Annotated in this window: 58 protein-coding genes, 1 tRNA gene, 1 pseudogene and 1 other annotated feature (2 of these 61 cut by a window edge); of the genes and pseudogenes, 41 read left to right on the forward strand and 19 right to left on the reverse strand. The window is 54.8% G+C overall.

From position 1 onward, the window contains the following. From RGB73_RS10840 to RGB73_RS10855, 4 genes are all read left to right on the forward strand, one after another. Positions 1-378, forward strand: partial view of a COG1470 family protein gene (locus RGB73_RS10840; RefSeq protein ID WP_310771774.1) — the end only. Its footprint begins 753 nt before the window's first position; the window shows 378 of its 1131 coding nt (coding positions 754-1131); its start codon lies off the left edge, out of view; it ends in the stop codon at positions 376-378. Positions 379-606: 228 nt separating this feature from the next. Further along, on the forward strand, positions 607-1032 hold the full coding sequence (locus tag RGB73_RS10845; protein ID WP_310771776.1) for a DMT family transporter: 426 nt from the start codon (positions 607-609) through the stop codon (positions 1030-1032). 52 nt (positions 1033-1084) lie between these two features. Beyond that, positions 1085-1783 (forward strand): Crp/Fnr family transcriptional regulator, encoded by a 699-nt coding sequence (locus RGB73_RS10850; protein WP_310771778.1) that lies wholly within the window; start codon positions 1085-1087, stop codon positions 1781-1783. A gap of 41 nt (positions 1784-1824) precedes the next feature. Beyond that, positions 1825-2289, forward strand: a complete 465-nt coding sequence (locus RGB73_RS10855; protein WP_310771780.1) for a DMT family transporter — start codon at positions 1825-1827, stop codon at positions 2287-2289. A 55-nt stretch (positions 2290-2344) separates the two neighbouring features. Here the strand turns inward: RGB73_RS10855 and RGB73_RS10860 are convergent, their stop codons facing one another. Beyond that, a complete protein-coding gene (locus RGB73_RS10860) occupies positions 2345-3022 on the reverse strand; it encodes an MBL fold metallo-hydrolase (protein WP_310771782.1) in 678 nt (225 codons plus the stop codon). A gap of 252 nt (positions 3023-3274) precedes the next feature. Here RGB73_RS10860 and RGB73_RS10865 point away from each other — a divergent pair, with 252 nt between their 5' ends. Further along, complete coding sequence (locus tag RGB73_RS10865) at positions 3275-3775, forward strand: CarD family transcriptional regulator (protein WP_310771784.1); 501 nt, start codon at positions 3275-3277, stop codon at positions 3773-3775. 216 nt (positions 3776-3991) lie between these two features. Beyond that, positions 3992-4471 (forward strand): Cys-tRNA(Pro) deacylase, encoded by a 480-nt coding sequence (gene ybaK / locus RGB73_RS10870; RefSeq protein WP_310771786.1) that lies wholly within the window; start codon positions 3992-3994, stop codon positions 4469-4471. Between the two features lie 141 nt (positions 4472-4612). Here ybaK and RGB73_RS10875 read toward each other — a convergent pair whose 3' ends face one another. Further along, positions 4613-5668 (reverse strand): CapA family protein, encoded by a 1056-nt coding sequence (locus RGB73_RS10875; RefSeq protein WP_310771788.1) that lies wholly within the window; start codon positions 5666-5668, stop codon positions 4613-4615. Between the two features lie 158 nt (positions 5669-5826). Here RGB73_RS10875 and RGB73_RS10880 point away from each other — a divergent pair, with 158 nt between their 5' ends. Continuing rightward, positions 5827-7038, forward strand: coding sequence for a UDP-N-acetylmuramoyl-tripeptide--D-alanyl-D-alanine ligase (locus RGB73_RS10880; RefSeq protein ID WP_310771790.1), 1212 nt, complete (start codon positions 5827-5829; stop codon positions 7036-7038). A 250-nt stretch (positions 7039-7288) separates the two neighbouring features. Next, entirely contained in the window at positions 7289-8266 is a 978-nt protein-coding gene (locus tag RGB73_RS10885) for a C40 family peptidase (protein WP_310771792.1), read from the forward strand. 600 nt (positions 8267-8866) lie between these two features. Here RGB73_RS10885 and RGB73_RS10890 read toward each other — a convergent pair. The 6 genes from RGB73_RS10890 to RGB73_RS10915 all read right to left on the reverse strand — a co-directional run bounded on the left by RGB73_RS10890 (position 8867) and on the right by RGB73_RS10915 (position 13188). Continuing rightward, positions 8867-9658: a FixH family protein gene (locus tag RGB73_RS10890; RefSeq protein WP_310771794.1), complete on the reverse strand. Its 792-nt coding sequence runs from the start codon at positions 9656-9658 to the stop codon at positions 8867-8869. Between the two features lie 2 nt (positions 9659-9660). After that, positions 9661-10272, reverse strand: coding sequence for an SCO family protein (locus tag RGB73_RS10895; protein ID WP_310771796.1), 612 nt, complete (start codon positions 10270-10272; stop codon positions 9661-9663). 25 nt (positions 10273-10297) lie between these two features. Next, positions 10298-11155 carry a cytochrome c oxidase assembly factor CtaG gene (gene ctaG / locus RGB73_RS10900; RefSeq protein ID WP_310771798.1) on the reverse strand — a complete coding sequence of 286 codons (858 nt, stop codon included), beginning with the start codon at positions 11153-11155 and terminating at the stop codon, positions 10298-10300. Positions 11156-11332: 177 nt separating this feature from the next. Continuing rightward, positions 11333-11803: a thioredoxin family protein gene (locus RGB73_RS10905; protein WP_310771800.1), complete on the reverse strand. Its 471-nt coding sequence runs from the start codon at positions 11801-11803 to the stop codon at positions 11333-11335. A gap of 3 nt (positions 11804-11806) precedes the next feature. After that, a complete protein-coding gene (locus RGB73_RS10910; RefSeq protein WP_310771802.1) occupies positions 11807-12235 on the reverse strand; it encodes a disulfide oxidoreductase in 429 nt (142 codons plus the stop codon). 161 nt (positions 12236-12396) lie between these two features. Then, positions 12397-13188 carry a metallophosphoesterase family protein gene (locus RGB73_RS10915; RefSeq protein ID WP_310771804.1) on the reverse strand — a complete coding sequence of 264 codons (792 nt, stop codon included), beginning with the start codon at positions 13186-13188 and terminating at the stop codon, positions 12397-12399. A 97-nt stretch (positions 13189-13285) separates the two neighbouring features. On the opposite strand from RGB73_RS10915, the gene RGB73_RS10920 reads away from it, so the two are divergent. Together RGB73_RS10920 and RGB73_RS10925 are read left to right on the forward strand one after the other, a co-directional pair. Continuing rightward, positions 13286-13951, forward strand: a complete 666-nt coding sequence (locus RGB73_RS10920) for an NAD-dependent deacylase (RefSeq protein WP_396136185.1) — start codon at positions 13286-13288, stop codon at positions 13949-13951. A 117-nt stretch (positions 13952-14068) separates the two neighbouring features. Then, positions 14069-14143: transfer RNA gene (locus RGB73_RS10925), tRNA-Thr, on the forward strand. Between the two features lie 60 nt (positions 14144-14203). Here RGB73_RS10925 and RGB73_RS10930 read toward each other — a convergent pair. Next, positions 14204-15718: a hypothetical protein gene (locus tag RGB73_RS10930; protein WP_310771805.1), complete on the reverse strand. Its 1515-nt coding sequence runs from the start codon at positions 15716-15718 to the stop codon at positions 14204-14206. Positions 15719-15941: 223 nt separating this feature from the next. Between RGB73_RS10930 and RGB73_RS10935 the strand changes: the two genes are divergently transcribed. Together RGB73_RS10935 and RGB73_RS10940 are read left to right on the forward strand one after the other, a co-directional pair. Next, positions 15942-17852 (forward strand): ABC-F family ATP-binding cassette domain-containing protein, encoded by a 1911-nt coding sequence (locus RGB73_RS10935; RefSeq protein ID WP_310771806.1) that lies wholly within the window; start codon positions 15942-15944, stop codon positions 17850-17852. 113 nt (positions 17853-17965) lie between these two features. After that, positions 17966-18190 carry a hypothetical protein gene (locus tag RGB73_RS10940; RefSeq protein WP_310771808.1) on the forward strand — a complete coding sequence of 75 codons (225 nt, stop codon included), beginning with the start codon at positions 17966-17968 and terminating at the stop codon, positions 18188-18190. 115 nt (positions 18191-18305) lie between these two features. On the opposite strand, the gene RGB73_RS10945 is transcribed toward RGB73_RS10940, so the two are convergent. The 3 genes and pseudogenes from RGB73_RS10945 to RGB73_RS10955 form a co-directional block, all read right to left on the reverse strand. Further along, entirely contained in the window at positions 18306-18668 is a 363-nt protein-coding gene (locus tag RGB73_RS10945; RefSeq protein ID WP_396136209.1) for a L,D-transpeptidase, read from the reverse strand. Between the two features lie 95 nt (positions 18669-18763). After that, on the reverse strand, positions 18764-19009 hold the full coding sequence (locus RGB73_RS10950; RefSeq protein WP_310771812.1) for a hypothetical protein: 246 nt from the start codon (positions 19007-19009) through the stop codon (positions 18764-18766). 122 nt (positions 19010-19131) lie between these two features. Further along, positions 19132-19832: pseudogene (locus RGB73_RS10955) on the reverse strand (pirin family protein). Positions 19833-19987: 155 nt separating this feature from the next. On the opposite strand from RGB73_RS10955, the gene RGB73_RS10960 reads away from it, so the two are divergent. The 4 genes from RGB73_RS10960 to RGB73_RS10975 all read left to right on the forward strand — a co-directional run bounded on the left by RGB73_RS10960 (position 19988) and on the right by RGB73_RS10975 (position 24550). Further along, the gene (locus tag RGB73_RS10960) at positions 19988-20746 is read left to right on the forward strand and encodes a DUF4931 domain-containing protein (RefSeq protein ID WP_310771814.1); all 759 of its coding nucleotides are present in this window, start codon (positions 19988-19990) and stop codon (positions 20744-20746) included. Positions 20747-20794: 48 nt separating this feature from the next. After that, the gene (locus RGB73_RS10965) at positions 20795-21658 is read left to right on the forward strand and encodes a GNAT family N-acetyltransferase (protein WP_310771815.1); all 864 of its coding nucleotides are present in this window, start codon (positions 20795-20797) and stop codon (positions 21656-21658) included. 104 nt (positions 21659-21762) lie between these two features. Further along, on the forward strand, positions 21763-22899 hold the full coding sequence (locus tag RGB73_RS10970; RefSeq protein ID WP_310771817.1) for a virulence factor: 1137 nt from the start codon (positions 21763-21765) through the stop codon (positions 22897-22899). A 358-nt stretch (positions 22900-23257) separates the two neighbouring features. Continuing rightward, on the forward strand, positions 23258-24550 hold the full coding sequence (locus RGB73_RS10975; protein ID WP_310771819.1) for a phytoene desaturase family protein: 1293 nt from the start codon (positions 23258-23260) through the stop codon (positions 24548-24550). Positions 24551-24649: 99 nt separating this feature from the next. Here RGB73_RS10975 and RGB73_RS10980 read toward each other — a convergent pair whose 3' ends face one another. Then, positions 24650-25453 carry a serine hydrolase gene (locus tag RGB73_RS10980; protein WP_310771821.1) on the reverse strand — a complete coding sequence of 268 codons (804 nt, stop codon included), beginning with the start codon at positions 25451-25453 and terminating at the stop codon, positions 24650-24652. A 105-nt stretch (positions 25454-25558) separates the two neighbouring features. On the opposite strand from RGB73_RS10980, the gene RGB73_RS10985 reads away from it, so the two are divergent. From RGB73_RS10985 to RGB73_RS11005, 5 genes are all read left to right on the forward strand, one after another. Continuing rightward, a complete protein-coding gene (locus RGB73_RS10985; protein ID WP_310771823.1) occupies positions 25559-27184 on the forward strand; it encodes a peptide ABC transporter substrate-binding protein in 1626 nt (541 codons plus the stop codon). 19 nt (positions 27185-27203) lie between these two features. Further along, complete coding sequence (locus tag RGB73_RS10990; protein ID WP_310771825.1) at positions 27204-27938, forward strand: gamma-glutamyl-gamma-aminobutyrate hydrolase family protein; 735 nt, start codon at positions 27204-27206, stop codon at positions 27936-27938. Positions 27939-28078: 140 nt separating this feature from the next. After that, complete coding sequence (locus RGB73_RS10995; RefSeq protein WP_310771827.1) at positions 28079-28519, forward strand: peroxiredoxin; 441 nt, start codon at positions 28079-28081, stop codon at positions 28517-28519. Between the two features lie 98 nt (positions 28520-28617). Further along, entirely contained in the window at positions 28618-29670 is a 1053-nt protein-coding gene (locus RGB73_RS11000; protein WP_310771829.1) for a DNA polymerase IV, read from the forward strand. Positions 29671-29682: 12 nt separating this feature from the next. Next, on the forward strand, positions 29683-29895 hold the full coding sequence (locus RGB73_RS11005; RefSeq protein WP_310771831.1) for a hypothetical protein: 213 nt from the start codon (positions 29683-29685) through the stop codon (positions 29893-29895). A 61-nt stretch (positions 29896-29956) separates the two neighbouring features. Here RGB73_RS11005 and RGB73_RS11010 read toward each other — a convergent pair whose 3' ends face one another. Further along, positions 29957-31174 carry an MFS transporter gene (locus RGB73_RS11010; RefSeq protein ID WP_310771832.1) on the reverse strand — a complete coding sequence of 406 codons (1218 nt, stop codon included), beginning with the start codon at positions 31172-31174 and terminating at the stop codon, positions 29957-29959. An 81-nt stretch (positions 31175-31255) separates the two neighbouring features. Continuing rightward, positions 31256-31804, reverse strand: a complete 549-nt coding sequence (locus RGB73_RS11015) for a TetR/AcrR family transcriptional regulator (protein WP_310771834.1) — start codon at positions 31802-31804, stop codon at positions 31256-31258. A gap of 214 nt (positions 31805-32018) precedes the next feature. Between RGB73_RS11015 and RGB73_RS11020 the strand changes: the two genes are divergently transcribed. The 9 genes from RGB73_RS11020 to leuS all read left to right on the forward strand — a co-directional run bounded on the left by RGB73_RS11020 (position 32019) and on the right by leuS (position 39975). After that, positions 32019-32543 carry a YqeG family HAD IIIA-type phosphatase gene (locus RGB73_RS11020; protein ID WP_310771835.1) on the forward strand — a complete coding sequence of 175 codons (525 nt, stop codon included), beginning with the start codon at positions 32019-32021 and terminating at the stop codon, positions 32541-32543. Then, positions 32540-33661 carry a ribosome biogenesis GTPase YqeH gene (gene yqeH / locus RGB73_RS11025; RefSeq protein WP_310771837.1) on the forward strand — a complete coding sequence of 374 codons (1122 nt, stop codon included), beginning with the start codon at positions 32540-32542 and terminating at the stop codon, positions 33659-33661. Before RGB73_RS11020 ends, yqeH begins: the two co-directional genes overlap by 4 nt. A gap of 71 nt (positions 33662-33732) precedes the next feature. Further along, positions 33733-34587: a shikimate dehydrogenase gene (locus RGB73_RS11030; protein WP_310771839.1), complete on the forward strand. Its 855-nt coding sequence runs from the start codon at positions 33733-33735 to the stop codon at positions 34585-34587. 35 nt (positions 34588-34622) lie between these two features. After that, on the forward strand, positions 34623-34913 hold the full coding sequence (gene yhbY, locus RGB73_RS11035) for a ribosome assembly RNA-binding protein YhbY (RefSeq protein WP_310771840.1): 291 nt from the start codon (positions 34623-34625) through the stop codon (positions 34911-34913). Between the two features lie 10 nt (positions 34914-34923). Continuing rightward, complete coding sequence (locus RGB73_RS11040; protein WP_310771842.1) at positions 34924-35508, forward strand: nicotinate-nucleotide adenylyltransferase; 585 nt, start codon at positions 34924-34926, stop codon at positions 35506-35508. Continuing rightward, complete coding sequence (yqeK, locus tag RGB73_RS11045; RefSeq protein WP_310771843.1) at positions 35501-36091, forward strand: bis(5'-nucleosyl)-tetraphosphatase (symmetrical) YqeK; 591 nt, start codon at positions 35501-35503, stop codon at positions 36089-36091. Before RGB73_RS11040 ends, yqeK begins: the two co-directional genes overlap by 8 nt. Next, positions 36091-36447, forward strand: coding sequence for a ribosome silencing factor (gene rsfS / locus RGB73_RS11050; RefSeq protein WP_310771845.1), 357 nt, complete (start codon positions 36091-36093; stop codon positions 36445-36447). Before yqeK ends, rsfS begins: the two co-directional genes overlap by 1 nt. Positions 36448-36452: 5 nt before the next feature. Further along, positions 36453-37196, forward strand: coding sequence for a class I SAM-dependent DNA methyltransferase (locus tag RGB73_RS11055; RefSeq protein ID WP_310771847.1), 744 nt, complete (start codon positions 36453-36455; stop codon positions 37194-37196). A 44-nt stretch (positions 37197-37240) separates the two neighbouring features. Next, positions 37241-37483, forward strand: a binding site (T-box leader). A gap of 74 nt (positions 37484-37557) precedes the next feature. Continuing rightward, positions 37558-39975, forward strand: a complete 2418-nt coding sequence (gene leuS, locus RGB73_RS11060; RefSeq protein WP_310771849.1) for a leucine--tRNA ligase — start codon at positions 37558-37560, stop codon at positions 39973-39975. Between the two features lie 137 nt (positions 39976-40112). On the opposite strand, the gene comER is transcribed toward leuS, so the two are convergent. The 3 genes from comER to asnB form a co-directional block, all read right to left on the reverse strand. Then, entirely contained in the window at positions 40113-40946 is an 834-nt protein-coding gene (gene comER / locus RGB73_RS11065; protein ID WP_310771851.1) for a late competence protein ComER, read from the reverse strand. A gap of 76 nt (positions 40947-41022) precedes the next feature. Further along, positions 41023-41763 (reverse strand): helix-hairpin-helix domain-containing protein, encoded by a 741-nt coding sequence (locus tag RGB73_RS11070; RefSeq protein WP_310771853.1) that lies wholly within the window; start codon positions 41761-41763, stop codon positions 41023-41025. 103 nt (positions 41764-41866) lie between these two features. Continuing rightward, the gene (gene asnB, locus RGB73_RS11075) at positions 41867-43792 is read right to left on the reverse strand and encodes an asparagine synthase (glutamine-hydrolyzing) (protein WP_310771854.1); all 1926 of its coding nucleotides are present in this window, start codon (positions 43790-43792) and stop codon (positions 41867-41869) included. A gap of 192 nt (positions 43793-43984) precedes the next feature. Here asnB and RGB73_RS11080 point away from each other — a divergent pair, with 192 nt between their 5' ends. The 4 genes from RGB73_RS11080 to holA all read left to right on the forward strand — a co-directional run bounded on the left by RGB73_RS11080 (position 43985) and on the right by holA (position 49164). Beyond that, complete coding sequence (locus tag RGB73_RS11080) at positions 43985-46360, forward strand: DNA internalization-related competence protein ComEC/Rec2 (protein ID WP_310774241.1); 2376 nt, start codon at positions 43985-43987, stop codon at positions 46358-46360. Positions 46361-46413: 53 nt separating this feature from the next. Beyond that, positions 46414-46959: an RNA polymerase sigma factor gene (locus RGB73_RS11085; RefSeq protein WP_310771856.1), complete on the forward strand. Its 546-nt coding sequence runs from the start codon at positions 46414-46416 to the stop codon at positions 46957-46959. A 56-nt stretch (positions 46960-47015) separates the two neighbouring features. Beyond that, positions 47016-47870, forward strand: a complete 855-nt coding sequence (locus tag RGB73_RS11090) for a hypothetical protein (RefSeq protein WP_310771858.1) — start codon at positions 47016-47018, stop codon at positions 47868-47870. Positions 47871-48123: 253 nt separating this feature from the next. Beyond that, positions 48124-49164 (forward strand): DNA polymerase III subunit delta, encoded by a 1041-nt coding sequence (holA, locus tag RGB73_RS11095; RefSeq protein ID WP_310771860.1) that lies wholly within the window; start codon positions 48124-48126, stop codon positions 49162-49164. 122 nt (positions 49165-49286) lie between these two features. Here the strand turns inward: holA and rpsT are convergent, their stop codons facing one another. Then, on the reverse strand, positions 49287-49562 hold the full coding sequence (gene rpsT, locus RGB73_RS11100; protein ID WP_023554815.1) for a 30S ribosomal protein S20: 276 nt from the start codon (positions 49560-49562) through the stop codon (positions 49287-49289). 156 nt (positions 49563-49718) lie between these two features. On the opposite strand from rpsT, the gene gpr reads away from it, so the two are divergent. The 7 genes from gpr to RGB73_RS11135 all read left to right on the forward strand — a co-directional run. Further along, positions 49719-50819: a GPR endopeptidase gene (gpr, locus tag RGB73_RS11105; protein ID WP_310771864.1), complete on the forward strand. Its 1101-nt coding sequence runs from the start codon at positions 49719-49721 to the stop codon at positions 50817-50819. Between the two features lie 155 nt (positions 50820-50974). After that, positions 50975-52153, forward strand: a complete 1179-nt coding sequence (gene spoIIP, locus RGB73_RS11110) for a stage II sporulation protein P (RefSeq protein ID WP_310771866.1) — start codon at positions 50975-50977, stop codon at positions 52151-52153. Positions 52154-52158: 5 nt separating this feature from the next. Further along, positions 52159-52467, forward strand: coding sequence for a DUF3679 domain-containing protein (locus RGB73_RS11115; protein ID WP_310771868.1), 309 nt, complete (start codon positions 52159-52161; stop codon positions 52465-52467). Positions 52468-52770: 303 nt separating this feature from the next. Further along, on the forward strand, positions 52771-53739 hold the full coding sequence (locus tag RGB73_RS11120) for an ABC transporter ATP-binding protein (RefSeq protein WP_310771870.1): 969 nt from the start codon (positions 52771-52773) through the stop codon (positions 53737-53739). 18 nt (positions 53740-53757) lie between these two features. Next, positions 53758-54729, forward strand: a complete 972-nt coding sequence (locus RGB73_RS11125) for an ABC transporter ATP-binding protein (RefSeq protein ID WP_310771872.1) — start codon at positions 53758-53760, stop codon at positions 54727-54729. A gap of 117 nt (positions 54730-54846) precedes the next feature. Further along, entirely contained in the window at positions 54847-56511 is a 1665-nt protein-coding gene (locus RGB73_RS11130) for an ABC transporter substrate-binding protein (RefSeq protein ID WP_310771874.1), read from the forward strand. Between the two features lie 146 nt (positions 56512-56657). Beyond that, positions 56658-56708 carry the 5' portion of an ABC transporter permease gene (locus RGB73_RS11135; RefSeq protein ID WP_310774243.1) on the forward strand. It continues 954 nt past the right edge of the window, so the window shows 51 of its 1005 coding nt (coding positions 1-51); the start codon lies at positions 56658-56660; the stop codon falls past the right edge of the window.

Here is a 56708-nt window from a genome sequence, read left to right on the forward strand (position 1 = left end):
AAACCTGCAACAAAACCCGCGGCTAAACCGGCAAACCCTCCAAGCAAGGAACGGATGAACGCCAACGGTGAACAAGTGTTGTCCCCAGGGGAAGAAATCGTCATCGACAATGTTCAGGTGACGAACGACAGCCGGGTCCACACCGCTGCTTACACCATTGACGTGAACTATAGCTTCGCTTTTAACAGTCCCAATATGGTAAAGGTGACGACCGATCCCGAAAAGAAGCTGGAACTCATGCCTGGTGAGTCGGCCACTGTCCAAATCAAAGTCAAAGCCAGCAAAAGCGCTCCAAAAGGAAGCTACCGCTTCATTGTTTCGCTGAAGCAAGGCTGGTCCAGTCGACCGCTGAAGGATTTTACGGTTGACGTCAAATAGGCTGGGGGCTTTTCTCGATGCGAGGTTCGGTACAGCAACGACGACGCCGAAAACAGCCTCCGCCCAAGCGCGCTGCCATTGAACAAACGAGAGGTGAAACATCCCCGCAAGTGACACGCCATTCACGTGCCCTTTTTGCGGGGTTTTGTTTGCTGAGGACAAATGTCCTTCCCTCCTTCGCTGCTTTGCTCTACCGTTAAGAAAAAGACGAGTGGAGGAAACAGCAGCATGAAAGGAAGCATCTTCGCGCTTGCAGGTGGAGCCTTTCTGACCCTGCAAGCCGTGGCGAATTCCCGAATCAGCGAGAGTATCGGGACCTGGCAGACGGCTGCGCTCACCCAATTCACCGGATTTGTGGCGGCACTCCTGATTTTGTTCATGGTCCGGGATGCGAGCTGGCGCGGGCTGCTGCAAGTAAAGAGGATGTATTTGACCGGAGGAGCCTTTGCAGCCATCATCATTTGCGGCAATGTCACAGCGATCGGGCGGATTGGCGTCACACTGACCGTCGCGGCCTTGTTGATTTCCCAGCTGTTCTTGACGTTTGTCATCGATAGCAGAGGCTGGTTCGGAGTAGCGCGGCAGCAAATGAAGCTGCCGCAGATCATCGGGATTGCGATGATGATAGCAGGTGTGGTGATACTAAAATGGTGAAGGCTGCAAGTGGCGGCAGAGGCAAAACACGGTCGGGAGAGGAACGAGGGTCATGAAGGAAGTACAAGATCGAGAGCAAGTGGAACGTTATTTGCGTGTCCACCGGATCGAAACGGTCTTTTCCGAGCAGATCCAGCATCATCTTTCTCTAAAGTGCTTTGAGAGAGGGGAACATCTTTGTGACCAGGGGGATACCCCTCACGATTTGTACGTCCTGGTGAAAGGGAGGGTGAAGGTCTACACGACCTCGGCGGAAGGCAAGACGTTGATTCTTTCATTCAAGTCGCCGCTGGAGTTGATCGGCGATATCGAGTACGTACGAGGGACGGAGATCGTCAATACGGTGGAGGCGGTCTCTGCGGTGGATGTGCTTGCGGTTCCGTATCGCTGGCTCCGAAAGTACGGACAAAGCGACCCGCAGCTGCTGCAATTTTTGTTGGATCACATTACCCGGAAGTTTTATGTGAAATCCCATGCGATGAGCTTCAACCTGATGTATCCCGTGGAGGTTCGTCTGGCAAGCTATCTGCTGTCCGTTTCCCTTGAGGAAGGGAATGCCGAGCAAAGCGAGCCGCTCAACCAGGAGACGCTGATGGATGCGGCCAACCTTCTCGGGACCAGCTATCGCCATTTGAATCGGGTCCTTCAGCAGTTTTGCGCAGAAGGACTGATCGAGCGAAGCAAGGGAGGCGTACTGGTGAAGAACAGGGATGGGCTCAGCAGTCGGGCGGGACAGAACATTTTTGAGTAGCGGGCAGGCATTGTCCGTAGAGCGAGAGGGGGACGATGAGGATGCTGGGCATGGCATTGGCCGTACTTGCGGGCTCGCTTGTCAGCTTGCAAAATATTTTCAACAGCAAGGTAAATGAACGCGTCGGCTCATGGACGACGACGACCCTCGTTCTGGGAATGGGGTTCCTGGCTTCGTTGACGATGGGGATGCTCTTTGAAGGAAAGCAGATGTTTTCAGCAGCTCACATGCAGCCCTGGTTCTGGTTCAGCGGACTGCTCGGGGTAGGGGTGGTGACCTGTGTCGTGAAGGCCATCCGGAGTCTCGGTCCGACGTACGGCGTATCCATCGTTCTGACCTCCCAGCTCGGGTTTGCCCTGTTATTGGATTCGCTCGGGTGGTTCGGTCTGGACAAGGTTCCGTTTTCGTTCCGGCATTTGCTCGGGGTTTGCGTCATCGTCGGCGGGATCCTTCTCTTCAAATTAGGGGGCGCGCAGGAACGGAAGAGCGTACATGAAAAAGGCTAGTTACAACCAAAAAACCAGTCGGGACAAGAGCAGCGTGTCCGACTGGTTCTTTTCATTAGACAGGGGTGTTTTCAGCAAGGTCGACGAGGCGGTCCTTGATCCTGCCGGTGCAAACTCCGCCGTGATAGGCGATGACGGTCTCGATATCCAGAGCGGCCAGCTTTGCGATGGATTGCCGTGCGGTCGCTTTGTCGAGCGTAAAATTCGGATCAAAGGCCATGAGAACGCCGTCCTGTGCGGTGAGCGCATCTCCGGAAATCAAAGTCTTGGTGGGCAGATGGTACAGCGAAATGTGATCGGGTGTATGGCCGGGGGTGTAAATGACCTGGATGCCGCCGCAGTCAGGGAGTATCTCTCCATCGGCAAGGGCGTGATCTACCTTTACAGGAGTAGCGAATGCACCGCTTTTGATCAAGGGAATTTCCCCGGCAAGATACGGGACTGCTTCTTCGTGTGCCAGCACCTCGATACGGCCGTCAAAGAAGCGGACGAGCTCCGGCAAACTGCCGATATGGTCCCGGTCTTGATGCGTGATGATGATTTTTTTCAGGGAAGAAAAGGGAACGCCTCCCGCTTCCAGGACAGAGCGAATGAGCTCCAGCTGTCCAGAGATCCCCGTATCCACCAATATGGCTCCTTCCTCATCCCACAGGATCGCGGTATGTACGGTAAACAGCCCCTCACCTGTGTCCATGTCCAGCTTGATCGCCTGAATTCCTTCCTTCGTGTTCACGGCCAGCACCTCCACGTGGATTGACATGCAGAGGTAATATTCTCCGTGTAAAACCGAATTCCTGTTTACCGGCACGTACGTACGAGCCTATCCTCTCGGGAATAACGGGGGAAACGGGGCAAGGAGTGTCTAATCCGGAAATTTTATCCGGAAAGTATGTTGACTCTAAATATTTTCTTGTGTTAAAATTAAAAATTTTATCGTGAGTTTTTGTGTTATAATGAGGAGGTTGGATGTTAAGGAGGTGGACATATGTTTCAAGTTGGAGACAAGATTTTCTATCCCATGCACGGTGCAGGCATCATTGAAGCGATGGAAGAAAAGGAATTTCTTGGGGAAAAGCATCTGTACTTCGTGTTGCACATGTTGTTGAAAGAATTGGACATCATGGTACCTGTTGAAAAAATGTCCGCTCTGGGCATACGCAGCATCGTCGATCGTCAAACATTGGACGAGGTATTTGCCGTTTTCCACGAAAGGGAGCTAGACCCGACAGTCAATGCAGCGCAACGCTTTAAAGCCAATACGGAAAAATTGAAGAGCGGCAATATTTTTGAAGGGGCCGAAGTGATCCGTGACTTGCAATTGATCAGCAAACACAAAATCCTGGGTACGAGCGACCGAAACATGCTGGACAACGCGATGCAAAACTTAATCAGTGAAATCGAATTGGTCCGGGACATGGACCACGAGCAAGCAACCGAGCTGTTGAGACAGATGCTTTCCGAAGAGGATCAAGCAGTTCCGACCTGATCGTACAACCATTTTCCTGATTGATCATAGGCTGAGGGTGTGATTGCGAATGCAGTCGCACCCTTTTTTATACAGACGTACATTGCTAACCGTATGAGGGCAACCGCGGCTCCGCCAAAAGCCGTGGCGTAGCCAGGTTTTCGAATGGCAGGCCTTTCTTTTGGAGAAGCCGTATTTCTTCTATAATAAATAGATCAGAAAGGGGGAGAGGATACGGTGAAACAAGCAAAAACAAACGCGATGCGCCTGCTGGACAAGGAAGGCATCGGCTACGATATGCTTACCTACACGGCTGATGACGGGAAGATCGACGGTGTCTCGGTCGCGCAAAAAATCGGAAGGGAAGAAAGCGCCGTCTACAAGACGTTGATTGCCCAAGGGACCAGCAAAGGGTATTACGTCTTCGTCATCCCTGTGGAGAAAGAGCTCGATCTGAAGAAAGCAGCGAAATCCGTCGGCGAGAAGAAAGTGGACATGATCCCGGTGAAGGACATCACGGCGGTGTCGGGGTATGTACGAGGAGGCTGTTCGCCGGTCGGAATGAAAAAGTCCTACCCGACTGTCATCGACGAAAGCGCAAAGGCACTCGATACGATCATTGTCAGCGGGGGAAAAATCGGTGTGCAAATCGAATTGTCCTGCAAGGATTTGGCCAGGGCGGCTAAGGCTGCATTCGCCGAAGTGGCGGCTCGCTAAGGCATAGCGTTTGCAGGAGAGAATCGGCTTTTCCCATCCCGTCCCGCGCCATTTCCATCCCCATACCAGGGGAGTCTCCCATGTCAAAAAGAGGGAGCAAAAGCTCCCGCGGCTGACTGCTCCCTAGCAAGCTGAGCGTCTTCACACGAATCGGCGACCGATAATCTGGACGGAGCGGCTCCAAAGCTTTTGCAGCCTGCGCCTGGCACGAAGGGGCAAGTGCTTGTCAGGCTTTCGCAGGTATGCTCGCATGGGAATGACTCGGAAGCGGGCACGCCCCCCCGAGAAGTAGCGCTGCGAAAAGGTTGGAACCACAGAAATGCCGGTGATGGCGGTCTCCCCCGTTTCGGCTTTTTCCACCGTAAAACGAAGGATGGCGCCGCACTGCGAATGGTCGAAAGCCAGCATCCGCTCGGACGTGAAGTTGCCCAGCGAATAGGCAACGAGAGTCCGCTTTTTTCTGCCATCCCCGGTCGTGACGAGAGGGGTGACAACGGGCTGCAGCACGTGGGGATGCGCGCCGAGAATAACGTCAGCGCCTCGTTCCAGAAGGCTTTGGACGAGATAGCGCTGTTTTTGCGTCGGCGAAAAACGAAATTCGACGCCGAAGTGGAGGCAGACAATCAGCAAATCGACCTGGGAGCGCAATGCGGTGATGTCCTGTTCGATCTTGGCTTGGACGAGCAAATTGACGAGCCACGGGGAGTCCGCGGGAACCTGCTGCTTGTTTGTTCCGTACGTATAAGCAAGCACGCCGATGCGAATGCCGTTTACCTGCTTGGTGAAGAAGGTGGAAGCTTCCTCCTTCGTGCGATAGGTACCCGTATGTGCGAGCTTGTGCTGATCCAATACGTCGAGAGTCCGGCACAAGCCCTGTGGACCACCGTCCAGGCAATGGTTGTTGACGGTCGTCAGCAAGTCGAAGCCGCTATGCAAAAGGTCCGTAGCCAGCTCATCCGGACAGTTGAAGCGCGGGAAGCCTGTACGGGCCGACCCGATTTGATAGGGTTGGGTTTTCCCGGAAAAGGTCGTCTCCAGATTGCCGATGGTAAAATCGGCTCCTTGCAAGATCGGAGCGACGGGAGCAAACATGTCGGCAAATGAGTATCGATCCGCGCCTGGTATTTTCGCAGAATCGATCTGCTCCCTCCACATCAGGATATCGCCTACAGCGGCGATGGTGGCTTTGCGTTTCATCGACATCACCTCTTTTGCTTCTACCTTATTCGCAATGCCTTCTGCTTGTTTTGGATGCTAGCGGAACGTTTTGATAGATGAGGGTCTATACAGGCTGTCTCCCCTTCTCATACAATGTCAGAGCCAATGGTGAGGACATGGGAGAGGGGAGGCTGCCAGTGAAAGGAAGCGGGAAAGGGAAAACAAAGAGGGTCGCGAGAACGAGGGCTAGTGCCAGTCCCAAAACGTCGCCTGCGCGGACGCTGCTTTTTCAAAAACCTGTCATTGCGGTGACGGGCAGTGCTGGCAAAACGACTACGAAGGAAATGATCTCCGCCATCTTGAGAAGGCGTTGGAATATATACAAATCGAAGTACAATCGAAACTTTTTGGGAAACACGAGGGCCCACGCGAAGAGGATCAAGGATGAGCATCAGGCTGCCGTGCTGGAGTACGGAATGACAAGCAGTGGCCACATCAAGAAGCATTGCCAGATAATCCAGCCTTCCATCGGCATCATTACCAATATCGGCACGGCGCACATCGGCAATTTCGACGGACTGATGAGCGGGATCGCCATGGCGAAGTCAGAGCTGATTCGGTATATGAAGCCTACAGGGACTGTGTTTCTCAATAGGGATTGCCCGTTTTCGCGCGAGTTTCACAAACCTCCGTACGTCGGACGATTCTTTGGCAAGTTCATTACCGTCGGAATTGAGCACGAGGCTGATTTTCAAGCGAAACAGATTCAGGTAGACGAGTGGGGAATCCGTTTCCGCTGTGTCGCGAAGGCGTGGTGGCAGCCTGAGGCATTTTTCCTGCCAATGCTGGGCGAGCACAATGTGTACAATGCGCTCTTCGCCATCGCGGTAGCTCACTCGCTAGGCTTTTCCGTCCAACAGATTCGCATGGGCCTGCAAACGTTTCGCCCGCAGCAAAAACGGCTCACCAAACATACGCTGCCTCACCGTGTACAAGTCCTGGACGATACGTACAGCTCCAATCCCGATGCCGCCAAAGCGGCCATCGATGTGCTGGCCCAGGTCAGTGGGGGAACGAAGGTGGCGGTCTTGGCAAGCATGCTGGAGATGGGAAGCTACGCGGTAGAGGCGCATGAAGAAGTGGGACGATATGTGAGTCAAAAAAACATCGACTATTTATACACATTGGGGAGAAGTGCCAGGCATATCGCCCGGGGAGCGATTCGCAGCGGATTTCCGGCCAGCCGGGTCGTTCACTGCCAGACAAAGGCAGGGCTGCACCGTCATCTCTCCAAACGGATTCGACCGGACACGGCGTTTCTGGTAAAAGGCTCCCACCGACTGAAAATGGAAGAAACCGTACACTTCTTGTGCAATGAAACGGCCAGAATCAGCCGTTCACGCAGGTAGGCAGACAGGAAGCGGCGAAGTAACGGGCCTGCCCTTTTCCCGAGGAGGACAAGGGCTTTTATCCTGGAGACATCCGCCTGTTTTGACCAGACATGAGGTCCCATCCTCTTTCCGGGTAGGGCTATAGTCGCCCGACTAACCGATCAAATCGCGGACTGGAAAGTTTTGCTGGCTAGGAGAGTCATTCTCTTTCCAGTAAACTGGCTTTGTACCCAATCTATTGGGAAAGACGCAGCCAGGAGGAGAATGAATGACGAAACGAGATTGGCTACAAAAATCGACAGTCACCGTCTTGCTCAGCACGTCCCTGCTATTATTTGCCGAGGGAGGACATGCCGCAGCGGCACAGACAGTCAATTCGCAATCTTCCGCCAAATCAGAGGCGATAGTCACCCTAGCAAAAGGCCTGGTCGGCAAGGATTACAAATATGGCGCAACCGGACCGAATTCGTTTGGGTCAGCAGGGTTGGCTACATACGTATTCAAGCAAGTAGGCATTCAAGTCGATGACACCATCGCCGAGCTGTACAAAGCCGGAGAGAAAGTCTCGCCAAGTCAAATACAGGAAGGCGATTTGCTCTTCTTTTCATCCAATGGCAAAGGCGCACCGAGCTTCATGGGGATCTTTGTCGGAAACGGCCAATACATTTATGCGTCCCAAAGCGAGGATGCCGTGGTCGTCAAGAAGCTGAGCGATTATTCGAAAAAGCTGGTGGGAGCGCGCCGTTTTCTCGCTGCGGGCTCCGGGACGAATCCGGATTCCGGGAAATCCGATTCGGGAACAGCCACGATCGGGGAGAAAGTCATCGCGGCCGGGAAGAAATACTTGGAAACGCCGTATGAATACGCCTCGACCCGTGCAAACAAGAAAACGATGGATTGCTCCGAGTTCACCATGTGGGCGTACCTGGATGGCGCCAATATCGACATGGGCAAAGGTGGTGCCCAGTCACAGGCCAAATACGTGAAGGCCCACGGAAGCTATACCACGGACATCAACAAGCTGAAAAAAGGCGACTTGGTTTTCTTCATGAGCTACAAGGGCTGGAAGGAATCCGACTATAAAAACATCGACATCTCGAAGCAAAGCATCACCCACGTCGGCATTTACATGGGGGATGGCAAGCTGCTTCAGACGTTCTCCAAAGAATCCGGTGGCGTGAAAATTACGGACTTCAAAGGCACGCATTGGGAATGGCGATTTATCATGGGCGGACGTCCATACTAGGATTCCTATTCCCATTCCATCGGCAGCAAAAGGGCATCGCTCAAGCGCTGCCCTTTTTTTCTTTCGAGGGGCGGGCGCGGGATAAAGGCGTAGCGGACAGGAGCGGAAAAATAGGTGAATGACGGCGGGCAAACGCACATGCCACATCCGCGTTTGCTGCATTTCCTATAGGGAGACTTACAGGAGGTGAAACGTCATGGCCCATCGCTATCCACCCCCTGGAGGATACCCTCCGCCAAGTGGAGATTTCCCGCCAGGACCGCCAGGAGGTTTTCCGCCGCCACCCCCAGGCCCGCCCCCCGGCCGAACGCCGAGTTCGCCAGGAACAAGCGGTTACGGCGGTACGCGCAGGATCGACGAAGGCAGCTTTTACCCGTGCTTGTACCGTTACACCTACGTGTGGCTGAAGAATGGAAACTCGTTCTGGTTTTATCCCGTATACATCAGCCGCTCTTCCATTGCAGGGTACCGGTGGAGACACAACCGTTGGGAGTATTACGGAACGGAACTGTACCGGATTGCTTATTTTACCTGTTAGGAAAACAAGGCGCATCTCCCGATCAGGTCGGGGGGATGCGCCTTGTTCGATTCCGCGGTGTCTTATTTCACCGTCAGCGGAAAGCTCTTGTGATCGTGGATATCGCCTTTTTCCACGTGGACGTTGACGGTGTAGCTGCCGGAGGATGGGAACTCTGCACGGGTGCTGTACTGCCCGGGCTGCGTTTCCTTTGCGTCGAGGAAAGCGTGTTTTTCCTCATCACCCTGCCAATATTCGAATCGCACAGTCGCTCCGCCCAATATCTGGTTTTCCTTCATTAAATGAACCGTGAGAGCTGCCGGCTGTGCAGGCTGGATGGTTTCGGGAGGCATGAAGTGAAAGTCGATGCCGCTTGCCTGTTGACCGCTTGGATCTCCGCCCTCTCCATGCTGATGCGAAGCAGGAGCATCGGCTGGCTGGCTATGCCCGGTATGGCCGCTTTCTGTGCCATTGGCTTGTCCGGCATCACCTACCGTAAAGGCAACTTTTTGCATGTTGTGAAAGTCGCGGGCCGTCACGTGATAATAAACGAAGTAGGAACCAGGCTCGCCAATGGTTTGCTGGGCAGTGTACACGCCGTCTGCCTGCAAGGCGGCAGGAATCGTCACATGCTGCTCCTGACCATCTTTCCACCACTCAAACTTGACTTCTTTGGCGTCATCCACGGGGGTCCCGTTTTGGGTCACCTTCACCGAAAACGTGATTGCAGCACCCGGTTCAGGGTTCTGCGGCGAGATGGTAAATGCAGCTTCCACAGGGGTGGAAGACGGAAGTGTCACCTCCTGATTGTCACGGCCGCAAGCGGCGGCTATGAGGGCCAGCAGGCAGAGTAAAGAAAGAAAATAACGATTCATGATTACAATCCTTTCTGTTTCATGTTCAACAGTTCCTGATAAATTTGCTCCGGATCAAAGTCTTCTCCCATGCCGTACTTTCGGATGACGGCATTGGCAGGATCGACCAGGTAGGTGCTGGACGTATGCGAGATAAAACCGTCTTCGCTCTTGCTGGCCAGAAAGCCGAGAGAGCGGGTCACTTCGCTGATTTTGCCCTCATCCCCGCGCAGAAAGGTCCAGCCCTGCGGATCGACGTTCAATTGCCGGGCGTATTTGCGCAACACCTCGGCGGTATCATTGGCGGGGTCGATGGTCACCGTCACAAATTCGACGCCATGCCCCATCAAGCCCGCCTCCTTCAGGCGTTTCTGCAATTGGACCATCTTGACGGTCGTGGTCGGACAAACATCGGGGCAACGCGTATAGATCAGCTCTACCAAGCGTACGGTTCCGGGCTTGGGAGCAAGCGGGTACGCTTCCCCATCCAAAGTTTCCAGCGATAGGGACGGCAGGGTAGCCTTGACGGGGGAACTGCCCCAAAACCAGGAGGCGATCAAGGCTGCCAGGACGAGAAACGGCAGAAGCAACAGCAGTCGCTTGAGCCGCATGGCATTCACGGATGGTACAGGCATGGGCGCCCACGTCTCCTTCCCTAGTTTAATGCGGCAGCAGCTGATCCTTCTCCTTCCGATACCATGCGGCAAATACGTAAGCCAGTACGGAGCCGTACGTCAATTCCTGCATCAGCTTCATGATGATCCCGCCCAGCCGTTGATCGTCGAGCGCTTGCAGCGGCACCGCAAACATCGATTTGTCGATGGGAGCGGAAAAAAACGGCGCGCAGAGCATGGTAGGTCCATTGACGTACGTGTCGTAAAGCGGCGTGGAGGAGAAAATGATCAAAGCGCACGCCGGAGTGATCAAAACGCCGTTGGCGAAAATGTAAGCGAGCTTCTGCAGCTCGGTCAAACGGTGTATCTCGGGCAGCGGAGCGACGACCGGCATCCACATGAGCAAGGCTGCCAGAAAGAGCAGCAGGTGGACTGCGTTGTGCATCGCCAAATTGCTCATCGCCATGTCCAGAATAACAGGCATATGGTAAAACGAAAACAGGGCATTGAACAAAAGTACAGCCGGAATCGGATGGCTGAATGCGCGAAGAAGCGCACGGGACCATCTGCGCGTGGTCAGAGGGCGCCATAGCCAGGCCGGTATGCCGGCAAGCAGAAGCAAGGGCATGACCAAATACAGCAGCGATTGCTGCAGCATGTGCGCGCTGAACAGAAAGTGCCCGGCGACGTTCAGGGGGCTGCCCATGCCGAAGTAGAACAACAGCAGGCCGACAGCGAACAGCGTTTGCTTCCCGAAAGAGACAGGTGCGGCATGGGGAAACGTATGTCGCAGCGGACCGATCAGCGAGAAGTAAGCAAACCCGAGGAGCAGGACCAGGACAATCAGCTCCGGATTCCATGTAGCCCGAAAGCCAAAGGTAGCGGTCAAATAGGAGAGAATCATGAATTCAACCTCCGTCACATTCCATTATTTTCCCCTCTCTTATTATAGGCAAAGAAATGGAAAAGCCTTATGACTCGTTCGGGCTATTTCTGACCCGCACCGCCGGAGTGTTCACACAAATGTCACCTGCAGACGAAAACAGCCTCCCGCAGGAATCACGGGAGGCTGATGAGACGATTATGACTTTTGCTGTTCTTCCAACCATTGCTTCCATTCGACTGCCTCGTGGCCACCGACCAGGCGAGCCACTTCCTTGCCTGCTTTGTAGTGGACCAAAGTGGGCGTGTACTCGATCTGAAAGTCATCCCAGCTGGCGTTGAATTCCAGGAGGTTGTGCTTTTTCATGTCGATCTTCATGTCGCGAACGATCGGCACAAGGACAGGGGTCGTGGCCTGGCAATGCTCGCACAGCGGGCTGTAGTAGTAGACGTACAGGTCTTCCTTGTTGGCGAGGCGCGACTTCAGCTCGTCCGGCATGATCAGGTTGTCGTAGAGGGGATCGTTCAATTGGGCCAGGGTGGCTGGATTCAGACTGGCTTTGCCATACGGATTGCCGGCAGCTTGCTGGCGATTGGAGATGTCGGAGTAGACGATCGCAGCAATGAGGAGAGCCGCAACGATGACGGACAGAAAAATGACCTTTTTCATGGATTATTGCTCCTTTCCGTTTTTCAGAACGATGATTTGCAAGACGCTGATCAGGATAAACGCGATCAGGGCGAGAAACGGGATCGTGATAAAACCAAACCAGTTGATGTAGTCTGCATTGCAAGGCACGATGCCGCAAGCGTTGCCAAGCTCGTGCAGGGCGGGCACTTTTTGGATCAAGTAGTGGTAGAGGGAGATCAGGCCCCCGATTCCGGAAAGGATCAAGGTGTACGAGGACATCCTGTAATCTTTTTTCGCTGAGGCGACTCCGAGAAGAATCACGAGCGGGTACATCAAGATTCGCTGGTACCAGCATAGGTCGCACGGTATGTATTTCATGACTTCTGAAAAAAAGAGACTGCCTGCCGTAGCGATCAGAGCGATTCCCCAGGAAGCAAACATCGCTTGTTCCATGGCTTGCGCACGCTTCATAAAAACACCTCGTCCTCATCTTAGCATAGTGCGGTTGGGATGTAGATTCGAAAAAATAGAGAGAGCAGCGGGCTTGTCCAGCAAAAGTTCGCCCGATTCCACTACCCATTGTAGTGTAAAAACGGACTGGAAACAATACATCATTATGGACAAACTGTGATTTACCCGTTGACGTGTACGAGTGGGTAAGGCTGGACGTCGTGGATGGGCACGAAAATGAACTGCAGGGATGGCCACTCTACCAGCAGGACTCCGCGGCGAAAAGCGGCACCGCCATCGATCCCGACTAGCTGCTCCCGTCTCCACGGTCCGTTCCCTCGATAGCCGGGAAGCTTGGGAACCGGGGTGTGGCCAAATACAATGGGCAACTCTCCGGTGTACTCGTCGTAAAACTCCTGGCGGATCCACAGCAGATCATGCGGATTTTGCTGGGTCAAGGGCACGCCTGGCCTGATGCCGGCGTGAACCAGCAAGACGGCGGGTGACCCGGTTCGCTCGTCCGCCGGCAATTCCATGTACAATGGCAGTGAGCTTAGGGCAGACAGCAAAAACGGATACCGGGCGAGAATTTCCTGACGAGCTTCTTCCTGGATGGCTGGGGAAGGGAGACCGCCGACCGCAAACGCCCGGCGCAGCGGATGATGGCCCAAAAAGGAGCGAACAGTAGCGTCTCCTCCGTTGAAGCGCAAGTAATTCTCCGCGTCTCCCCTGCGCGAGAGCCAGTCTTCCAGCATCTGTTCGTGATTGCCTTTGAGCAGAAAGACTTGCGCGGGGTATTGCTGCCGCAACTCGAGCAAGAACAGCAATACATCCTTGGATTGCGGTCCGCGGTCGATCATGTCCCCGAGAACGTACAGGCTGGTTCCTTGCCGAGGAGCAAAGGAAGCATCCTGTAGCGCTTTTTGAAACGCCTGATACTGGCCGTGAATATCCGATACCAAATACGTGGACATGGAAGAGAGGCCCCCTTTGTATACAAAATGCGCCGCTTTTTATTACAATATGAAGAAAGGCAAATCGGGTGAAGGAGCAATTGAGGGAGGGAGCGTATTGGAGCGCTTGGCACAGTGGATCAAGGAATCGTCGAAATGCGTGGTTTTTACGGGGGCGGGGATGTCGACCGAGAGCGGGCTGCCTGATTTTCGTTCGCAGACAGGACTGTGGCGCGGACAGGATCCGATGAAATTGGCCAGTACCCATGCCCTTGCGCACAATCGGGAGGATTTCGCCGACTTCTACCGGATGCGGATCGAAGGATTGCTTGCGTGCGAGCCGCACAGGGGACACTATATTCTTGCCGATTGGGAGCAGCGGGGGTGGGTGCGCGGATTGATCACCCAAAACGTGGACGGATATCATCAGCGTGCGGGAAGCCAGTCAGTGGCGCAGCTTCACGGTACGCTGTCCGTCGTCCGCTGTCTGCGCTGCGGGGCCGAATACCCTTGCCGGAAGTACCTGGAGGAAAAAGGGACAAGTTGCGCGTGCGGCGGATTTTTGCGCCCGGGCGTGGTTCTGTTCGGAGAGTCTTTGCCACAGTCTGCGCTGGAGCGCGCGGAAGCTTGGACGGATGAGGCGGACTTGTTTCTGGTCCTGGGATCCTCGCTCCAGGTAAGTCCGGCCAACTGGTTTCCGCAGCGGGCAAAAGAACGGGGAGCGAGGCTGGTCATCGTCAATCGCGATCCGACGCCGCTGGATTCATGGGCAGAGCAGATATGATCATACGGGATTATTCCATCGGGGATGTGTTGCAGGAAACAGAAAAAAATTTACTTCTGTGAAATTGCTCTTGATTTTTTGCGCGGAATTTACTAATATATTTGGTGTAAACGACGTGCTAGCGTAGCACAGGGGTAGTGCAGCTGATTCGTAATCAGCAGGTCGGGGGTTCAAATCCCTTCGCTAGCACCATCATACACAAACATAACCAGGGGAGGATTCCCCTGGTTTTTTTATGCTTTCGATGCAGAATCACTGGCTCCCGACTTTGCCTGAAACGGCGTTTACATAGCGGGCATCCGCTGCGAATGCAGGCACGTATGCGAGGATGGGTTGATCAGCCTGTTTTTGCGTTGAGGTCGGATACACGTAGTTCAGCTCGAGCTGCAAGGCATGCAGCCATTGTTTCTTTGCTTCCTCGACAGAGATGAAGGTGGGCGCGACAACTGCGCGAGGCGTATAGGCACGGATATTGACGGAGCTCATGATGCCTTCATCCGGATCAAACGTGATGGTGACGATTGGCTTCGCAGTCCGTACCCCATTGAGTTTTGGATAGAGCTCCAGCACGTATTCGAGGGGGACTGACTGGGACGTGTCCCATACGGTAGTGGACTTGGCAGAATAGTGTCCACGGAGCAGGTACTCGCCATCTGACAACGGGACATGGCGCTCGATGAAACGCTGGGCGATCGCTTTGATGTCCCCTTCCGTAGCGCGAATGGAATTTGAGGGCTTCGCCAATTCCAGGTCTGCCTGGAGCAGGGCTCCTGTCTTTTCGTCCGTGCGAACAACGATGCTTCGTCTGTCATCCTGCAATGTGTAGATGGAAAGCGGTACCTCGTTCGGATGACTCTCTCGGCGGGAGGATGTCTTCAGCTGATCCGGGCTTGCGCCAAAAAAGTCTTGCGCCATGGTTTTGGCTTCGTCCGCCGTGAGGGCAGTCGGCTGCTTCCGATTGGCTGCTCCTACAGTGATGCTCGTGTCATCGTATTTGTAGGGAGGGGCTGCGGCTTCACCGGTTTTCGCGTCTACCCAGCCATACGGAAAAGCTTGATATTGATACAGCTCCTGTTCGTCATCGTAGGCCAGTTCCATGTGAAGCTGAACTCCCAACGCTTCGAGGGCACGCTCCCTGGACTGGATGCCCGAGGTGGACGGAAGAGTCCGCTCGTCGACTTTCGAATCGCGTTTCATAAAAGAGCGCAAACGACCTGAGGCGTCGACGACAATGCTGCCTGCTGCCTTTTGCACGGGAATGTTATTGACGACAGGATAAAGCGGGACTTCGAACAGATTGTTTGGGAGCAGCGTTCCTTGCAAGCCGGCCGCATAAGATTTTCCGATGATCTCTTCGGCAAAAGCGGCAGCTTCACTGACTGCTTTTTGCGGATCGGGACGGCCGCTCTTTGGTTCCGTTTTCCATCCGGTCTCCAATTGTCTCAGCTTTCTGCTCTCCTCTTCAAAGGTAAGTTGGACGTAAGTGGGGGCGTGGGTATTGGAGGCAGCGATGTCTTTGTTTGCTCTCAGCGTGATGTTCCGATAGCCGGAACCGATTAATTCCACAACGGGCTCTTTCAACCCGAAGTACCCGATAGCTTTGTCCACGGTACGCTTGACGACAGCAGGGGCGCTCTTTAAGGCGTCAGCTTCGCGGGTGGCTTCAACTGCAGCGTCTGCAGCAACTGCCGGCAGCGAGGAGACGGCCAGTGAGGCGATCAGGCATGAGCGAAGCAAAATTCCTGCTGTTTTGTGCGGAAACTTCATGAAAATTCCTCCTTTTCTTTTACTTCAAATCCTTATTTTACCATAATATTTTCAAAATCAAAAACTATCTTTCCTGTTATTTCAGGGAAATCGGACCGCATGTCTGAGCATTGTACCTGCAGTTTCCCGCGTTCCCACCTAGAGCTTCTGCGAAAAACATGTTACCATCGAAGATAGCATTCCTTTTCGCCGCACAGGCGAAACGAAAGTACAGGTGACGTTCATGCAACTATTATCAGTAGAGAATCTCTCCAAAAGCTACGGAGAAAAAGTATTGTTCGACCATATATCCTTTCATATCGCCGAGCAGCAGCGAATCGGTCTGATCGGTGTCAACGGGACCGGGAAGTCTTCGCTTTTGAAAATCATCACGGGGCTCGAAGCGCCGGACAGCGGGAAGATCGTCCACGCAAACCGGTTCCACGTGGAATATTTGCCGCAAAACCCTGGCTTTGCGGAGGATTCCTCCGTACTCGACCAGGTTTTTTACGGGGACTCTCCGCTCATGCAGCTCTTGCGCGAGTACGAAGCGGCACTGGCTGACTTGCAGAGCTCCCCGGACGACGAGCAGAAACAAAAGCGGGTATTCGCGCTGCAGAGCAAGATGGACGCGGCTGACGCCTGGGAAAGCAATACGCAGGCCAAAATGATTTTGACCCAGCTCGGCATACGCGACTTCACGCAAAAAGTCAGCGAGCTTTCTGGCGGGCAAAGAAAACGGGTCGCGATGGCACGCGCTCTGATTACGCCTGCCGACCTGCTCATTCTGGACGAGCCGACCAACCACATCGACAACGAAACGGTCGAGTGGCTGGAAGAGTATTTGGCCCGGTATAAAGGGGCGTTGCTGCTCGTGACGCACGACCGCTATTTTCTGGACCGGGTGACCAACCGGACCTTCGAGCTGGACAAGGGCAAGCTGTACAGCTACGAGGGGAACTATGCGACCTTCCTGGAGAAAAAGGCGGAGCGGGAGGAGAACGAAGCAGCGGCGGAGAGCAAACGCCAAAACTTGCTCCGCAGAGAGCTCGCCTGGCTGCGTCGTGGAGCAAAAGCTCGGACGACGAAGCAAAAGGCACGCGTGCAACGGGCAGAAGAACTGCGCGATCGGGTCGTGGAAGGCCAAGCGACGAAAATGGACATGGCGCTGGGTGCCAGCCGCCTGGGCAAAAAAGTCATCGAGCTTGCGCACATCAGCAAAGCGTATGGGGAACGAAAGCTCATCGAGGATTTCAGCTACATCGTCCTGCCAGGCGATCGGGTGGGCATCATCGGCCCGAATGGGAGCGGGAAGTCTACCCTGCTCAATATGCTCGCGGGCAGATTGGCTCCGGATTCGGGGACGATCGAGATCGGCCAGACGGTGAAAATCGCGTACTACACGCAGGACAGTGTGGAAATGAACGAAAAGCTGCGCGTGATCGAGTATATCAAGGAAGCGGCGGAAGTGATCACGACGAGCGATGGGGAAACGATCACCGCTTCGCAAATGCTTGAGCGTTTTCTGTTTTCCCCGTCTATGCAGTACACGCCGATCTCCCGACTGTCGGGGGGAGAACGCCGAAGGCTTTACCTCTTGCGGACATTGATGGGCGAGCCCAACGTGCTGTTCCTGGATGAGCCGACCAACGATCTGGACATTCAGACGCTCAGCATTCTGGAAGACTACCTGGAGCATTTTCCAGGCGCGGTCATTACGGTTTCCCATGACCGGTACTTTCTGGATCGTACGGTTGACCACTTGTTCGCCTTTGAAGGCGGCGGAGAAATTCGCCATTTTACCGGCAATTATTCGGAGTATCTGGACGTGCGTCGCACAGAGAAGGAAGCCGCAGCTCCTGCAGCAGTGAAAACAGAAAAGAGCGAGAGTGCGGGAGGAAGCCGAGGGAATAACCGGACGAAAAAGCTTTCGTACAAGGATCAAAAGGAATGGGACGAAATTGAGGGAAAAATTGCGGGATTGGAAGAACGCAGCGCAAAGCTGAAGGAAGAAATTGCCGCTTCAGGAAGCGACTACGGGAAGGTCGAGAAGCTGTACGCCGAAGAACAGCAAGTAGCGGCAGAGCTGGAAGCCGCGATTGAACGCTGGGCGGAGCTCTCTGCGATGATCGAGGAGCTGGAGCAAGGCAAATGATCACGCTCGGCCACGGTGCCAATCTCTGTGTATGCAGCCAGTAATTGTGGCTGTGAAACGGCAGCGAGCTTCGGTAGACTGGAGTAGATTACTTAGTAGAGGAGTCGCTGTCGTTGCCTGCCTACAAGTTGGACCCGGAATGGGTAATGTCTTATTTGGCTAAGCAGGAAGAAAAGCTCATGATTGAGCTGCTTCCGGAGCAAAGAGATGAGATTATGAACAAGATAAGGGAACTAACGCTTTCGATCATGTACAAGCAAGCCAGAAGATATCTGGTGTATTTTGAAGCAAATGAACCCGAAGAAGCCAAAAGCGAAGAAAGAACACGGTTCATGTAAAAAAGACCCGCCTCGATGGGAAGAGGCGGGTCTTTGCTTTCCCGATAAGAATGGTTCCCATTCCCATCCGCATACGTACAAGGCAGCGGAACGAGTGCCTTTGGGTACGATGCCCTTAGCGCGGCCTGATTCGTACGGGTGTGCCGATCGGGACGAGTCTGGCCAGGCGGTTGACGTCCTGGTTGTACATGCGGATGCAGCCGTGCGAGACGTACTTTCCGATAGATGAAGGGTTGTTGGTGCCGTGAATGCCGTAGTGAGGCTTGCTCAATCCGAGCCAGTACGTGCCGAAAACACTCAACGGCCCGCCGGGATAGGAATTCGGATACGGGACTTTGCTTACGATGGTAAAATCGCCGCTGGGGGTGGAGGTTGCGATCTTGCCCAGAGCCACCGGATAAGAACGGACAAGCTCGGAGCCGTCGTACAGATCCAGCCGCAGATGGGCGATGGAAATACGTATGTTGTAGGCGGGAATCTTTGTCACCTCCCTCAGGAGAATGGCCTTTTTCCACAGAAATGAGCTTACCTTATCTTATGTTCCTGACACCGACCCGTTCCCGCCCGATCCGCTTACCGCACGCGAAAGTCAAGGGAAAAGGCATCAGGGTAGCGCAGGCCGTCTCGATAAAACAAGGTCCTCACCCAGGCGTACATGCGCAAGGGAATCGACGGAAAGACGATCGCCAGCTGGCCTTGTTCCAATAGGGGCAATTCCAGCGGGGATTGAATCTCGTAGGGCACGCCCTCTTGATCGAGCAACAGCTTGTATTTGTGAGCCTCACTCCAGCTCACCGGATAATAAAACGATCTTTCCATGTCATCCATCACCTTTCCGCGATTCGCTATGTCTCATTGTATGCGTGTCAGGTGAGATAAAAAAAGAAAACGCAGCCCGTGGTGAAAAATAGGCTGCGTTAAAAGCGGATGGCATGACGGAATTACGGCAGGTCGATCAACATGAAAAAGGAGTCGCTTTTCGCCTCAAGGTCGAGCCGGGGAGTCGAAATGATGCGAGCGGCATCACGGGTGTCCAAGGAAGCTTCCTGGTTGAGCGCGAGTGCCCCTTCCATGACAAACACGTAGATTCGTCTTCCGGGCTGCTGCTCGAAATGGATCGACTGTCCTTTCTCAAGACGGGAGAGGTAAAGGGTCAGGTCCTGGTGGATCTTTGCGATTTGCTCCCCGCCTTCTGTCTGTACGACCGGAAGCAGCTGGTTCGCCAGCTTGGCCGGATCGTAGGCGATTTGTTCGTAAGAAGGCGCGAGACCGTATTGGGCCGGCTCAAACCACAGCTGTAAAAACTTACCGGCTCTGTAGCGGAGGGGTTCATCTCCGAATGGACGATTCCCGTCCCTGCGCTCATCCGCTGCACCTCGCCGGGACGGATCACTTCCTGACGGCCCGTGCTGTCGCGATGCCCGAGCTGGCCTTCCAAGACGATGGAGACGATCTCCATTTCGCGATGGGGGTGCGAGCCGAATCCGGTTTGGGGAGCGACGGCATCGTCATTGAAGACGCGGAGCGGCCCGAAGCCCATGTTGTCCGGATCGTAGTAATCCGCAAAGGAAAAGCTGAAGCTGCTCTTCAGCCAGCCGTGATCGGCGGTGTAACGGGATGCGGCTTTATGTATATCTATCATTGGTGGCCTCCTGAATGTGTGGCTGTTTGCCGTTAGCGTATCCAATATACTTACTTTTATGAAGATGATAACATAAAATCAGTAGAGAGAACGAATGATTTTCAGGAGATTTCCGTGTAAAGTGGAAGTAGGTGGCAAATAGGAGGGACACCGGAATGGCTCAGACCCATTTGCATTTTGACATGCACATCGGCAGAAAAAAGCCGGAGAGCGTGATCAATCGGGAAACCGCATGCCCGTTTTGTGACATTGACAGCCTGACGAATGTACTGGAGCAGCGCGGACCCATGATCTGGCTCATGAACAAATACCCGGTCCTGCAGGATACGTATCAGACCGTCCTGATCGAATCGGATGACTGTGAAGGCGACTGGTCCGTCTACTCCAAGGAGCATGTACGGGAGCTCCTTGCGTTTGGCGTGGAGAAGTGGCTGGAGCTGGAGAGCAGCGGTTCGTTTGCTTCGGTCCTGTTTTTCAAAAACCACGGTCCGTTTTCGGGAGGCAGCATCCGGCATCCGCACATGCAGATCGTCGGATTGAACGAGTACGATTACCGCACGCAGGTAAAGGAAAGCGATTTTGCAGGGCTCCTGATCGACCGCGCACACGGGGTGGAATGTACGCTGTCTACTCATCCGCGCGCAGGTTTTTTTGAGTACAACGTCGTCCTTTCGGAGTGGGACCGATTGCCCCAGATGGCGGATTACCTGCAAATCCTGGCCCACTGGATTTTGAATCACGTCAACCGGCGCTGCCAGAGCTACAATTTTTTCTTTTACCGCTGGGAGGAGAAGCTGGTTGCCAAAGTAGTGCCGCGCTTCGTCACATCCCCTCTTTATGTAGGGTACGGCATTCCGCAAGTAGCAAACAATTTGGAAGAGGTCGTCGCGGAAATCAAGCGGCTCTATTTTTAAGACTTAAAAGAGCAAGGAAGTTCACGTAACCTGGGGGGAATGAGGGAGATGGGCATTCAGTTCGTAGAAAAAAGCAAATTGTCGGCAGATGAGCTGGAGGCGGTAGACCGGCTGGTCGCAATCTGCAACAGCCACGACGGCATCGATTTGAAAGTGAACCCGGATATGCTGAAAAATCGTCCCGGTACGCATGTCGAAGATTTTCTCTGCTACGAGGATGACACGCTGATCGGGTTTCTGGGCATGTACGTCTTTCACGGCGAGGAAGCGGAAGTGAGCGGAATGGTTCACCCCGCGCATCGGAGAAAAGGAATTTTCCGGGCCCTGCAGGAGCGGGCGGCTGAGCAATGCCGAAAGCGCGACATCCCCAATCAGCTCTTTATCGTTCAGCGCGAGTCGGCACCCGGCAAGGCGTGCATGGAGAGCTTGGGGGCACAGTACCAGTTTTCGGAGTATTGGATGGATCTGGACGTGCGAAAAGAAGCGGCGCAGGTCGCGGACATCGAGATGCGTAAGGCCAGCGCGGACGATATCGAGACGCTGGTCTGGCTGAACGTGCACGGCTTTCAAATGGAAGAAGCCAGGGCCAGGGAAATGACCCAGCGTATCGAAGAGGAGCCGAATCGGACGACGTATCTGATCGTCGCACAGCAGAAGGATGTCGGCAAAATCAGCGTCAGCTTCGGAGAGGACGGGAAAGGCTTCATTTTTGGCTTTTGCATGCATCCGGACCATCAAGGGAAAGGGTATGGCCGCCGTGCGCTGGCCAAAACAATCGGCCTGATCCGCGAGCAGGGGCTTGACGACATCTCGCTGGAAGTCGCCTGCGAAAACAGCAGCGCCCTGGGGCTGTACGAGTCGTGCGGCTTCGCGGTAAAATCGGCGAATGACTACTACAAGCTCCCGCTGTGAGGGCAAACTGTTTGAGGGGCACTTCAGATTGGAATTGGAGAGCGTATCCGTGCTACCATGAGAAAGGATGACTTTCGGAGTACGGAAAAAGGAGTGAAGGAAATATGAAGCTGTTGTCCATCGAACCCACGCCAAGTCCAAACGTCATGAAGCTGAACGTGGACGAGCGTCTGCCGGTTGGTGTCCAACATGTCTATACAAAAGAGAACATCGATAAAGCGCCTGAGCTCATGGGCAAGCTCCTGGCAATCGAGGGAGTCGTATCGATCTTCCACACGGCGGACTTCCTGGCGCTGGAACGGAAATCGAATGCGGACTGGCAGCGCATTTTGACTCAGTCCAGAGAGATTCTCCAGGCGGGCGAGGGAGCAGCTGTACCGGTGATGGCGGCCGCCGAAGGAGCGGCCTTCGGGGAGGCGCAGGTGTTCATCCAAATGTTTCGGGAAATCCCGATGCAGGTCAAGGTCACGATGGGAACGGAACAAATTCGCGCAGCCTTGCCTGAGAGGTTCGGACAGTCGGCGATGCGGGCCGGTTCTGCATCGCCCAACCTGATCATGGAGCGCAAGTGGGTGGAGCATGGCGTACGCTACGGTGACTTGCGGGAAATCGGGGAAGAAGTCGCACAGGAAATCGCGGCTTCCTATCCGGAGAGCCGGGTGGAAGAGCTGGTTGAGCGAGCCCTGCAGCAAGGAACCGGTGAGGCTCCCGAGCCGATCGTCCGGGAAAAGAAGGTCGTGACACTGGACATGCTGGACGATCCGGATTGGCAAAAGCGCTATGCCGCATTGGATCGGATGGAGCCGACCGAGGACGACCTGCCTGTTTTGGAAAAAGCCCTTCGCGATTCCAAGCCATCCATTCGGAGATTGGCCGTGGTCTATCTGGGAATGATTGGCGGGGATGCGGTTTTCCCGCTGCTGTTCCAGGCCTTGAAGGACGATTCGGTATCCGTAAGGCGGACGGCAGGCGACACGTTGTCCGATTTGGGAGATCCACGCGCGATCGCGCCGATGTGCGAGGCGCTGAAGGATAAAAACAAGCTCGTGCGCTGGCGTGCCGCCCGTTTCCTGTTTGAGGTAGGGGACGAAACGGCGCTGCCCGCCCTTCTGGAAGCAAGGCACGATCCGGAATTCGAAGTGAGCTTGCAGGTGCAGATGGCTGTTGAGCGGATTGAAAGCGGGGAAGAAGCCAGCGGAACGGTCTGGCAGCAAATGACCCGCAGAAACGAGCAAAGCTGAACTTCTGACACTTGGCGCAGGGCACAAGGCCAAACCGTTTGAGTGTCAAGCCATTTCGCAGGGGCTATCAAAGCCCCTGCTTTTTGCCGTCGTCTTCCGAATAGCGAAAGAGAGGGGACCACTGGCGAAAAAAATGCCCGGATATCCCGGTATGGCAAGGGAATACTGCATGAGAAGGGTTGCGCGGCAAGTGTTTCCATGGTTGCTGGTTTCGTTGCGTCAGGAAATTATTGGTATTGCCCAGTATAAAAATAGACACAGTTCAATAATGGTTGACTTCTAAGTGAAACATCCCTTATTCTAGGATAGGGTTTAGCTTATGTTATCAACATTGCGAGTAGCGTAGGGGAGATTGTGTATGACAACCAATCACTATGACGTTGTTATTGTAGGCGGAGGACTTGCTGGTCTCTCCAGTGCCGCCTATCTTTCGTCGAAGGGCAAGAAAGTAGCACTATTGGAGCGTGGACAATTGGGCGGTCGCGCTGTGACGCTGAAGATCAAAGGATTCAACTTCAACTTCGGCGCCCACGCGATTTATGCGCGGGACAGCTCCATTTTGAGAACGTTTGAAAAAGAACTGGACCTTCACATTGACTGGCAAGACTTTAACCCGACCAAAGCCAAATACGATATCGGTAACGATCTGACAGCGGTTCCAGCCAACGTGCAAGGGCTGTTCCAAACCAAGCTGCTTAAGGGTATGGACAAAGTATTGTTTACGTTTGAAATCTTGAAAACCATGTTGAAAATGGAGACTGGCCATCCGCATATGTCGATTCAAAAGTGGATGGAAAAGAAACACGTCAATGAAGAAGTGCAGGAAATGATGCTGACGCTGGCTTCCTCCAACTTCTTTACGCGGGAGCCGGAAAAAATTCCTTCGGACGTGTTCTTCTCCTACTACAGCCGTCTGTTCAAGACCAACAAGCCGGTAGCGTATATCGGCGGGGGCTGGCAAGCGCTGATCAACGAATTCGTGCGTGTCATCGAAGCCAACAACGGCGTCATTTTGACCAAAACGAAAGTGGAGAAGTTCCACGTAGAAGACGATCGCGTCGTGGGAGTAGTTACACCGGAAGCGGAGTATACCGCTGACGAATTCATCAGCTGCATTCCTCCAAAAGAGATGGTCAAGGTGTTCGCGGAAACCCGTCTGGAGCATGCGATTGCCCAGCACGCCGAGTACGAGCCAACAGTCGTCATCGTGTACGACATCGGCTTGAAAGAACGCATTGACGTGCCGTATTCCTATATTTACGACAAGCATAACAACATCTTTATCACCGACATCTCCTATTACGACCACACGTGTGTACCGGAAGGCGGACAGCTCCTGCAGGCTACCGCTTACCTGCGTCAGTCCGAAGTCGGGAACAAAGAGATTGCCGAGCAGCGCAAGCTGGAAATCGAAGCACTGTACGACAAGCACTTTGCCGGCTGGCGCGAGCAGTTGGTTGTTCCGCGTGTTTCCACACGGGCGATCGTACAGGAGATCAAGTGGACGATGAACCAAAAACCGCTGCCGACCTTTATGCCGGATTACCGCAACCTGTTCTTTGCGGGCGACTGGTGCGAAGGGCAAGGCCAACTGTCTGAGCTCTCGTTCTCGAGCGCACTTGCGGTTTCAAAAATGATTTTGGAAAAATAATGCAATCATCAGCGGGCGTTTCTCCTTGGTCGCAGACCGATGGCGAAACGCCCGTTCATGCAAAAGCCCGCCACGGAAATGGCGGGCTGCTGGTGCTGGCTATTGGTATGCGTCGTACACGAGGCGTCCGATCTGGCCCATGACCTGGGCTGCTGCCTTCTGTTCGAGGTTCTTGTTCAGGAGGCAGATGGTGATGGCGTGCGTGCCTGTGAACAGGATCCCCGTGTCGTGGGTGATGTTGGTGACGGAGCCGGTTTTGTTGGCGAACTCCCACTTGGGCACCATGCCGATGAAATCGCCTTCCGGATCCGGCAAGAGCAGCGGGATACGGTCTCTATGCTGCTGTTGCTTCAGGATGGCCATCATCTTTAGACAGCTGTCGTACGAGATGACTTTCCCGGTAGCCAAATAGCGGAAATGGGCCCCCATGTCTGCAGCCGTCAGCTCGTTGTAGCCTTCCAGCTCGGCCGGCACGACCATCAGTTTGTTGTAAAACTGGCTGTTCACCATTTCTGTCTTGCTCATGGCGGTGCGAATGCTCTCGGCTCCGACCAGATCAATCATCATGTTGGTCGCGGTGTTGTCGCTCTGGATGATCATCAGGGTGACCAGGTCCTGGACGGTCAGCTCCGTACCGGGCGACATATGCTGGAGGACTCCTGCGCCCCCTACCTGATCTTCGCGGCGAAGCGTGATGGTCTGCTCCAGCGCGATTTTGCCGGCGTACGCTTCCGCGAAGACTGCGGTCATGATCGGCACTTTGATGACACTCGCCGCGTAGAAGCGCTGGTGTTCGTTGTGAGTGACTTTTTCCCCTGAGTGCAAATCTTCCAGGTATACGCCCCATTCTCCGCCGGCTTGTTCGATCAGCTGCAGGATGGGGGTGGAAAGACTTGAGAGCATTTGCTCCATCTCCTTTTTCGTGTAGACAAAATTTTCTCAAGATAATATTATTTAGTCATGCTCCTAACAATCAAGAAGAATTATTCCAGAGACGGGGGTTTTTTTATGAAACGGTTTCGAACACTAGCTTTTTGCGCGGTGGTGCTAGCGAGCCTGACCTTTGCAGGCTGCGGCACTTCGCAGGGGAGCACGACGGGGGAGACGAAGCAGTCGGAGCAAGGACAAGCCGCCCCTCAAACCATGCAGGTCAACCTGAACACGGGTGAGCCGAACACGATCGACCCTGGACTGGCAGAAGATATCCCCTCGATGTCTGTTGCCCGTGCAGCATTCGATGGCCTCTTGCGCCTGAATGAAAAGGGAGAGCTGAAAGAGGCGGTCGCAGAAAAGTACGAAGTGTCACCGGATGGGCTGACGTATACATTCCATCTGCGCGATTCGAAATGGTCGAATGGCGATCCGGTAACGGCGCATGACTTTGAGTACGCCTGGAAGCGCGTGCTGAATCCGGAGACGGCGTCCGGGTACGCCTACCAGCTGTACTATCTGAAAAACGGGGAAGCGTACAACTCGAAGAAGGCAAAGGCCGAGGATGTCGGTGTCAAGGCGACCGACGACAAAACGCTGGTTGTCACCCTGGAAAATCCGGCGCCTTTCTTCCCGCAGCTGGTCGCATCGGTCACGTACTTCCCGCTCAACCAAAAAGTGGTGGAGGCAAACAAGGACTGGGCAAACAAGCCTGAGACCTACATCGGAAACGGACCGTTCGTCCTGAAGAAATGGGAGCACAAGTCGGTTATCGAGTTTGCGAAAAGCGATTCGTACTGGGATAAGGACGCTGTCAAGCTGTCCAAGCTCACGATCAACATGATCGAGGATGCCAATACCGAGCTCGCGATGTTTGAAAATGGCGACCTCGACTGGGCTGGCTCGCCGCTGGGAGATCTGCCGCTCGACGCGCTCGATTCCCTGAAGGATTCGGGAAAAATGCAGACGCAGGCGACCGCGGGAACGTACTGGTACATCTTCAATACGAAGCAAAAACCGTTCGATAACAAGAAGATTCGCCAGGCATTCGCCATGGCTGTCAACCGCAAGGACATCTCCGAAAACGTCGTACCGTACAAGAGCACGCCGGCTCTGGGGATCCTGCCGCCGACGATGGCTTTGAAGCCGGACGGATACTTCAAGGATGGGGACGTGGAGACCGCGAAAAAGCTGCTCGCGGAAGGGATGAAGGAAGAAGGCATCACCAAGCTGCCTGAACTGACTATCTCGTACAATACGACGGAAGTGAACCAGCGCATCGCGACGGTCATCCAGGACCAGTGGCGAAAAGCGTTTGGCATCGAAGTCAAGCTGGTGAATAAAGAAAATAAAGTGCACCGCGAGCAAATGAAGGAAGGCAACTTCATCATCGGCCGCGCGAGCTGGATCGGCGACTTCAACGACCCGATCAACTTCCTGGAAGTGTTTAAGGGCGGACTCAACACTTCGAAGTGGGAAAACAAAGAATTCCTCGACCTGCTGGCGCAGTCGGCGAAAGAAGGGGACGTCGAGAAACGCAAAGAGATCCTCAAAAAAGCCGACGCCATCGTGATGGATGAAATGCCTGCACTGCCGATCTACTATTTCACCTATGCATGGGTGAAGCAAGACAGCGTAAAAGATGTCGTCGTCGACGCGCTCGGCTTCATCGACTTCAAGTACGCCTCCAACGAAAAGAAATAAAGAGCAGGGAGTGACGTGTGTGCGTCCGATTATCGGTGTGGCGTGTACGAAAATGTATTTCCCGAATAACCATCTCGACCAGTTTTTTTACGTCGGGTCGGGCTATGTAGAGGGGATTGCCCGCAGCGGAGGCACCCCGCTCATCTTGCCGCTACTCGACAGCGAGGATGCTCTCAGAGCGATGGTCGAATCGCTGGACGGACTCATCCTGACAGGGGGCGACGACCCTGCTCCCCACCTGTACGGCGAGGAGCCGCATCAGGGACTGGGAACGGTCGAATACGAGCGGGATCTGGCGGAACTGGCGGTCATTAAACTGGCCTTGGAGATGAAAAAGCCGATTCTTGGCATTTGCCGGGGGATGCAAATTCTGAATGTGGCGTGCGGCGGCACGCTGGTTCAGGACATTCCGAGCCAGGTGCCCGGAGCGATCCAACACGCACAGCGGGGTTCCCGCCAATACGGCGCACACAAAGTCACGCTCCGACCGGGATTCGTGGCCGATGCAATCGGCAAGACGGAAATTTTGGTGAATACGTCCCACCACCAGGCGGTAAAAGACGTGGCTCCGGGCTTTGTCATGACGGGGTTCGCGGCTGACGGTGTCATTGAGGCGATCGAGAGCCTCGACGGGCTGCATGTCGGTTTGCAATGGCATCCGGAGCGAATGTGGGGGCACGACAGCGATATGCGAAAGGTGGCCGAGGCGTTTGTCGCCAAAGTCAACGAGCAGAAGGCAAAGCTTGCCACGTAAAAAGCGCCGGATGGCGAGTCGACAGCAAAATAAGAGCAAGGAGCAACCGCTTTGCGACGAGCAGAGCGGTTTTTCTTTGTGTGCGGGAACAGTATACTAGGAGAACAAGAGCATGTCACAAAGACGGAGAGGTGGACCAAATGCTTACGATAGGAACGAAGGCGCCGCTGTTTCGGGCAGACAGCACGAGGGGGCCAGTCGATCTGGCGGACTATGCAGGGAAGAAAAACATCGTCATGATCTTCTACCCGGGAGACGATACGCCGGTTTGCACCAAACAGCTGTGCGCCGTGCAAGACCACTATGACGCATTCGAGCAGGCAGATGCGGTCGTACTCGGAGTGAATCCCGCCGGGCTGGACAGCAAGCAGTCTTTTTCCCGGAAGTTCGGATACCGGTTTCCGCTGATCGTAGATACGGACGAGTCGATTCGTAAGGCATACGGGGTCGGTAAAATCCTGGGTCTTTTCTTTCAACAGCGAATCGTCTACATAATCGGGAAAGACGGAAGGATTCTCTATGCCAAAAAGGGCAACCCGCCCGTCTCGGAGCTCCTGGCCGCCATTTCTCCCCAGGGATGACGCGAACCTGCGGGCATAGGCGTCTCGCCCTTGCGCAACAGAGTGAAAACAGGGATAATACAGAAACAGGAGAATGTATGTTTGGTGGTATCCCGATCATGAAAAAAATCATGCACATGGATATAGACGCTTTTTTTGCCAGTGTGGAGCAGCTGGACAGACCGGAGCTGCGGGGAAAACCGGTCATCGTCGGGGGAACGGGAAACCGTGGCGTGGTCTCCACATGCAGCTATGAAGCCCGCAAGTTCGGAGTGCGATCCGCCATGCCGGTGGCACTTGCCCGCAAAAAATGTCCCCGGGGCATTTTTCTGCCTGTCCGATACGCCCGCTATGTGGAGAAGTCGGCGGAGGTGCGCGAAATCTTTTCGGCCTATACGGAGCGTTTCCAGACGGTCGGACTGGACGAAGCGTACCTGGACGTGACCCACTACGAAAACGCCGTCCCTATCGCGCGGGAAATCAAAAGGCGCGTGCGCAAGGAGACAGGGCTGACATGCAGTATCGGCCTGTCGTACAACATGTCGCTCGCCAAAATTGCCAGCGACCTGAAAAAGCCGGACGCCTTCGTCATCATCAGGCCCGAGCAGGCGCTGGATGTGCTCAGGCCTTTGCCGATCGGCACCATCAGCGGAGTCGGGAAAAAATCGCAGGAGCTGCTCGCCAAAAAAGGCATTCACACAGTAGAAGACTTTTGGCGTTTGTCTCTGGACGAGGTCGTGCAATTGTTTGGCAAGATGGGGCGCTCGCTCTACGGCAGAGCCCGGGGGGAAGACCACCGGGAAATCGAAACGGATCGTTCGCGCAAATCGCAGAGCCGGGAAACCACCCTGCCTTTCGATCTGTACGAGCGTGAAGCGGTTGCCGAGGTCGCCTACTCGCTCCTGCAGGAAGTGGAAGAGGACATCCGTCAGGAAGGGATCATCCCCCGGACGATTACGCTCAAGATCAAATATGCGGATTTCACGCAGCGGACGAAGCAGCACAAGGCGGAGTTCGTCGCCGATTGGAAAGAGTATCTGGACGACTTGCTCGATGCGTTCGACTACTCGGCCGGAGTAAGGCTCGTCGGAGTGGGCTTTTCCAACTTCGCAGAGCCGCAGGCGGAAAGGTACGAACAGCTGTCGTTGTTTTCCTGGAATGGGAAGACTTGAGGAGGGAAAGCCGTGGAAGAGGAGCAATCCTTTCATTGTTGCGCATCCTGCGTTCATTTCCGGGTGGAGAAAGAAACGGGAAAAGTCTTGTACCGCTGCTCGCGGCTTGGCTATGAGACGCGGCCGGATTACCGTTTTGAGTGCTGGACGCCTACGGAGCGGGTAAAACGGCTGATGGCAAGCCGGCAAAGGAATGCCGCCGAGGATCACGAGACATCCTCATAATGGGTGACGACGAAAAACACCCCCACGAACCAAAAGGACGTGGGGGTGTTTCCTATGCCTCTTAGAAAGGAAGTTCTTTGTTGACCGAATGGGAACGCGTGCCGGCGCTCAACCTGAGCCGGACGAACAGCAGGATGCCGAGTCCGAGAATGCAGCCTGCCACGACGTGAATCGCAGCCGAGACAGGCAGGGCGTCTGTCAGGATCCCTCCGGCCAAAGGACCGGCAACCATCCCTACACCGTGAAACATATTGAATAGCGAGTAGGCCGTGCCGTAAGCGCCGCTCCCGCCTCGGTCGATGATCTCCCCTAACGTGGCGAGTGTGGGGGAAAGCGTAAAGCCGACACTAGCACCGACGAACGCCATCGCCAGAGCGGCCTGCCAGAGCGTCCCCGCCCACACCAGAAACGGCATGAAGACAGCCAGGCTGCAAATGCCGGCGAACATCAGTGTGTAAGGGTTGAACCGGCTCGAAAGCGACCCTGCTACGGGAGCGATCAGCCCGTAGCCGAGCGTCATCACCGCAAACAAAAGACCGATTGCGGCCGGCGAGACTTGGAGCGTATCCGTCAAAAAGACGGGGAGCGTCGGCTCGAGCAAGCACAATGAAATTTCCGCGAGCAGGACGATGCCTGCGATAAAGGCGACCTGCGGATGGCGCAACAATCCGATTACGTGCAGTTTTTCACTCGCGGTGCGAGAGGATTCTTCCCGCAAAAACACGTAGACGAGGGCAAAGCTGACGACAGTGACGGCTGCGGCTGCCAAAAACGGCGTACGATGGCCGCTCGCCTCGAACAGCCAGCCGCCGATCGGGGCACCGAGCAGCGTTCCGGTCGAAATCGCGGTCAGGGCGATCCCCATGACGGCTCCGCGCTTGGACGATGGGAACAGATCCGCCAAAAGCGCGAGCGCTGTCGGCCACGTCGCGGCTGCGGAAATTCCTTGGACGAAGCGGGCCGTGATCAAGAGGCCCATCGAGTCGGAGTAGGCAAAGAGCACGGTGGACAGGATGAGTCCCACGAGTCCGACGAGCAGCATGATTTTTCGGCCGATGCGGTCGGAAATAGGCCCGAAGATGGGAGTAGCGGCCAGCATTGCGACGGCGTAGCTGGAAAACAGGATTCCGATCATGGTAGAAGTGGGCTGCAGCGTTTCCTTGAAGTAAGGAACGATTGGGATCAGCAAGCTGTACAGCAGCATGTCGATAAACAGGATCAGGATGACGAGAAGAAGTCCGATCCCTTGCTTTTTCGTCATTTTTGGAAAGAAAGCCATGGTGTTCACCTCAAGCGTATTCGTTTACCAATAAAACTAAAAGTGTTTAAATAGTTTTCGTAAAAAAAGGGAATAAAAGAATCATCTTTTATCCACAGGTACCAAGCCGTACAGCAGTACATCGGCAATCGCTTCGAGCGACTGTTGCATGGTAATTTGATTTTGCGTATAAAATCGCTGGTCCAGCGTTGAATTGCACGCGTCGATAATCAGCTTCATCAGGAGCGTCACGTTCATGTTGACGATGAGACCTTCCCGGATGCCCTGCTCGACCAGCACCCGCAGCAGCGCCCAATCATCGGAGAGCTGGGCATTCACGATCGCCCATTGCTCGGGATAGTATCGCTTCATCTGTTCGAGAATGCGCAAATCGTAAAATTCGTAGTGCGTCGGCAATACCATTATGACTGCCTTTATTTTTTCGAGCAGCGTCAGGTTTTCATCATCGATGATTTGTCTGGTCTTTTCATCAGCTTCCTGAAAGACTTGCTCGATGATGGTTTCCAGTATTTCTACTTTGGAAGAAAAGTGTTCGTATAGCGTCCGTTTGCTGATTCCGAGCCTGCGGGCCAAATCGTCCATGGAAAATTTCATGCCCTTTTCCCGGATCTCTTCGATGAAACCGCGCATGATTCTGTCTTTGATAAAGCACCGCCTCCTTTGCCCGACCTGTCTTCAGGAAACCAAATAAACAAAAACAGTTTTGTTGGTAACTGCATTCTACAAGGATTCGCCTCCAAATGCAAGTGGCCCGGAGCTTTTTCTTTTGCAAGTATGTGGCCGATTATGGTATAGTAGGTGCCGAAATCGCGGTTGATTGCTTCACATATTTTGGAGGTGCCCCGTGTTTTTACAGAAGCTGGTGCCCAATCAGTTCGTGGAATCGATCCACCACATTGATATAGATCAATTGAAACGAAATAACGTCCGCGCGGTGATTACAGATCTGGACAACACCCTGGTGGAATGGGACAGGCCGCTGGCCACCCCGGAGGTGGAGCAATGGCTGAAGCGTTTGCACGACGCGGGGATCAAGGTCACCGTCGTCTCCAACAACAACCAGGAGCGTGTCGAGTGCTTTTGCAAGCCGCTGCAGATCGGTTTTATTTATGCGGCTCGCAAGCCCACGAACCGCGCCTTCTTGCAGGCGGTTCGGCAGATGGACGTGACCATCGCCGAGACGGTCGTCATTGGCGATCAATTGTTTACGGATGTCTTGGGAGGAAATCGGCTCGGGTTCCATACGATCTTGGTCGTGCCGGTCGCCCGGACAGACGGTTTCTGGACGCGGTTCAACCGTCAAATGGAGCGTCTGGCTCTGATTTGGATGGAACGGAAAGGAATGGTTTCGTGGAGGAGAAAAGCATGATGGAACAAACGTCCGGCTCCTGTGCCGGGTGCGGCGTCCTGATTCAGACGGAAGATCCGAAACGGCCGGGCTACGCGCCGCAGTCTGCGCTCGGCAGGAAGGTGCTGGTTTGCCAGCGCTGCTACCGGATCAAGCATTACAATGAAGTAGCCCCTGTGAGCATGGGAGACGACGATTTCTTGCGGATTCTGGACGGCATCGGCGCCACTCAATCCCTGGTTGTCATGGTCGTGGACATCTTTGATTTCCAAGGCTCATGGCTAAAGGGGTTGCCGCGTTTTGTGGGGAAAAATCCGATCCTGCTCGTAGGCAACAAGGTCGATTTGCTTCCCCGCAACATCAATCTGAATCGCGTGCGCAACTGGATGCAGCACGAGGCGAAGGAACGCGGCCTGCGTCCGGAAGACGTCGTTCTCATCAGCGCGCAAAAAGGGCTGCACATCGATGAGCTGCTCGCCCGCATCGGCGAGCTGCGAAAAGGTCGCGACGTCTATATCGTCGGGGTGACGAATGTCGGCAAGTCGACGATGATCAACCGCATTTTGCATGACTACGGAGCTGCGGAGCTGGAAATCACGACGTCGCCGTTCCCGGGAACGACGCTGGACAAAATCGAGATCCCGCTCGAAGACGGGCGTTCTATCTACGATACACCGGGCATCATCAACCGGGATCAGATCGGACACATGATTCCGCCGTCCGATTTGCGCAAGATTACACCGACCAGCAGGATCAACTCCAAGGTCTATCAGCTGAACGACGGCCAGTCGCTCTTTCTGGGCGGTCTCGCACGGATCGATTTCGTGCAGGGGCAGCGCCAGCCGTTCGTCGTTTACGTCGACAACGATATGTACATCCACCGCACCAAGCTGGAAAAGGCGGATGAAGTCATGGAGAAGCACCACGGCAGCCTGCTGGTACCGCCTACGGGCGAAGAAGCGGCGAAAGCGTTGCCGCCGTTTGTCAAACATTCGTTTAAGATCAAGCCGACGGGAACGACAACCGATATTGTCATTTCCGGATTGGGCTGGGTTAGCCTGCAAGGCAAGCATGACGCCAGCGTAGTCGTGCATGCCCCAAAAGGGGTTAGTGTAGGGATGAGAAAAGGGCTGATCTAGCCCGAGCCTTAAAGCGCCGCTGCTGTTCCTGGTGTTCACAATAGAGAGCCATTAGGGGGTAGGAGAGCATCATGATTTCGAGTAAAACGCAACTGGTTGGTTTGTTCGGCCATCCGGTTTCCCATTCACAATCGCCGATGATGCACAATGCCGCATTTGCCGAAGCCGGTCTGGATTACGCTTATGTAGCCTTCGATGTGGAATCGAACAGTCTGGAGGATGCCGTAGCGGGGATCCGCGCGCTGGGGTTGAAAGGAATCAACGTCACGATCCCGCACAAGGTCGCGATCATGCCGATGCTCGATGAAATCGATCCGCTGGCGAAGCGCATCGGTGCAGTCAACACCGTGGTTATCGAAGACGGACGCCTCATTGGCTACAACACCGACGGCATGGGATACGTGCGCTCTCTTGTGGAAGAGACAGGGATCCAGCTCGAACAGCAGATCGTCACGATGCTTGGCGCGGGCGGCGCCGCGCGGGCAGTCGCCTTTACCCTGGCGGAAAAAGGGGTCAAGGAAATTCGCATCATCAACCGCTCCCGGGAACGAGCGGCGTTGCTCGCAGAGTCTTTGCAGACGATCGTCTCGACCAGAATCGTGGAGCAGGGAGAAGGGCAAGAAGCGATCGCAGATGCCTCTCTCCTGATCAATACGACATCGATCGGAATGCTTCCGAATGTGAACGAAATGCCTGTTCCCAAAGAGTGGCTGCACGATCGGCTGATTGTAAGCGACCTTATTTACAACCCGCTGGAGACGAAGCTTCTCACGGAGGCCCGGGCCATCGGTGCGCGGGTACACTCCGGAGTAGGCATGTTCGTGAATCAAGGGGCTCTGGCCTTTGAGCTGTGGACAGGGAAAAAAGCCCCGGCGGAAATGATGAGAGAGACCGTCTTGCAGCAATTGACGAAGACGGCGGAATAAAAACGATACGATGGCAAGATAGAGGAGGACAGCCGATGTTGACCGGCAAACAAAAGCGCTTTTTGCGCGCAGAAGCCCATCATCTCACCCCGATCTTTCAGGTGGGAAAAGGCGGCGTAAATGAAAACATGATTACCCAGATCAAGGAGGCGCTGGAAGTGCGCGAATTGATCAAGGTAGCGATTTTGCAAAACAACACAGACGACAAGCATGAAGTCGCACAAGACCTGGCGGCAGGCGCCGGGGCGGAATTGGTGCAGCTGATCGGGCATACAGTGGTACTGTACAAAGAGTCGCGGGAAAACAAGACGATTCAGCTGCCGTAAGCGATTTGCCATGAAGGAAAGAATCAAGCATATCGGAATCATGGGCGGTACCTTCGATCCGATCCATTGCGGCCATCTACTCGCAGCCGAACAAGCGAGGGAGCAGGCAAAGCTGGATGAGGTGTGGTTCATGCCCACGCACATCCCGCCGCACAAGACGAGAGAAGGGCTGACGTCGGCACCCCACCGCCTGCAAATGGTGGAGCTGGCCGTAGCCGACCATGAGTCGTTTCGGGCGACTGACATCGAGCTGCGCCGCGAAGGGCCATCCTATACGTACGACACGATGGAACAGCTCGTGCGAGAGCATCCGGACTGCCGCTTCTCTTTTATCATCGGCGGGGACATGGTGGAAATCCTCCCCAGCTGGCACCGGTACGAGGAGCTGAGCCGGATGATTCACTTCATCGGTCTGGCGCGGCCGGGTACGGATGTAAAACGAGTTCCCGGAGACAATGTCACGTTTGTCGAGATGCCTGTCTGGGACATCTCTTCCACCCTGATCCGGGCGAGGGCGGCGGAAGGGCGAAGCATCCGCTACCTGGTTCCTCGAGCGGTCGAGCGCTATATAAAGGAGAACCGGTTCTATGAGTGAATGGAATACACGGGATGAGCTGCTCGCGAAGGTGCGAGCCCAAATGCACGAGAAACGCTATGTCCATACGCTTGGTGTCGCAGCTTCCGCCAGAGAGCTGGCGGCTCGCTTCGGTGCCGATCCCGAAAAGGCGGAGCTGGCCGGATATTTGCACGATTACTGCAAATGCTGGCCGGTAGACAAAATGTTCGAGATCCTTGTGCGTCATGATATGCCGGCGGAGCTATTGGAAGGGGAGAAGGAGCTCTGGCACGCATTTGCCGGAGCGATCGTCGTTCAGTCCGACCTCGGCATTACGAACCCCGAGGTCTTGCAGGCCATCCGTTACCACACGACGGGAAGAGTTGGCATGACCCTGTTAGAAAAAGTGGTATGTGTGGCAGACTATATAGAACCCAATCGCAATTTCCCTGGCGTGGAGGAAATTCGCAGGCTGGCTGAAACCGATCTGGACGCTGCGCTGATCCTCGCACTGGGAGGCACGATGCAGTTTTTGATAGAAAAGCAAAAGACGGTATTTCCGTTGACACTTTTGACTTACAACGATTTGATTTCCCTTAAAAAGGAGAGCAGGAGGGTTTAATGGTTAAAACTGTAGAAGATTTGGCTCGTTTGGTCGTGAAAGCTGCGGAAGACAAAAAGGCTGAAAATCTGATGGTGCTGGACATCAGAAACCTGTCCGTCATCGCGGACTACTTCATGATCTGCCACGGCAACAATGAGCGTCAGGTGCAAGCAATCGTCAAAGAAATTCGCGACCAAGCCCACAAAAACGGAACCGATGTCCGCGGGATCGAAGGGGCGGAAGAAGGCCGCTGGGTGCTCGTCGACCTGGGCGACGTCGTCATTCACGTCTTCCACCGCGAAGACCGCGAGTTTTACAATCTGGAGCGGCTGTGGAAAGATGCTGAGGTCGTCTCCTTCTCGGAGCAAGGGTAACGACTATGGCCTATACGCATATGGCTGCGGTTTACGACAGACTGATGGCGGATTCCCCCTACGACCAGTGGCTGGACTGGGTGGAGCGCATTTGGGCAAAAGGCGGAAAGCCTTCGAGCGTGATCGATTTGGGCTGCGGCACCGGCACGATCGCGATTCCGCTGTCGCGGCGCGGCTATCGCGTGACCGGCGTCGATCTGTCTGCTGACATGCTCGCTGTCGCTTACGACAAAATGCGCCAGGAGCAAGCGGACGTCGTCTGGGTACAGCAGGACATGCGCGAGCTTGCGCTGCCGCAGGCGGATGCGGTCATCTCTTTGTGCGATTCCCTTAGCTATTTGACGGAAGAGGCGGATGTGCAGGAGACGTTCCGACGGGTGTTTGCCCATCTTGCAGAAGGCGGCACCTTCCTGTTCGACGTGCACAGCCCGTACAAAATGCTCCATATCTTCGGGGACGAGACGTTTACGTACGTCGAGGACGAAGTTTCGTACATTTGGCAATGTTTTAGCGACCCGCTGCGCTTGGAGGTCGAGCATCAGCTCACCTTTTTCATTCGCCAGCCGGGCGGCCTGTACGAACGGGTGGAAGAGGAACACTGGCAGCGAGCGTACCAGCCGCTGCAGATGATTCGCTGGCTGATGGAAGCAGGCTTTACAGACGTGGTCGTTACGGCCGACTTCGCCGATTTGCCGCCGCAGGAGACGAGCGAACGCCTATTTTTCGCGGCAAAAAAGCCGAAGCGTTGACACAGCTGGTTCAGATTTACTATAATCGTGTTATAACTGCAAAATTCGACGCGTTGAAAGAGGAATAGTAGGTACATTCTCCGTGTGCTAGAGAGTTGACGGCTGGTGCAAGTCAACCCGGAGGAGACCGAACTCGCCTCCCAGCACTTTCCCCCAAGGCCGGCCAAGTCCGGTTGTGTAAGGGAGAGCGGTTGATCCACGTTACGGATGGAAACAAGCGGGTGAATGATTCGCATTCGCCAATCTGGGTGGTACCGCGGGAGTAAACACAACCTCTCGTCCCTTTTCGTCATTCGATAGGGGCGTGGGGTTTTCTTTATTTTACCTTACTTTTCACCATTGAGGATGGGAGTGCTTTACCATGGTTTTTAGTCATCGCGACGTAGAAAAGAAGTGGCAACAATACTGGGAGCAAAACAAGACCTTCAAGACATCCGAAGATCCGGGCAAAAAGAAGTTTTACGCGCTGGACATGTTCCCGTACCCGTCTGGGGCTGGGCTGCACGTAGGCCATCCGGAAGGGTATACGGCGACGGACATCTTGTCCCGCATGAAGCGGATGCAAGGCTACAACGTGCTGCACCCGATGGGCTGGGACGCGTTCGGTTTGCCGGCGGAGCAGTACGCGCTGGATACAGGAAACGACCCTGCCGAATTCACCGAGAAAAACATCAACAACTTCCGCCGCCAGATCAAATCCTTGGGCTTCTCCTACGACTGGGATCGGGAAATCAACACGACCGACCCGCACTATTACAAATGGACCCAATGGATCTTTACCAAGCTGTACGAACACGGCCTGGCGTACATCGATGAAGTGGCGGTGAACTGGTGCCCGGCGCTGGGAACCGTTCTGGCCAACGAAGAAGTCATCGATGGAAAAAGCGAACGCGGCGGCCATCCGGTCGAACGCCGTCCGATGAAGCAGTGGGTGCTGAAAATCACGGCATATGCAGAGCGTCTCCTGGAAGACCTGGAGGAGCTGGACTGGCCAGAGAGCATCAAGGAAATGCAGCGCAACTGGATCGGACGTTCCGAAGGGGCTGAGGTCACGTTCGGCATTGAAGGCCACAACGAGACTTTCACCGTGTTTACGACCCGTCCGGACACCCTCTACGGCGCGACCTATGCGGTGCTGGCGCCTGAACACAAGCTGGTCGATCTGATTACCAGCCCGGAGCAACGGGCAGCCGTCGACGCTTACCTGGAGCAGACCAAGCGCAAGAGCGATCTGGAGCGCACCGACCTGGCAAAAGAAAAGACTGGGGTGTTCACCGGCGCTTACGCAATCAACCCTGTCAACGGCGAACGTCTGCCGATCTGGATCGCCGACTACGTCCTCATCAGCTACGGCACAGGCTCCATCATGGCCGTACCTGCGCATGACGAGCGCGACTACGAATTCGCGAAGACGTTTGACCTGCCGATCAAGCCGGTCATTGAGGGCGGGGACATTTCCAAGGAAGCCTACACCGGCGATGGTGCGCACATCAACTCCGGCTTCCTGGACGGCCTGAACAAGCAGCAGGCGATCAACAAGATGATTGAATGGCTGGAGCAAAACGGCAAAGGTAACCGCAAAGTGACCTACCGTCTGCGCGACTGGCTGTTCAGCCGTCAGCGGTATTGGGGCGAACCGATTCCGATCCTCCACCTGGAAGACGGCACGATGAAAGTGGTACCGGAAGACCATCTGCCAATCATGCTGCCGAAGACAAAAGAAATCAAGCCATCCGGTACGGGTGAATCGCCGCTGGCCAACATTGCCGACTGGATCAATACCGTGGATCCGGAGACGGGCCTCAAGGCACGCCGCGAGACCAACACCATGCCGCAATGGGCGGGCAGCTGCTGGTACTTCTTGCGCTTCATCGATCCGCACAACGACAAGGCATTAGCGGATCCGGACAAACTAAAAGAATGGCTGCCGGTCGACATCTACATCGGCGGAGCCGAGCACGCAGTTCTGCACTTGCTCTACTCCCGCTTCTGGCACAAGTTCCTGTACGACATCGGCGTCGTGCCGACGAAAGAACCGTTCCAAAAGCTGTTCAACCAGGGCATGATTCTGGGCGAAAACAACGAGAAGATGAGCAAATCCAAAGGGAATGTCGTCAACCCGGACGACATCGTGAACAGCCACGGCGCAGATACGCTTCGTCTGTACGAAATGTTCATGGGACCACTGGATGCGTCTATCGCTTGGTCCACAAAAGGACTGGACGGTGCCCGTCGCTTCCTGGACCGCGTCTACCGCTTGTTCGTGACCGACAGCGGAGAACTGAATCCGAAGATCGTGGATACAGCGAATGTGGGCGGCATGGAGCGCATCTATCACCAGACTGTGAAGAAAGTGACCGAAGACTACGAAGGTCTGCGCTTCAACACCGGTATTTCCCAGCTCATGGTGTTCGTGAACGAAGCGTACAAGGCTGATGTCTTGCCGAAAAAGTATATGGAAGCCTTCGTGAAAATGCTGTCCCCAATCACACCGCATCTCGGGGAAGAGCTGTGGGAGAAACTGGGCCACAGCGAGACGATCGCCTACGAGGCTTGGCCGACCTACGACGAATCCAAGCTGGTGGAAGACGAAGTGGAGATCGTCCTGCAGGTGAACGGCAAGAACAAGGAAAAGCTGATGATTGCCTCCGATGCAACCAAAGAGCAGATGGAAGAGCTGGCTTTGGCCAACGAGGTGATCAAAGAGCTGATCGCAGGCAAAACGATCGTAAAAACCATTGCAGTCCCTGGCAAACTCGTGAACATCGTGGTTCGTTAAAGCGCTGTTTGCGTGCCAAGATTCAAACCGTCAAAGGAGTGGAACCTGTAACCTTGCAGGCTTCCACTCCTTTTGCTTTACGCGGCAGCGAGGGTCGCCGTTGCCATGCGCGGTTCGGCGGCGAGGCCTCTGCTTCGTCATTGATGCTGGTTGGAGAGCATATGCATGGTCATTACCTTATCTTCCGCAAATTTGGCGTGTGTGCGGCGGAATACTTCGGCAAAGAGTCCGGGCACCCCGTTTTCCAGAGCGACCAGGCCTTCTCCGGTGATTCCGCCCGGTACGCAAACGCGCTGCTGAAGGGTCGGCAAGGTAAAGACGTTTTCCTTCAGCAGATCAGCCATGCCGATCAGCATCTGGGTCGCCAAGTACGTGGCAGCTTCCTGGGAAATGCCTGTTTCAGTGGAGGCATCCTGAATCATTTGCTGCAGCAAGTAGCTCAAAAAGGCAGGACCACAGCTCGTGATATCAGAGGCCACACGCAGGAATTTTTCGGTGACCAGAACGGGGTGGCTGATGTGGGAAAAGAGGTTGAGAATGTATTTTTTCTGGGGCTCCTGAATGCGGGAGCCAAATTCACACAAGCTGATACCGCTGCGAGCGGCATTCGTGATGCTGGGGACGACCCTTGCGACTGCACACGGGACTTGGTCCTCCAGTTGATCGAGCTTGATCGGGCTGGTAATGGTAATGACGAGATGCTCAGGCCCAAGCGCCGGGGCGAGCTGCTCCAGCATGGCTCTGTATTCCAATGGTTTGACGCACAGCAGCAGCACCTTCACTTGCTTGGCCAAATCGGCATTGTCGGACGCGATGAGGAGTCCGGGGTGCCGCTCGGCAAGCGCATCCGCTTTGGCGGGGGTGCGGTTGTATATGACGATCTGGCTGGGGGACAGGGCTTTTGCTGACAGCAACGCTTCGATCAGGATGCTGCCCATGCTGCCCGTTCCGATGAACCCGATCCGATCCAAGTCCATACCTCCCTCCGTTATTCTCTCCCCATTCTATGTACCCTGTGAGGGCAACATGCCCATAGATTCCGAAGTTTCAACGAATCTGGATGCGATCCTTGATGCGCTCGAACATTTTCTCACCGATGCCTTGGATTTCTTTCAATTCGTCCAGGGAGCGAAAGCCGCCTTTTTCCTCACGGTATTGCAGAATGGCATTGGCCCTGGCCTCCCCGATTCCCGGCAGCGTCATCAGCTGTTCGCGGGAGGCGGTGTTGATGTTGACGGAGCCGGCAGCAGACGAGGGACTCCCGCTGCCTCCCACCGCGTAGGCAGCAGAGGAGAGGACGATCGGCGGGTTTGGTGGCAAAGTCTGCGGAGCTCCTTTGCCAGGAATGACGATGGCAGTCCCGTCTGTCAGCGGCGCAGCCAGGTTGATTTGCTCCAAATCGGCGTCCGGCTTCGTCCCCCCGGCCTTAGCGATGGCGTCCGCCACTCTCATGCCTGCTTCCAGTCGATAGAGCCCGGGCTGTTGGACGCTGCCCTTCACGTCGACATAAAGAGCGGGAGGGGCAGCTTGCTGCTGAGCTTGTTTTCCGGACCCGGAGGCAGGGGGTACCGGTTCCTCCCCGGAGCGGTCAGGGGCATCCGGCCGGGAAGCGGCTGAAAAACCGTCGTCCTCCGAGGCGTAAGCGGGAGGGAGCAGGGGGAGCGAGGAGCTCTCGTCCGATTGAACGGGCGACTGGGCCTGGTACAGCCACAGGCTGCTCCCGATGAACAGAACGGCACCGCCGATCCATGCGATTCTCCGGTATTTTTCCCACCATTCCCGTAACACAAAAAACCCTCCCTTGCTTTCGCATGAAATCATCGCAGAGAAACGGCGTTCTCTACCACGATGCTACGAAAAGTAAGGAAGGGTGTACAAGTTTTTCTGGGCTCTAGCCGATGTGCTGGAGCGAATTTTTTTTGCGGCGAATGTCTACATTCGGGCTGACATACGGATCAAAGGTGTACTTCTGCTCAATAAAGATCTGATGCCACAGCATGAAGACGAGGATCGTCCAGATTTTGCGGCTGTAGTCGGCGTTGCCTTCCCGGTGCTCATCGAGCATGTACAGGACGTACGCCTTGTTGATCAGATTGTCGACCTTGGACTCGAAGATGATTTCTTTGGCCCATTTGTAAAATTCGTTTTTCAGCCAATGACGGGTGGGAACCGGGAAGCCCAGCTTCTTTCTCGTCTTGATTTCCGGCGGCAAAAAGTCTTTCATCGCTTCGCGCAGGACGTGCTTGGTCGTACCGTTGGCGATCTTGTACTTCGTCGGGATCGTAGCGGCGAATTCAAACACCTTCAGGTCGATGAACGGCACGCGCAGCTCCAGGGAGTTCGCCATCGTCATCTTGTCTGCCTTCATCAAAATGTTGCCGCGAAGCCATGTGTGGATGTCCAGATACTGCATCTTGGTCACATCGTCATACTGGGAAGCCCGCTTGTAGATCTCCTCGGTGATCGTGAACGGGGAGACGTACGAGCTCGAACGGGCGATGTCTTCCATCACGACGCGTTTTTTCAGTTCCTCGCTGAAGATCAGGGCGTTGCCGAAAAAGCGTTCCTCGACGGTCTTGGAGCCGCGGATCAGGAAGTTCTTCCCTTTGATCTGGTCGGGCAGGCGTTCAGCCATGTAGCCGATGGAATGGCGCATCCAGCCAGGCAGGCCGGAGAACATTTTCAGGGCGCTCGGCTCCCGGTAAATATTGTAGCCGCCAAAAAACTCGTCCGCACCTTCCCCGGAGAGAACGACGGTGACGTGTTCGCTTGCCATCTGTGCGACGAAGTAGAGCAGGATCGCCGATGGATCCGCTACCGGTTCGTCTTGATGCCAGATGAGGCGGGGCAGCTCGTTCATATACTGCTGGGCGCCCACGACCAGCTCGTGATGCTCAGACCCGAGATATTGGGCGGTCCGTTTTGCGTAGTCGAGCTCGCTGTAGCCAGGAATGTCGGACCCTACCGAGAAGGTCTTCACAGGCTCAAACGTGCGCAGCATGGCTACGATGCTGCTGGAGTCCACTCCGCTGGAGAGGAAAGCTCCCCGCGGCACCTCGCTCACCCGGTGTTTGTCCACCGATTCCAGCAGGACGCTGCGCGTACCTTCTACATAATAAGAAAAAGGCTTGCTCTCATCCGGGTTGAACTCGACATCCCAGTAGCGCGTAAGCTTGATTTGATCGTTTTCAATGATGAACGAATGCGCAGGCGGCACGCGGTAAATGCCGCGGTACATCGTCTCCGGATCCGGCACGTACTGGAAAGTGAGATAGTGGTAAAACGCGGTGTGGTTTACCTCGCGTTCTACGCCCGGCAGCTCCAGCAAGCTCTTGATTTCGCTGGCGACACCGATCGAATCGGCGGTTTCTACATAGTAGAGAGGCTTGATTCCGAAGTGGTCACGCGCTCCGAACAGCCTTTTTTTGCGAGAATCATAGATGGTAAAGCCGAACATGCCGCGCAAGTGCTTGGGCGCGTCCGTTCCCACTTCCTCGTAGAGGTGCAGGATCGTCTCGATATCCGAATCGGTATGGAAGACGTGTCCCACGTCTTTCAACCACTGTTGCAATTCCTTGTAGTTGTAGATTTCTCCATTGCCAATAATCCAGATGTCCCGTGCTTCGTTAAACAGCGGCTGGTGTCCTCCTTCCACGTCGATGATGCTTAAACGACGAAAGCCCAGGGCGACGTTATCCTCCAAATGAAATCCGTCGTCGTCTGGACCGCGGTGCAGAATGACACCGGTCATCGCGCTGATCGCTTCTTGCAAGACAGGCGTTTGCCGCTTGTTGTAGAGTGATACGATTCCACACATATGAAATGACTCTTCCTCTCACTGGATTGCTCCTGCTAACTCTATCACGTATCGACAGTCAGCGCAATCACTCCGAATGCCTATGGCGTCGGCTCGCAGGCTCCCTTGTCTCTATTTTTGTCCCCGGCGTGCCGGATATACTTTCGAGAACCAAAGAATGGTTCGACAAAGGACGGAGGGATGCGCTTGACCATGTACGGAGCCAGCATTTGCATGGTTGTCGGTCTGATTCTGTCGGCCTGGCTGCATCCAGCCTGGGCTCTGGCAGCTGTCGGTCTCATGATCTCCGCCATGCTGCTGCCTTCGCCCAAACCACTCCGGCGGAGCATGATCGGCTACACGCTCGTCTCTATTTTAGCAGGTCTCTATTTTTATGGGTACGAGATTCTCCATGCCTCCGCATTGTTGCCGTATGCGCAGACGGAAAAAAGCATGTGGCTTCGCGGCTCGGTTGTTTCGGCTGTCAAGCGGGACGGGGATGCCGCGCGCCTTTTTGTGAGGGTGGAGGAATGGGAATCGGGTGGCAAAAAATGGAATACACTAGAACGATCGGAACGGATCGCCCTGCGCGTCAAGCTGAATCGGGAAGAAGAAGCGGGGCAAGTGGAGAAGTGGGGGATCGGTGCAGAGCTGACTGTCTTCGCCCGCCTATCCGTACCCGAACCGGTACGCAATCCATACGCATTCGACTATGCCCGCTATTTGCACTGGCAAGGTGTGGCCGTTATCGGAGAAGCTTCCTATTCAGATGGAAACGTGAAAAACAGAGGCGGCATTCGGGCGGGCTTTCAGCGTTGGCAGGAAGAAGCCGCAGCAAGACTGGATGGGCTGTTTTCGGACCCCGAAGCAGCGGGCTACATGAAATCGCTGCTGCTCGGAGTGACGGAAGACGTCACACCCGAGCTGGCGGGAATGTATGCGGATTTGGGCCTGAGTCATGTGCTGGCGATCTCCGGTCTTCATGTGACCCTGGTCAGCAGCATGTTTATGTGGAGCCTGGAGAAGGCGGGACTTCGGCGCAGATGGGCGCTGGGCGCAACTGTGCTCATGCTGGCCGGCTACGTGCTGCTCGTGGGGGCAAGCGCGTCTGCTGTGCGCTCCGGCCTCATGGGAGGCGCGGGACTCGCGGGTCAGGCCGCAGGCAAGAGGCTCGACGGCAAAGATGTCTGGGGAGGCGCCCTGATCGTCATGCTACTTGCGAATCCGTACCAGCTCTGGCATATCGGGTTTCAGCTGTCGTTTGCCGTTACGCTGGGCCTGCTCGTCTTCGTCCCGTTCGGCGAACAAGTGTGCACGAGGCTTCCCGCCTGGCTGCGTACGCTGCTGGCCGTAACGTTCGTGGCGCAGGCGGTGTCGTTTCCCTTTCTTGTCTACCATTTTCATCAGTTTTCTCCCTTGTCCTGGCTGGTGAATCTGCTCGTCACCCCTATTCTCTCCGTGGTGGTGCTGCCGCTGGGCTACATCGCCCTTGTGTTCAGCTTGATCCATCCGGCGCTGGCCAGCTGGCCGGTGCTCATGTCTGCGCATTTGCTGCAATGGCTGCACAAGCCCTTGTTTGCGCTTGACAATTGGACAGTCCCGTTCTCTCACTGGCCTCATCCCCAGTGGTGGTGGCTGTTGCTCTACGGAGGAATTTTGTTCGCGTTGCCGATTTTGTGGAAGTTGGGGTATCATCGGCAAAGGGACGCTGTCGTTTTCCTGGCAATCTACTGTGCTCTGCTCGTATTGGCCAGACAGCCTTTTAGCGCGGATGGTGAGGTGAGAATCACCTTCCTGGATGTTGGCCAGGGGGATTCCATCGTTGTCGAAATTGGCACTCAGAAGGTATACTTAATTGATGCAGGTGGAACCGTTCGCTTCCCTGCACGTGAGTCATGGAGGGACAAGCGTGATCCGTTTGAAGTGGGAAAAGACGTCGTCCTCCCCTTCTTGCGGGCTCGTGGCATCGAAACCATCGACCGCGTCGTGATGACGCATGGCGATTGGGATCACATCGGGGGATTGGCCGCTTTGGTACCCCGCTTTTCGTTTGGGGCGGTGCTTGTCAACGGCAATGCACCGAAAGGGGAAGAGAGAGAAATTCTTCAGCAATTTAGGGAAAAAGGAGTTCCCGTTTTGACGGGAAGCGCCGGACAAGGTTGGACGGATGCGCCAGGTGTGGAATGGACATGGCTGCAGTCCGGCAAGGCAGCCAAAGCCTCGGAAAATGACGCTTCGGTCGTGCTCATGCTTACCGCGTACGGGAAAAGGGTGTTGTTCACCGGCGACATCGAACGTGACGCGGAAAGCAGCATCGTGCAGAACGGATTGCACGAAGTGGACGTCTTGAAGGTTGCTCACCATGGCAGCCAGACATCGAGCAGCGAACCGTTTTTGCAGGCGTCACACCCGAAGACCGCGGTCATTTCCGTCGGGAAAGGAAACCGCTACGGTCATCCTTCGGCAGAGGTGTTACAGCGTTTGAAGCAAACAGGCTCCAAAGTATACAGAACCGACAGGCATGGCGCCGTGACACTGATCATTACGCCTGCGGGGATGTCTTGGACGACTCAAGTCTCAAATACATAAAGGGTTTGCAACCTTTTCTTTGAGCGAACCGTCTGTAGGGGGGAGAGGAGAATATGCAGGAAGCAGATTTGATCAGGAAAGCGCAGTCCGGGGATCATGATGCGCTCGTCGACCTGCTCCGATCCATTGAGACCTCCGTTTACCGCAGCGCTTACTATATTCTTGGAAACGAACAGGACGCGCTCGACGCTTCCCAGGAAGTGCTGATTCGCATCTATCGAAAATTGGATACTTATCAGGAAAAGGCGAAATTTTCGACCTGGGTGCAGCGGATCGTCAGCAACGTCTGCATGGATAAATTTCGAGCGAAGAAGGAAACGGTCTCAATAGACGAGCATGAGTTGATTATCCCTGATCGAAACAACGTCGAAGATGAAATTCTTCTCACTGGATTGTCTAGCGACATTCAGGAAGCCATCGGAAAGCTGCCCAAGCAGTACCGGATGGTGGTAGTGCTCCGCTACCTGGAGGATTTTTCGTACCAGGAAATCGCGGAGGCATTGGAATTGCCGCTTAACACGGTTAAGTCGTATTTGTTCCGGGCCAGACAACAGTTGCAGGAACTTTTGTACGACTACCAGAAAGGGGGGATCGGTTGATGACCAACGAAGAAGTTTGGGAATGGATGCAGCGGGATCTGGATGGGGACCTGTCTGTGGAAGAGCAGCAAACGCTGCAGGCCCTTATTCGCAAAGATGCTGACCTGCAACTCATGTACAACCGTCTGAAAAATGTATCACAACAGCTAGAGCAGCTGCCCCCTGTCGTACCTTCATTCAGTATCGTGGACTCGATTTTGCCGCGATTGGAATCGGCAGCCGCGACTCCTGCGGCGAAAGCCTCTTCCCTGAATGAAGAAAGCCTGCCCACTCTGGAAGTTAAGCGCAACTCGTCTTCGCCGTCGGTAACAAAAAAGTGGAAGCGAATGAAAGTGTGGTTAACCAGTATCGGTAGCACAGCAGTGGCCGCCTGCCTATTGATCGGGCTGATGGTTCCAGGAAACGACGGCAAAAACGTCGAGCCCGATGCGTACCATCAAGGGGCGGAACCTGAGCCGCAGGAAACGGGCAATGCCGCACTTGTAGGGCCGCCAGCTCCTACTCCAAGCACTAATCCATCTCCATCGAATACTCAGGAGGAGGACAAGGGGAAACAGCAGCAACAAAAGCAACAAAAGCAGCAGGTCACCCCTTCGAATAACCAAGGCACAAAAAAGGCGCCCAAACAAGTGCAGAAAGAGCCTGCTTCCAAAGCGGCCACAAACTCAGCCACGAAACCGCCCACAAACAGACCTACTCCACCAAAGCCTGTCGTAAAAGAGGAAAAGCCACCGGCATTCCCTTTCGGACTCGAAGAAAAGTCGGACAAAGAAGACAAGAGAAGTGCTCGCGAAAACGAGAGTGACGACGAGGACAAAAGCAAAGGCAAAGAAAAAGTGAAAGAGCAGGCGAAAGAGAAGTTTAAGGAAAAAGAATCGGATAAGAAAGACAAAAAAGAAGACGAGGACTGACATGGAAATTTTACGGCAAAACATCGATTTCCACGTTTGGACCGGCACCGAGTAGGGGCTTCTTGCGTATCTTACAGTATCAAGCACCCCCTGCTTACCGTTTGGGGAGGAGGAATCCCGGGGCTTTTCCCTAAACGTTTACATAAAGGTGCCAACAGATCGAAAAACCGCTCCTGCTTGGGGGGCGGTTTTTTGTTTCCCACCTATGCTATAATTACGCAGGACAAACGCGAAGAAAGGAAGGGGAGATTCCATGCCATTGCTGTCGGCAATCCGGGAAATACGCCAAAAACAGTTTTCCCCCGTCTACGTCCTGTACGGGCCGGAGTCTTTTTTGGCGGAAGAGTTTCTGTCTCTTGCCAAAAGAGAAATGATCGACCCTGATTTCAGCGATCTCAATGTGAGCGTCTACGATTGTACGGAGACCGCCCTTGCCGACATCCTGCAGGACGCCGAGACGCTTCCGTTTATGGGGGAGCATCGGCTAGTCATCGCCAGGCAAGCGTACTTTTTGACGGGAAGCAAGCCGCCTACCAAGGTAGAGAGCGATCCGGAAGCGCTGCTCGCTTATTTGCAAAGCCCTCCCGAGTATACGACACTCATTTTACATACGGATGCGGAAAAGCTGGACGAGCGCAAGAAGCTGGTGAAGACGCTCCAGCAAAAAGCCAAGGTGATTCCCTTCCTTCTCTTGAAGGATGGCGACTTGTACAGCTGGGTAGAGCGTCAGGCGGACAAATACAAGGCATCGATCGATCGTCCGCAGGCGATCAAGCTGGTGGAACGGGTAGGCGGCGAGCTGCGGCTGTTGGACAAAGAGATCGAAAAGCTGGCGATCTTCGTGGGAGAGGGCGGTGCGATCACCGAGCCAGTCATTGAAAATTTGTGTGCCCGAACGCTGGAGCAGGATGTGTTCGCTTTGATTGAGCAGGTCGCCCTGGGGAGACTCGACAAAGCGCTGCGCATGCTCTATGACTGCATGAAGACGGGCGAAGAGCCGATCAAGCTGCTGTCGCTCTTTGCGAGGCAGTTCCGCATGCTGCTGCAGGTGAGGCAGCTGGCTCCGCGCGGCTATTCGCAGCAGCAGATGGCGGGGATGATCAAGGTCCATCCGTACGCGGTGAAAAAGGCGCTGGAACAAGCGCGGCACTTCTCGGAAGAGTCTTTGAGAAAGCTGCTCCTGATCCTGGCGGAGGACGATTTTCGCATGAAGTCCGGGCAGGTGGACAAGCGGCTGGCACTGGAGCTGTTTATCGCCCGCGCCCACGACGAGAGGTTGAAGTCAAGCGGATAAGGTAAGGCAGCCATGCCTCGGCAGGTTTGGAGGAGCTTGCTTCCTTCAAAGCAGCAGCACGGCATAAGAAAAAACCCCCGTGAACCAATGGTTCTCAGGGGTTTTTCTGCAACTTTGGCCTCTTACGCTACTGGAGCGCTCAGAACGTTGAGCTTTTTCATCAAACGAGACTTTTGACGATTTGCTGCGTTTTTATGAATGAGACCTTTCGAAGCGGCCTTGTCCAGCTTTTTCACAGCCACCAGAAGAGTGGATTTCGCCAATGCTACATCGGAAGCGGCGACAGCTTTCTCAAAGTTTTTCAGGGAAGTGCGCAGATCAGACTTTTGAGAAGCACGGTGTGCGCGGCGCTTTTCAATGGTTTTGGTGCGCTTAATCGCAGATTTAATGTTTGGCATGTGTGTCACCTCCTTAGACGACCATAGACATACAGTCATACAACAAAGTAATTCTAGCATGCACCGTATCCATTTGCAAGAAAGGATTCGGAATAAAAATGGCGGATTCAAGCAACATAGTAGCAGGAACAAATTGGAGAAGGGAGCCACCGAACTATGGAACACAACATTGATTTGTCCGGCTACTCGATTCGCACGGATCTCGCTGTCGAGGCACACGAGCTCGCCTGGCAAAAAAACGAGACCGATATACCTGGCGTATTGCTCCAAGCGGACGATGCAGATCCGAACATCAAGGTCACCCGACTTCACGTGCAAAACGAAGAGGGGGGCAAAGCCATCGGGAAGCTGCCAGGCCATTACATCACCATCGAGGTGCCAAAGCTGCGCGACAACGACACCTCGATCGAAGAGCAGGTAGCCCGTCGCTTTGCCCATGAGATGGTCAGCTTTCTCAAGGAGCTGGGCATCACCGAGGAGAAGAAAGCGCTGGTCGTCGGACTGGGCAACTGGAATGTGACACCGGATGCGCTAGGGCCGATGGTGGTTGAAAATCTGCTGGTGACTCGTCACCTCTACCAGCTCGCGCCGGAGACGGTCGGCGAGGGCTATCGGGAAGTGAGTGCCCTGTCCCCGGGGGTGCTCGGAATTACGGGCATCGAAACAAGCGAAATCGTCTTTGGGGTCGTGGAGAAAAGCAAGCCGGATTTTGTGATCTGCATTGACGCTCTGGCTTCCCGGGCCTTGCATCGGGTAAACACGACGATCCAAATCTCCGATACGGGGATTCATCCGGGCTCCGGAGTCGGCAACAAGCGCAAGGCGATCGATCAGAACACGCTGGGCATTCCCGTGATTGCCATCGGGGTGCCGACCGTCGTTTTCGCATCCACGATCGTCAACGATGCGATTACGTACCTCCTCGGACATTTCAATCAGTCGATGGCGGAGAGCAAGCGCGCTTTCAACAAGCTGTCGATGAGCACCCTACCCGAACGTAAAGAGCCGTACACCGAAGAAGACTTGCCGGATATGGAATCGCGCAAGACGTTCATGGGATTGGTAGGCTCCTTGCCGGAAGAGGAAAAACGTCAGCTCATCCACGAGGTGCTCCGTCCGCTGGGACAGGATCTGGTAGTGACACCCAAGGAAGTGGACGACTTTATCGAGGGCGTCTCCAACGTCATCGCCACCGGACTAAACCGCGCGCTGCACCGGGCTGTCGACGAGCAAAACAGCGGAGCTTATACGCACTAGGCAATGAGAGAGAGCGTGCGCCTCTCATTTTAAGAGAAATGCTAGGAAACGGGTTCTATCGTCTCTATGAGGCTCATAGGCTAAAGCATAGACGAGCGGGAAGGAAACAAGAGAAAGGCTCCCGCGACAATGCTACAGCATGAGGAGTGAGACAGATGGCTTCCCTGATCCAGCGCCAATTCGTGATCCTGTCGTTTATAACCGCTTTTCTGTTTATTGTGACCGGGGTGCTCTCCTTGGGCGGCAACAGACTGTTGGTCACATCCTCCGCCGTGCAGCAAGCGGCGGCACACGTCTCCAGCCTGGCGATCCTCGATTGGATGGGAAAGGAAATCCCTGTGCTCAGCGAGACAGTGCAGACCGGGTCCGATCGCCGGAGCAATAGCGTGACAGGCTTTCTGTTCCAGCTTGCGACCAGCATTCAGCCAGGGGATCTGCGGACTTTGCTGGGGAGAGAGCTCCCAGGGATGGTTACGAGCGAGGACGCCCGATTTGTAGTAGCGGGCAAAGGCGCGTCGCTGTCCGACTTTTACATCGAATACCCGCCGCACCCCAAGCAGGTCATCGACGCCTCCGACGCCGTGCCGCTCACCCCGGCGGACGAGAAGACGGAGGACAAGGCGACAAAGCCGGAGCAGAAGCCGGCCGCCCGCCCGAACACAGGGGGCAAGAAGATCGTCTATGTCTACAACACCCACAACCGCGAGTCGTGGTACAGCGAGACGAAGCCGGTAGGCACTTCGGTGGACCACCCCACGAGGAACATCTCGCTGGTCGGCAAAGCCCTGGCCCAAGCCCTCAACGATCGCGGCATCGGCTCGGACGTGAGCACCGATGACATTTATCAGGAACTGCTGAACAAGAAAATGGATTACGCCTTGTCTTACGCGCAGTCTTTGCAAGTGGTCAAAGCGGCTGCGGAAAACAACCGGGAGCTGCACTATTTCTTCGACCTGCACCGCGACACCGCCCCGCGGGATCGAACCACCGTCACGATCAAAGGCAAGACGTACGCACGCGTGATGTTCGTCATCGGAAAACGAAACAAAAACTACGAAAAGAACGAAGCATTCGCCACCGAGCTGCACCAACTGATGGAAGAGATGTACCCGGAGCTTTCGCGCGGCGTGATGGAAAAAGGGGCCAAAACCGATCACGGCGAGTATAACCAGTCCATCTCTCCGGGAAGCCTGTTAATGGAAATAGGTGGAACGGAAAACACGCTGCAAGAGTCTCTGAACACGGCGGAAGCGTTGGCAGACGTGTTTGCGGCTTACTACCTGAAGGCGGAAAAAGTGGGAAAACCGGCAGCGAATGAGCCGGCGAAAGGGTGACGAGCATGAGCGTAACGGCAAAACTGTCAGGGCTTTTGGTCGTGCTCCTGGTCGGAGTCGTGATCGGCTTGCAGACGGCAGAGCGGGGCATCTCCAAGGTGAGCGGACTTCCGGAGCAGCAAACGCAAACCTTTTACATCAAAAAAATGGACCAGGGGCAAATGGAAATTGCGGTAATGGGCAAGCAAGTAAAGACAGCCGGGCCCGAAAAGATGGTCAATTACATGAGCAATATGGGATTAACCTTGGGAGAGACGGTGAAAAAGGGAGCCAAATCGTTTGTGGACTGGGTAGGGAATATGTTCGCCCCGTAGGTATTTGTTTACGCGCAAAAAAATAATAGGAAGAAAGAATGAGAGACAAAAGGCCTGTACGCACAGGTCTTTTTTGTGTGTGCGATAGCGGCTGCAGATGGGTGCCGATGCCAGACATCCTAGAGAGCAAAGGCATCAGGAGCAAATCACAGGTCCCTTCGGATGTAATAGACATAACATTCTATATAGTAGCCAAAAATATAATTATTAGAATTTATTGTGTTGCCAAAAAATTGTACTAATGGCATAATATCTACTGATAGAACTATTTCTATTGAATATATGGCAAGAGAGGTGCGCCACGTGTCACAGCCAGTCCTTCAAATCGAAAATCTGCAGACGCACTTTTTTACGGACCGCGGCCAAATACCGGCTGTTGACGGTGTGACGATCACGGTAAACAAAGGGGAGATCGTCGGCATTGTAGGCGAGTCCGGTTGTGGAAAAAGTGTAACCTCCCTTTCCGTCATGAAGCTGGTGCCCAATCCTCCAGGCAAAATCGTGGGAGGAGCCATTCGTTTCAAGGGAGAGGACCTGGTCACGGCCGATGAAAAGAGGATGCGGGAAATACGGGGCAATGAGATCGCGATGATCTTTCAGGAGCCGATGACCTCCCTCAATCCCGTCTTTACCATTGGCGATCAGATCAGCGAGGCCGTACGCCTGCACACGAAGGCGAGCAAAAAAGAGTCCAGGCAGCGAGCGGTCGAGATGTTGAGAAAAGTGGGAATTCCCCGGGCAGAGGCGATCGTGGACGAGTATCCGCACCAGCTTTCCGGAGGGATGCGGCAGCGCGTGATGATCGCCATGGCGATGGCCTGCGACCCCGTGCTGCTGATCGCCGACGAGCCTACCACGGCGCTGGATGTCACGATTCAGGCCCAGATCCTGGACTTGATGAGGCAGTGCAACCGCGAATCCGAAACAGCCATCTTGCTGATTACCCACGATCTCGGGGTGGTGGCGGAAATGTGCCACCGTGTCGTAGTGATGTACGCAGGAAATGTCATTGAAGAAGGGGATGTGCGGACGATCCTGAAAAATCCGCAGCATCCGTACACGATAGGCTTGCTGCAATCCCTGCCAAAGCTGACCGGCTCCGAGGAGCGGCTGTATTCCATTCCGGGCAACGTGCCGATCCCGGGTTCGCTGACAGTCGGATGCCGATTTGCGCCGCGCTGCGACAAGGCGACGGACCGGTGCCGCGAAGAGATGCCGCAGCTCAAGTCAGTGGGCGAAAACCATCGCTCGCGGTGCTGGCTGGGCGAATAACCCGAAAGGAGCATGCAAGTGACTGAAGAACTGCTCGTCGTGAAGAACCTGAAAAAATATTATCCGATCACTGGCGGTGTCCTCGGCGGGGAAGTAGGGGTCGTAAAGGCGGTAGACGACGTTTCGTTTTCCGTAAAGCGAGGAGAAACGCTTGGACTGGTAGGGGAAAGCGGCTGCGGAAAATCAACGACGGGACGCTCCCTTTTGCGACTGATCGAGCCGACCGAAGGCGAAGTCCACTTCGACGGGGTCAACGTGACATCCCTTTCGGCAGACCAGATGCGCAAAATGCGCCGGGACATGCAGATCGTCTTTCAGGATCCGTTCGCCTCTCTCAACCCTCGTCACAATATTGAAAAGATTCTGGAAGAACCACTTATCGTTCACGGAATCGGAACGGCCGCCGAGCGCAAGAAAAAGGTGCAGGAGATGCTCGAGGTAGTCGGCCTGAGCAGCTATCACGCGAGGCGCTACCCTCACCAGTTTAGCGGCGGCCAGCGCCAGCGAATTGGAATTGCCCGCGCGCTGATGCTGAATCCAAAGCTGATCGTCGCAGACGAGCCGGTTTCGGCCCTGGACGTGTCCATCCAGTCGCAGGTGCTGAACCTGATGCAGGATTTGCAGCGGGAACTGGGACTCACCTACCTGTTCATCGCGCACGACCTCAGTGTGGTCCGCCACATCAGCGATCGAGTCGGGGTCATGTACCTGGGGAGAATCGTCGAGCTGGCGAGCAGCAGGCAATTGTACAGCACGCCGCTCCACCCGTATACGAAAGCGCTGCTGTCCGCGGTTCCGACGCCAGATCCGGATGATGTCCGCGAGAGAATCATTCTTCAGGGTGATGTGCCAAGCCCGGCCAACCCGCCAAGCGGCTGCACCTTCCATACCCGCTGTCCCCACGTGACGGATGAGTGCCGCACGGTTCGACCGGCCTTTCAGGATGTAGGCGGCGGACACTTTGTGGCTTGCCATCTATACAAGTCTTAGCCGAGAAGACAATTGCTGACTGGGCAAGACCTCGCAAAGGGGGGATGCGAAGCAGGTCGACAAAAGCCATGTTTGATCCGTTGTGAAATCTGAAAGTTTAGAAGAGGGGGATTATTCATGAAGAAGAGAGTTTTCTCTGCTGCCATGACCAGCTTGCTGGCGCTGTCCATGCTGCTGGCGGGTTGCGGCGGATCTCAGACGGCGCAAAAGCCGGCAGAACAGCCAAAGACAGAAGCACCGGCGACCACACCGGCGGCAGAGCCGGCAAAGAACGGTCCGAAGCAGTTGATCATAGGCCGTGGCGGGGATTCCGTAGGGCTGGATCCCATCCAGCAGACTGACGGAGAGTCCTTCAAAGTGACGGAAAACGTGTTCGACACCTTGGTAGGCTACGAGGAAGAAAGCACGGCTGTCGTGCCGTCCCTGGCTGAAAAATGGGAGATCGCGCCTGACGGCTTGACCTATACCTTCCACCTCCGTTCCGGCGTGAAATTCCACGATGGCACGGAGTTCAACGCCGAGGCTGTGAAGTGGAACTTCGAGCGCTGGATGGACAAGAGCCATCCGCAGCACAACAAGGAAGGCTTCGAGTACTACAACGACATGTTCGGCGGATACAAAGGCGACAAGGACCACGTGATCAAATCGGTCGATGTGGTAGACCCGCTGACTGTGAAGTTCACGCTGAACCGTCCGCTGGCTCCGTTCATTCAAAACCTGGGCATGTCCTGCTTCGCCATCGCTTCTCCGAAAGCGGTGCAGGAAATGGGACCTGAGAAGTTCAATGAGCATCCGGTAGGTACCGGTCCGTTCAAATTCGTCGAGTGGAAACGCAATGATACGATTACCCTGGAAAAGAACCCGGACTACTGGAATGCGGGTTATCCGAAAATGGACAAATTGGTGTTCAAGGTCATTCCGGAAAACACAGCTCGTCTGACTGCCCTGACTTCCGGAGAGATCGACCTGATGGACGGTCTGAATCCGGACGACGCGCAAGCAGTCAAAGACAATCCCGACCTGCAGCTGATTCTGCGTCCATCCATGAACCTCGGCTTCCTCGGCTTCAACGTCGAGAAAAAACCGCTCGACAACCCAAAAGTGCGTGAAGCGATCGCATACGCTGTAAACAAACCGGCGATCATCGAAGCGTTCTTCGCGGGATTGGGCCAGCCGGCCGTAAACCCGATGCCTCCTTCCATCTGGGGTCACAACGGCAATATCAAGGACCGTGAGTACAACCTGGATAAAGCGAAGCAGCTTCTCACGGAAGCGGGCTTCCCGAACGGCTTCAAGATCAAGTTCTGGGCGATGCCGGTTGCACGTCCGTACATGCCGGATGGCGTGAAAATCGCCGAGGCAATCCAGCAGGATCTGAAGAAGATTGGCGTAGAAGCAGAGATCGTCACGATGGAATGGGCGACTTACCTGGAAAAAACCAAAGCCGGCGAACAAGAGATGTTCCTCCTTGGCTGGACCGGCGACAACGGAGACCCGGACAACTTCCTGGCTACCTTGCTCGACAAAAACAACATCGGCGGAAACAACCGTACGCGCTGGGCAAACGAAGAAGCCCACAAGCTTCTGATGCAGGCTCAATCTGCGACCACCAAGGAAGAGCGCGAAAAACTGTATCTGCAAGTGCAAGAAATCATCTTCAAGGATGTGCCGATGGTGCCGCTGGCGCATTCCACTCCAGCATTGGCCGCCAAAGCGAACCTTGTCGACTACAAGCCGCATCCGAAGGGCTCGGAGTCTCTGGAGAAAGTTGACTTCAAATAAGCAGCAGCAAGCGGACTTAAGAGGAAGGGTGAGAGGAGCGTATCCCTCTTCTCGCCCTTTTCTTTCCTTGACTTATCCTTCATCGTTCATCAGGAAAAAAGTATGGTAAGACAGGCTTTTTATTTAAGGAAAGCGAGGAGATGGCATTGCTATCTTACAGCATCCGAAGAATTCTCATGCTCATCCCTGTTCTACTG

The sequence above is a fragment of the Brevibacillus brevis genome (genome assembly GCF_031583145.1).
GTDB classification, from domain to species: Bacteria; Bacillota; Bacilli; order Brevibacillales; family Brevibacillaceae; genus Brevibacillus; species Brevibacillus brevis_E.

Excerpts from the sequence above, each read along its gene's own strand:
- RGB73_RS10845 (WP_310771776.1), top strand. The coding sequence starts at position 607 with ATGAAAGGAAGCATCTTCGCGCTTGCAGGTGGAGCCTTTCTGACCCTG.
- RGB73_RS10850 (WP_310771778.1), top strand. The coding sequence starts at position 1,085 with ATGAAGGAAGTACAAGATCGAGAGCAAGTGGAACGTTATTTGCGTGTC.
- RGB73_RS10855 (WP_310771780.1), top strand. The coding sequence starts at position 1,825 with ATGCTGGGCATGGCATTGGCCGTACTTGCGGGCTCGCTTGTCAGCTTG.
- RGB73_RS10865 (WP_310771784.1), top strand. The coding sequence starts at position 3,275 with ATGTTTCAAGTTGGAGACAAGATTTTCTATCCCATGCACGGTGCAGGC.
- RGB73_RS10875 (WP_310771788.1), bottom strand. The coding sequence starts at position 5,668 with ATGAAACGCAAAGCCACCATCGCCGCTGTAGGCGATATCCTGATGTGG.
- RGB73_RS10885 (WP_310771792.1), top strand. The coding sequence starts at position 7,289 with ATGACGAAACGAGATTGGCTACAAAAATCGACAGTCACCGTCTTGCTC.
- RGB73_RS10890 (WP_310771794.1), bottom strand. The coding sequence starts at position 9,658 with ATGAATCGTTATTTTCTTTCTTTACTCTGCCTGCTGGCCCTCATAGCC.
- RGB73_RS10895 (WP_310771796.1), bottom strand. The coding sequence starts at position 10,272 with ATGCCTGTACCATCCGTGAATGCCATGCGGCTCAAGCGACTGCTGTTG.
- ctaG (WP_310771798.1), bottom strand. The coding sequence starts at position 11,155 with ATGATTCTCTCCTATTTGACCGCTACCTTTGGCTTTCGGGCTACATGG.
- RGB73_RS10905 (WP_310771800.1), bottom strand. The coding sequence starts at position 11,803 with ATGAAAAAGGTCATTTTTCTGTCCGTCATCGTTGCGGCTCTCCTCATT.
- RGB73_RS10910 (WP_310771802.1), bottom strand. The coding sequence starts at position 12,235 with ATGAAGCGTGCGCAAGCCATGGAACAAGCGATGTTTGCTTCCTGGGGA.
- RGB73_RS10915 (WP_310771804.1), bottom strand. The coding sequence starts at position 13,188 with ATGTCCACGTATTTGGTATCGGATATTCACGGCCAGTATCAGGCGTTT.
- RGB73_RS10930 (WP_310771805.1), bottom strand. The coding sequence starts at position 15,718 with ATGAAGTTTCCGCACAAAACAGCAGGAATTTTGCTTCGCTCATGCCTG.
- RGB73_RS10935 (WP_310771806.1), top strand. The coding sequence starts at position 15,942 with ATGCAACTATTATCAGTAGAGAATCTCTCCAAAAGCTACGGAGAAAAA.
- RGB73_RS10950 (WP_310771812.1), bottom strand. The coding sequence starts at position 19,009 with ATGGAAAGATCGTTTTATTATCCGGTGAGCTGGAGTGAGGCTCACAAA.
- RGB73_RS10960 (WP_310771814.1), top strand. The coding sequence starts at position 19,988 with ATGGCTCAGACCCATTTGCATTTTGACATGCACATCGGCAGAAAAAAG.
- RGB73_RS10965 (WP_310771815.1), top strand. The coding sequence starts at position 20,795 with ATGGGCATTCAGTTCGTAGAAAAAAGCAAATTGTCGGCAGATGAGCTG.
- RGB73_RS10970 (WP_310771817.1), top strand. The coding sequence starts at position 21,763 with ATGAAGCTGTTGTCCATCGAACCCACGCCAAGTCCAAACGTCATGAAG.
- RGB73_RS10975 (WP_310771819.1), top strand. The coding sequence starts at position 23,258 with ATGACAACCAATCACTATGACGTTGTTATTGTAGGCGGAGGACTTGCT.
- RGB73_RS10980 (WP_310771821.1), bottom strand. The coding sequence starts at position 25,453 with ATGCTCTCAAGTCTTTCCACCCCCATCCTGCAGCTGATCGAACAAGCC.
- RGB73_RS10985 (WP_310771823.1), top strand. The coding sequence starts at position 25,559 with ATGAAACGGTTTCGAACACTAGCTTTTTGCGCGGTGGTGCTAGCGAGC.
- RGB73_RS10995 (WP_310771827.1), top strand. The coding sequence starts at position 28,079 with ATGCTTACGATAGGAACGAAGGCGCCGCTGTTTCGGGCAGACAGCACG.
- RGB73_RS11000 (WP_310771829.1), top strand. The coding sequence starts at position 28,618 with ATGAAAAAAATCATGCACATGGATATAGACGCTTTTTTTGCCAGTGTG.
- RGB73_RS11010 (WP_310771832.1), bottom strand. The coding sequence starts at position 31,174 with ATGGCTTTCTTTCCAAAAATGACGAAAAAGCAAGGGATCGGACTTCTT.
- RGB73_RS11015 (WP_310771834.1), bottom strand. The coding sequence starts at position 31,804 with ATGCGCGGTTTCATCGAAGAGATCCGGGAAAAGGGCATGAAATTTTCC.
- yqeH (WP_310771837.1), top strand. The coding sequence starts at position 32,540 with ATGATGGAACAAACGTCCGGCTCCTGTGCCGGGTGCGGCGTCCTGATT.
- RGB73_RS11030 (WP_310771839.1), top strand. The coding sequence starts at position 33,733 with ATGATTTCGAGTAAAACGCAACTGGTTGGTTTGTTCGGCCATCCGGTT.
- yhbY (WP_310771840.1), top strand. The coding sequence starts at position 34,623 with ATGTTGACCGGCAAACAAAAGCGCTTTTTGCGCGCAGAAGCCCATCAT.
- RGB73_RS11040 (WP_310771842.1), top strand. The coding sequence starts at position 34,924 with ATGAAGGAAAGAATCAAGCATATCGGAATCATGGGCGGTACCTTCGAT.
- yqeK (WP_310771843.1), top strand. The coding sequence starts at position 35,501 with ATGAGTGAATGGAATACACGGGATGAGCTGCTCGCGAAGGTGCGAGCC.
- rsfS (WP_310771845.1), top strand. The coding sequence starts at position 36,091 with ATGGTTAAAACTGTAGAAGATTTGGCTCGTTTGGTCGTGAAAGCTGCG.
- RGB73_RS11055 (WP_310771847.1), top strand. The coding sequence starts at position 36,453 with ATGGCCTATACGCATATGGCTGCGGTTTACGACAGACTGATGGCGGAT.
- leuS (WP_310771849.1), top strand. The coding sequence starts at position 37,558 with ATGGTTTTTAGTCATCGCGACGTAGAAAAGAAGTGGCAACAATACTGG.
- asnB (WP_310771854.1), bottom strand. The coding sequence starts at position 43,792 with ATGTGTGGAATCGTATCACTCTACAACAAGCGGCAAACGCCTGTCTTG.
- RGB73_RS11080 (WP_310774241.1), top strand. The coding sequence starts at position 43,985 with ATGTACGGAGCCAGCATTTGCATGGTTGTCGGTCTGATTCTGTCGGCC.
- RGB73_RS11085 (WP_310771856.1), top strand. The coding sequence starts at position 46,414 with ATGCAGGAAGCAGATTTGATCAGGAAAGCGCAGTCCGGGGATCATGAT.
- holA (WP_310771860.1), top strand. The coding sequence starts at position 48,124 with ATGCCATTGCTGTCGGCAATCCGGGAAATACGCCAAAAACAGTTTTCC.
- rpsT (WP_023554815.1), bottom strand. The coding sequence starts at position 49,562 with ATGCCAAACATTAAATCTGCGATTAAGCGCACCAAAACCATTGAAAAG.
- gpr (WP_310771864.1), top strand. The coding sequence starts at position 49,719 with ATGGAACACAACATTGATTTGTCCGGCTACTCGATTCGCACGGATCTC.
- spoIIP (WP_310771866.1), top strand. The coding sequence starts at position 50,975 with ATGGCTTCCCTGATCCAGCGCCAATTCGTGATCCTGTCGTTTATAACC.
- RGB73_RS11115 (WP_310771868.1), top strand. The coding sequence starts at position 52,159 with ATGAGCGTAACGGCAAAACTGTCAGGGCTTTTGGTCGTGCTCCTGGTC.
- RGB73_RS11130 (WP_310771874.1), top strand. The coding sequence starts at position 54,847 with ATGAAGAAGAGAGTTTTCTCTGCTGCCATGACCAGCTTGCTGGCGCTG.